We start from the raw sequence: 53,044 nt of genomic DNA on the forward strand, positions 1-53,044 counted from the left end.
CGGCCTCCGACACCTCCTCCAGCTCAAGGGCGGCCTCGCCGGTCGTCTTGCTGACGACCTTGCGGCCACGGGTGGCGAAGTCCTCGTAGACCTCGGTGGCCTTGTTGCTCAGCTGGTCGGCGTACTCGCGGGCCTTGTCCGGGAACTCGCGGACGAAGCCCTCGGCCTTGTCGGCGTACTCGCGGGTCTTCTCCGGCAGCTCCCTGGCCAGCTCCGAGCGGCGGGACTGGAGCTGACGCAGCTGCTCGGGCAGCTCGCGCAGCTTCTCGACGGCGAAGTCGCCGGCGCCGGCGACGGCGTAGAACGGCTTGGAGTCGGTGAGCTTCTTGACCTCGGTGGCAAGCGTCATGGGTTAACCTTCCTTGGTTTCCTGGGTGACGGTCCCGTTGCCGGGGGAGGCCGCGTAGGGCTCAAGCGCGGCGAGATACTCCTCGGGCAGCGGCGGCTCGTCGTCCGCGGTGGAGTCGTGCTGAGGGCGGGCGTTCTGGGAGGTCTGCTCGCCCTCGGTGCGGTTCTCCTTGCGGAACGATTCATAGATGTCGATCAGCACCTGGCGCTGCCGCTCGGTGAGGAGCGTGTCGGCGTTGACCGCGGTGATCACGTCGCTCGGCGGCTCCCGGTCCTCGATGAGGCCGGCCTGCACGTAGAGCGCCTGCGAGGAGATGCGCAGACCCTTGGCGATCTGGTTGAGAATCTCCGCGCTCGGCTTGCGCAGCCCGCGCTCGATCTGGCTCAGGTAGGGGTTGGAGACCCCTGCCGCCTGCGCGAGCTGGCGCAGCGAGATCTTCGCCTGTTGCCGTTGCTCGCGGATGTACTCGCCGATCGAGCCGACCTTCGGTAGTGCCATACCCACAGTCTGCCGTCCCGTGCTTGCAATTGCAAACGGAACGGCTAACACCTGCAAGCAGTCAGAGCTGGTAGACCCACAGGAAGGGGGTGGTGGTGAGCAAGCTCACAGAGAGGGCGAGGTAGCCGTACCGGACAAATGCTGACAATTCCGGCCCCGGCTTGATCAGGCGGTCCACCCTGGCCATGACGTTGTGCGCGTGCACGCCGAGCATGCCCTGGGGGGTTGGCATGGCGCCGGCCGTACCGAACCTGAGCAGCGCCGTCGCCAGCCTGCGCGGCGAGCAGTAGCGGCGGGCGCGGTCGTCGGCGGCCATCTCGATCAGCAGCTCCACCTGCGCCTGCGCGTCGGCCACCACCTTCGACCAGGGCAACGCCCGGCGCAGCGCGGCGAACGGCAGCAGCACCAGGTCGTGCCGCTCGCGCACGTGGGCGGCCTCGTGCGCCAGCACGGCCGCCATCTCGTCCGGCGACAGCAGCTCAAGCGCGCCCGCGCTGACCACGACCTGCGACCGCAGCCCCGGCACGCAGTACGCCGCCGCGCTGGGATGGTCGAGCACCCGCACCCCCGGCACGCCCGGATCGTCGCGGGAGATCAGCGCGAGCAGCACGCGATGCCGCCGCCGCGCGCGCAACGCCTGCACGCCGGCCGTGAGCAGCACCACGACCAGCACCGCCAGCGACGTGAGACCGGCGATCATGGCCAGGACGTGCAGCGGGTCCCACGCCTCGACCGGCGTCTCCCCGCGCGCGAAGGCGATCAGCCCCGGCAGCACGCCCACGTTGTAGGGCATGACCGCGTAGGCCAGCATGGCGCCGGTGGTGGCCAGGCCCCAGGCCACGCCCAGGGACTGCCAGACGATGATGGCGAGCCTCGGGGCACGGGAGGTCCACCGGGCCGTCGTGAAACGCCAGGAGCCGAGCGCGCACGCCGTGGCGAGCGCCGCTAGCACCGCTGCCGTGATCACTCTTCCTCCAGCTCCGTGAGGGCTCTCCGCAGGATCTCCGCCTCCGGGCCCGACACGGCCTGGGCGAAGCGGGTCAGGGCGGCCGATCGGTCGCCCGTCAGGTCCAACGCCTCAAGCATAAGCTCGGCGATGTAGGCGTCACGGCTCGCGGCCGGTTCGTAACGCCACGCGCGGCCGTCCCTGGTGCGCTCCAGGAAGCCCTTGCGCGTGAGGCGGTCGAGTACGGTCATCACCGTCGTGGGGGCGAGGTCGCGATCGGCAATCAGCCTGCCGACCTCGCGGGCGGTCAGCGGGTTGTGCTCCGCCCAGAGGATGTCCATGATGCTGCGCTCAAGCTCGCCAAGACCCTTCACGCCCTTCAGGGTAGCTCTACAAGGCGTCGAGCTGGCATCCGGGAGCGGCGAGTGGCGGCGCGGAACCCCGCCTGGCAGGCTCGGTGAGATGAATGTCACGTTGGTGCAGGGCGACATCACCGAGCAACGGGCCGACGCGATCGTGAACGCGGCGAACTCCTCGCTGCTCGGCGGCGGGGGCGTCGACGGCGCCATCCACCGCCGCGGCGGGCCGGAGATCCTGGCCGAGTGCAGGCGGCTGCGCGCCGGACACTACGGCAAGGGCCTGCCGACCGGCCGGGCCGTCGCCACCACCGCCGGCCTGCTGCCGGCCCGCTGGGTGATCCACACGGTCGGGCCGGTCTACTCCAGGTCGCAGGACCGCTCCGAGCTGCTGGCCGCCTGCCACCAGGAGTCCCTGCGGGTGGCCGACGAGCTCGGCGCGCGGACGGTGGCCTTCCCCGCGATCTCCACGGGCGTCTACGGCTGGCCGCTCGACGACGCCGCCCGCATCGCCGTCGCCGCCGTGCGCGCGGCCGGGACGTCGGTGGAGGAGGTCAGGTTCGTGCTGTTCGACACCGCGGCCTACGAGGTGTTCCTCGCACAGATCTCCCGATAGCCCGGATCCCGTCAGCTCTCCCGATGGCCCGGATCCCTTCAGCGCGGGTCCACCGCCGACCAGGGCAGCGTCAGCTCGCCGAGCCGCCATCGGGCCGGGCCGCCGAGCGGCGGGCGCGTCGCCACCGGCCACTGCGCGGCCAGCAGCCGCACGGACGCCAGCCAGCGCTGCCGCAGCCCGTGCACCCCGTAAGGGGCGCTGACCGCCCACGCGTGGTCGAAGTCGCGCAGGAACGCATGGATGCGCTCACCCGGGACGTTCCGGTGGATGAGGGTCTTCGGCAGCCGGTCGGCCAGGTCGGAAGGCCGCTCGAAGGCGTCGAAACGGGCGGAGAACGTCAGCGTGCGCGGGCCGTCGGGGGACAGGCCCACCCAGACCGCCCGCCGCCCGGTCTCGGAGCAGGTGCCCTCGACCAGCACGCCGCCGGGGGCCAGCCTGCCGCACAGCACGTCCCAGTAGTGCCACGCCTCCGCCTCGCCGTACTGGCGCAGCACGTTGAAGGCGCGGACCAGCGTCGGCGGGCGCGGGACGGGCAGCTCGAAGCCGCCGAGCACGAAGCTCAGCCCCTCCCGCTCGTACGGCTTGGCCAGGGCCACCCTGGCCGGGTCGATCTCGATGCCGACCACCTCGACGCCGGGCGCGACCGCGCGCAGCCGGGTGAACAGCTCAAGCGTGGTCGTGTGCGAGGCGCCGTAGCCCAGGTCGACGACGAGCGGACGGACGGCGGCGCGCAGGGCCGGGCCGTGCACGGCGGCCGTCCAGCGGTCGACCCGGCGCAGCCGGTTGTGCCACGTCGTGCCGCGGGTGATCGCGCCGACCGGTCTGGCCATCCGGCTCAGCCTCCGCTGACGCGGTGCACCTTGTGCTGGGCGGCCTGGGCGCGCGGCCTGATCACCAGGCGGTCGATGTTGACGTGCGACGGGCGTGTCACGCACCAGGCGATGGCGTCGGCCACGTCGTCGGAGGACAGCGGGTCGGGGACGCCCTCGTACACGCGGGCGGCGGCGGCCTCGTCGCCGCGGAAGCGGGTGACCGCGAAGCCCTCGCTCCTGACCATGCCCGGCGCGATCTCGACCACCCGGACCGGCTGACCGACCAGCTCAAGGCGGAGGGTCTCGGCCATCGCGGACTGGGCGTGCTTGGCCGCGCAGTAGCCGCCGCCGCCCTCGTACGAGACCAGGGCGGCGGTCGAGGTCAGCATCACCAGCACGCCGTCGCCCGACTCCACGAGTTTGGGGATCAGCGCCTGGGTCATGCGTAGGGAGCCGAGTACGTTCGTGTCGTACATCTGCTGCCAGTCGTCCAGAAGGCCGTCCGTGACCGATTCCATGCCGAGCGCGCCACCGGCGTTGTTGACCAGCACGTCGCAGCGGTCGAGCGAGCCGACCAGCGCGTCGACCGACTCCTGAGAGGTCACGTCGAGCGTCACCGGCCTGATCGAGGGCACCTCCGCGGCCAGCTTGTCCAGCCGGTCGCGGCGACGGGCGCCCGCCACCACCACGTAACCTTCAGCGGCGAGCCGCCGCGCGGTCGCCTCGCCGATGCCGCCGCTCGCGCCGGTCACCACTGCCGTTCTCTGCATGCCCCTCATCCTGCCAGGGCGGACGCGGTGCGAACCGCGGCAGGGAATGTCGAAAAAATTCGGATAGTTGTATTCCGCTTGGAGGTGATGTCGAGTGAGGCGACGACGGGTCAGCCGGGTCGCGACCATCAGCATGCACACATCGCCATTGGACCAGCCCGGCACGGGCGACGCCGGTGGGATGAACGTGTACATCGTCGAGTCGGCCAGGAGACTGGCGCAACTCGGCGTGGAGGTGGAGATCTTCACCAGGGCCACCGCCCGCGACCAGCCGCCCGTGGCCGAACTCGCCCCAGGCGTCCTGGTACGGCACCTGACGGCAGGGCCGTACGAGGAGATGGACCGCGCGGACCTTCCCGGGCAGCTGTGCGCCTTCCTGTCGGAGGTGCTGCGCACCGAGGCCATGTACGACCCGGGCCGCTACGACGTCATCCACTCCCACTACTGGCTGTCCGGGCAGGTCGGCTGGCTGGCCAAGGAGCGCTGGGGCGTGCCGCTCGTGCACACCATGCACACCATGGCCAAGGTCAAGAACCTGCTGCTCGCCCAGGACGACAAGCCGGAGCCGCAGGCCCGCGTGGTGGGCGAGGAACAGGTCGTCGAGATCGCCGACCGCCTCGTGGCCAACACCGCCGACGAGGCCCGCGAGCTCATCGACCTGTACGGCGCCGCCCGGCAGCGCGTGGCCGTCGTGAACCCCGGCGTCAACCTCACCGTGTTCCAGCCCGCCTCGCAGGGCGCCGCCCGGCAGCGGCTCGGCCTGCCGCAGGACGCCCGCGTGCTGCTGTTCGTGGGCCGCATCCAGCCGCTCAAGGCCCCCGACGTGCTGCTGCGCGCGGCCTCGCGCATGCTCATCGACGACCCCTCGCTGCGCGGCCGGCTGGTCGTCGCCTGCGTCGGCGGGCCGTCGGGCAACGGGCTCGCCCGGCCGTCCATCCTCACCGAGCTGGCCGCTGAGCTGGGCATCTCGGACGTCGTCCGGCTCGTGCCGCCGGCTCCGCAGGAGGAGCTGGCCGACTGGTACCGGGCGGCGGACGTGACCGTCGTGCCGTCCTACAGCGAGTCGTTCGGGCTCGTGGCCCTGGAGTCGCAGGCGTGCGGGACGCCGGTCGCCGCCGCGGCCGTGGGCGGGCTGCGCACCGCCGTCGACGACGGCGTCTCCGGCGTGCTGGTGGACGGGCACGACCCCGACGAATGGGCCCGCGTCCTGCACCGCCTGGTCACCCTGCCGGAATGGCGTGAGCAGTTGTCGCGGGGGGCGCGCACGCACGCGGCCGCCTTCGGCTGGCAGGCGACGGCGGGCCGGCTCATGGAGGTGTACGCGGGCGCCGTCGCGAATCTGCACAAGGTGCCCGTGGCGCTCAACTTCTAGCGGCTGGACGCCCTCGCGTCGCGCGCTCCTAAGCTGGGTCCCATGCGCGATGTCGTCGAAGCCGCGCTCAAGGCCGCGGACGTCTCCTACGACGAGCCGCGGCCCGGGGCGTTCCTGGTCAAACTGCCCGGACAGCACAAGCTCGCCACCATGACATGGCTGATCGTCGGCGAGCGGGTGCTGCACGTCGAGGCGTTCTTCTGCCGCCAGCCGGACGAGAACCACGAGGAGTTCTACCGCTGGCTCCTCGGCAAGAACGGCGCCATGTACGGCGTGCACTTCTCCCTCGACCCCGTCGGTGACGTCTACCTCGTCGGCCGGCTGCCGCTGGCCGCCGTCAGCGAGGAGGAGGTCGATCGGCTGCTCGGCTGCGTGCTGACGTACGCCGACGACTGGTTCGACCGGGCGCTGGAGCTGGGCTTCGCCTCCTCGATCAGGCGGGAGTGGGAGTGGCGTGCCAAGCGCGGCGAGTCCCTGGCCAACCTGCAGGCATTCGCCCGGTTCGCCGACCCCGGGCAGTGACCTGCCGGCGACCTGCCGGCGACCTGCCGGCGCTCCGGGCGGCGGCCATAGGATTGGCCGCATGGCGACTTTGGTGCTGCTACGGCACGGTGAGAGCGACTGGAACGCGAAGGGCCTGTTCACCGGTTGGGTGGACGTCAGCCTGTCGGCCAAGGGCGAGGACGAGGCCCGGCGCGGCGGCCGGCTCCTGCAGGAGGCCGGTCTGCGGCCCGACGTCCTGCACACCAGCCTCCTGACCCGGGCCATCCAGACGGCCCAGCTCGCTCTGGGCGAGGCCGACCTGCTCTGGCTCCCGGTCAAGCGCAGCTGGCGGCTGAACGAACGCCACTACGGGGCCCTGCAGGGCAAGAACAAGGCCCAGACGCGTGAGGAGTTCGGCGACGAGCAGTTCATGCTCTGGCGCCGCTCGTACGACGTGCCGCCGCCGCCCATCGCCGACGACGACGAGTACTCCCAGGCCGGCGACCCCCGCTACGCCCTCCTGCCGCCGGAGCTCATGCCGCGCACGGAGTGCCTGAAGGACGTCGTCGACCGCATGCTGCCGTACTGGTACGACGAGATCGTCCCCGACCTGGCCGCGGGGCGCACGGTCCTGGTGACCGCGCACGGCAACTCGCTGCGCGCCCTGGTCAAGCACCTCGACGGCATCGGCGACGACGACATCGCCGGGCTCAACATCCCCACGGGGATCCCGCTGGCCTACGAGCTGGACGCCGACTTCAAGCCGCGGGTGCGCGGCGGGCGCTACCTCGACCCGGAGGCCGCCAAGGCCGCCATCGAAGCGGTGGCCAACCAGGGCCGCTGACCCCCACAGCTTCTCGGGCGCCTCGCGCGGCGCCGCGTGTGCCGCGCGAGGCGCCCGCCGGTTTCCTGGCTTGGCCTGCGGCGTCGTGTCCGGGGCGTCCGCGATGGGCGCGGGGTCGGGGCCGGGGGAGCTGATTCGCCGATGCCGGACTCTGAAATGTGTGGGCCGTTCTGGGGCGAGGTGCCTATGCTTTCGGGGATGTGAGCACCTCTGCCAGAGCTGAGCGCTCCTGCCCCCTTCCGTCCTCCGGGGAAGCCCGCATTCCGGGCGGGACGGTCTGACGTGCCGACCTGGGAGCCGCATGTGTCGCGCGGGCTCGTACGCGTGGTCGAGGCGTCCTGTTGCGAGGAGTACGTCCTGTGCTTCGAGGCGGCGCAGTTCTTCGTGCGGCGGGTCACCGAGCGAGGGGAGCACGAGGAGACCGCCAGGGGCCCGTACGCCCGTGCCGCCGCGGTCTGGGCCGAGCTGGCACGGCGGCACGTGTGCCGGAGCCGGCAGGCGGCCTCCTGACGCGACCGGCCGTGGCACGGCCCGTCAGCCGGACGTCGGGCGCAGGACGAGGGTGACGAACCCGAAGACGTCCCGGTAGACGCGCAGCCACTCGGCGCGGTGGGCGTCGGCCGTCGTGATGGCCTCGCTCCTGTCCGGATGGTTGGGGTTGTCCAGAGCCCAGGACGCCAGCGAGCCCGTCCAGGCCCATTCGTAGTCGTCGAGCTCCTGGCGCGTGCTGATGTGGCCGTGCACCGGCGTCCAGCCGTCGGCGGTGACGCGGTCCACCAGGGCCGGCAGGTCAGTGAGCTCGCCGAGCATCTCCACCGCCTCCGCGGACGGCTCCCGGGCCCAGAAGCCGTCGCCCACCAGGACGCGCCCGCCGGGGGCCAGGTGCTCGCGCGCCGCCGCGAGCGTGGGGAGCAGGCCGCCGAACGCGTGCGTCGCCCCCACGCTGATCACCAGGTCGAACGCGTGCGGGGAGGTGAACTCGGCGGCGTCCGCACGATGCAGGACGAGCCTGTCGTGGACGCCCAGCGCCTGCGCGCTCTCGCGGGCGTGCGCCAGCGAGCCCTCGGCGATGTCCACGCCCTCCGCCTGCAGCTTGGGATGCGCGCCCAGCGCGCGCAGCAGCCACTCCCCGCCGCCGCAGCCGAGGTCGAGCACGCGCGCGTCGCCCTGGGGGAGGGCGCGGTCGAGGAGGCGGCGCACCGAGTCGTCGTCGAGCGGAGCCGCGATCGGATGGTCCGCGTGGGCGAGCCGGGAGATCTGTTCACGATTCACCGGCGGAGCGTGCCACATGCGGAGACGTCGCCGCATCCGCTTTTGACCAGGAGACGAGGCGGTTGGCGGGCGTCTGTCGCTGCTCGCCGCAGTTTGTCCCGCCGGTTTGCACAGCGGGTTCGTCCCGCCGGTTCGTCCCGCCGGCTTGTCCCGCCGGTTTTCCCGCCCCATGCCCGGCCGGGGACATGCGAAGCGGGCGGCCCCCCGACAGGTGCCGCCCGCTGCGTCCGGGTGAAGAGCTCGCCTCCGGGAGGCCGTCAGCTGGGACGGGAGCCGGTGACCAGGTAGACGACGTCCCTCGCCACTCGCACCGCGTGGTCGGCGTACCGCTCGTAGTACCGGCCGATCAGCGTGATGTCGATCGCCGGCTCCACGCCGTGCTTCCAGTCCTTGGCCAGGATGTTGCGGAACAGCCGGCGGTGCAGCCGGTCCATCGCGTCGTCGTCCTCCTCCAGTTCGAGGGCCGACTCCACGTCCCTGGAGGCCACGCAGCTCCCGGCCTTGGTGACCAGGTTCTCGGCGATCTGCCCCATTTCCACGATGGTCGAGCGCGTCTCGGGCGGAATCGCCGAGTCGGGGTGCCGCAGGCGGGCCACCTTGGCCACATGGACGGCGAGGTCGCCCATGCGTTCGAGGTCGGTGCCCATGCGCAGCGCCGTGATGACCATTCGCAGGTCCACCGCGACCGGCTGCTGCCTGGCCATCAGCTCGAAGATCGACGACTCGATGTCGGCGAAGATGGCGTTCACCTCCTGGTCACGGGAGATGACGCTCTCGGCGAGCTGGAGGTCGGCGTCGAGGAGGGCCGTGGTGGCACGGGAGATGGCCGAGCGGACCAGCCTCGTCATCTCGACCAGCTTGCCCGTCAGGAGATCAAGTTCTTCATGGTACGCGTCGCGCATGTCGTCACCGTACGTGCCACTCGATGAACGAACCTCTACTGCGAGATGAACTTTCCAGGAAAGGGCCGTTCATCCGCAGGTGAGAGGTCTGTTCCTTGGGCTTCGCCACCTACCATCGAAGGCATGAGTGAGATGGCCATGAGCTTCGCGGCCCTGGCCGGGTTCGTCGTGGGAGCCCTGGCGGTCCTGTTCTACCGGAACCAGATCGAGGCTCCGAAGAGGACCGATGCAGCCGACGGCGTCGAGACCGGAGCGGCGCTGCCGCAGGGCGTGGCCTCCGTGCTCGCCGTGCTCCCCTCGTCCGCCGTCGTGCTCGACGCGCACGACCGCGTGCTGCGCGCCAGCTCGGCCGCGCGCGCGTTCGGGCTGGTCAAGGGCGACAGGCTGATGGCCGCGGAGCTGCTCGCACTGGCAAGACAGGTACGCCGCGACGGCGAGATCCGCGAGAGCGAGATCGACGTCGCCGGCCACAAGTTCGGCCAGGAGACGACGAACTTCGCCGTCCGCGTCGCCCCCCTCGGCTCCTACGGCCAGGTGCTGGTGCTGGCCGAGGACCAGACCGAGCGGCGCAGGGTCGAGGCCGTGCGGCGCGACTTCGTCGCCAACGTCAGCCACGAGCTGAAGACCCCCGTGGGCGCGCTGAGCCTGCTGGCCGAGACCATCCAGGACGCCGCCGACGACCCCGAGGCGGTCACCCGCTTCGCCGGGCGCATGCAGCACGAGGCCGCCCGGCTCACCTACCTGGTCCAGGACCTGATCACGCTGAGCAGGATCCAGGGCGCCGAGCCCATCCCCACCCCGGGCCAGGTCGCCATCGACGAGGCGATCCACGACGCCATCGACCACTGCAACACCAAGGCGGTGGCCAAGGACATCACGCTGGTCACCGGCGGCACCGAGGGCCTGCGCATCTGGGGCGACGACGAGCTGCTGGTCACCGCCCTGCGCAACCTCATCGACAACGCCGTCGCCTACAGCCCCGAGCACACGCGGGTCGTGGTCAGCGTCCGCCCGGCCGGCGACTCCGTCGAGATCAGCGTCAGCGACCAGGGCATCGGCATCCCCGAGGAGTCTCTGGAGCGCATCTTCGAGCGCTTCTTCCGCGTCGACGCGGCCAGGTCACGGGCGACCGGCGGCACCGGGCTCGGCCTGGCCATCGTCAAGCACGTCGCCGCGGCCCACGCGGGCGAGGTGTCCGTCTGGAGCAAGGAAGGCTCCGGGTCCACCTTCACCCTCCGTCTGCCCGCCTTCGGCGGCACGGCGGTGGCAGTACCACCCTCGATTCCCCTGGAGACCGCAAAATGACCAGAGTTCTAGTGGTTGAGGATGAGGAGTCCTTCTCCGACGCCTTGTCCTACATGCTGCGCAAGGAGGGCTTCGAGGTGTCGGTCGCGGCGACCGGGCCCGAGGCGCTCGACACGTTCGACCGCAACGGCGCGGACCTCGTGCTGCTCGACCTGATGCTGCCCGGCCTGCCGGGCACCGAGGTGTGCCGCTCGCTGCGGCAGCGCTCGAAGGTGCCGGTCATCATGCTGACCGCCAAGGACAGCGAGATCGACAAGGTCGTGGGCCTGGAGCTGGGCGCCGACGACTACGTGACCAAGCCGTTCTCCTCACGGGAGCTGGTGGCCCGCATCCGCGCGGTGCTGCGCCGTCAGGGCGACGTGGTGGAGGAGCTGGAGACGGCCGTCCTGGCCGTCGGCCCCGTGCGCATGGACGTCGACCGCCACGTCGTCGCGGTGCGCGGCGAGCAGGTGCAGCTGCCGCTGAAGGAGTTCGAGCTGCTGGAGGTGCTGCTGCGCAACGCCGGCCGGGTGCTCACCCGCGGCCAGCTCATCGACCGCGTCTGGGGCGCCGACTACGTGGGCGACACCAAGACGCTCGACGTCCACGTCAAGCGCCTGCGGGCCAAGATCGAGGCGGACCCGTCGAACCCGCGCTGCATCCTCACCGTGCGCGGCCTGGGCTACAAGTTCGACGCCGTCGAGGAGTGAACGACCCTTGTTCTGGTACGTGGGTTCGTACCAGAACAAAGGTTCTCTCATGCCGTCAGTGGGCCTCTTCGGTGGCCGTGGGGGTGGCCGACGCCGAGGGCGTCGGAGCCGGGGTGGCGTTGGGGGCGGCGGGGTAGTCCTTGAACTCACGGCTGCGCGTGACCACAGGGACGGTCAGGGTCACTGTCCCGGCGTTGGCGAACTGGAGGTCCAGACGCACGCTCTCGCCGCCTCTGAGGCTCGTGGAGATGCTCTCCAGCATCAGCTGGGGCTGCGGCTTGCCGGTGTTGACGAGCTGGTTGGGGGGAAGCTGGATCGGCGTGGCGACCTTCACGGACCCGACCGAGCCCGCGGAGACGGCCTGGAGGGTGTCGGCGGCGCCCGCGGTGTTGAGGATGTTCAGGTAGATCGGGGCCGAACCGCGCCACGGGAGCTGGGCGCCGGAGTCGGGGCCGAGGATGAACGCCTGCGGGATGTGAATGCCGCGCGTGCCATAAGCACCCTGGTCGATGAGTGCGACCGCCTCGTTCGGGGCGTACGGCTTGTTGGTGTTGGCGTCGAATCCTGCCCCGCAGCCCGCGAGCACGGGGGCTGCCAAGAACGCGGCGGCTACGACAATCCAGCGACGGCTGGTCACGTGCGGGTTCTCCTTGCTCTTGCGCGGTATGGCGCATGGGGTGTTGGGCAGCGCCTACCATATCCACCTGAATCCATGGTCATATCCGCACCCCTGCAGGTCATTCGCTATGTCCGGAAATGCGATTCATACGGTCGAGGACTTGTCAAGCCCCAATATGCGGCTTTGACCTGCAGTTATGAGGATTTCACTGTTCCGGGAGGCTGTGGATGCGTGGTACCCTGGAGTACAGCGGAAGGGGTACTTGTCACATGACTTTCCAGGTCGGCGACACTGTCGTCTACCCCCACCATGGGGCTGCTCGGATCGAAGCAATCACGAAGCGATCCATCAAGGGTGAGGAAAAGACCTACCTGGTGCTCAAGGTCGACAAGGGCGACCTTACCGTCCAGGTGCCAGCAGAAAACGCGGAACTCGTCGGTGTGCGCGACGTCGTCGGCCAGGAAGGCCTTGAGCGGGTTTTCGATGTTCTTCGGATGCCGCACACGGAGGAGCCGACCAACTGGTCGCGCCGTTACAAGGCCAATCTGGAGAAGCTCGCCTCCGGCGATGTGAACAAGGTTGCGGAGGTGGTTCGCGACCTGTGGCGTCGCGACCGCGAGCGCGGCCTGTCAGCGGGCGAGAAGCGCATGCTCGCGAAGGCTCGTCAGATCCTCGTCAGCGAGCTCGCGCTCGCCGAGAAGACCAATGAGGACAAGGCTGAGGCCCTGCTCGACGAGGTTCTCAACTCCTGAACACGAATCTTCCACGGGTGGGCGTCGGAGTCGACGTCCACCCGTTCGCTTCGGCGGACTCGGGGCGTGAGCTCAGCCTCGCCGGCCTTCGCTGGCCGGCCGAGCTGGGGCTCGACGGTCATTCCGACGGCGACGTCGCGGCGCATGCCGCCTGCGACGCGCTGCTGTCCGCGGCCGGCCTGGGCGACCTGGGCGGCCTGTTCGGCACGTCCGATCCACGCTGGGCCGGGGCTTCCGGGGTCACCCTGCTGCAGGAGACCGCCCGCCAGGTGCGCGCGGCGGGCTTCGAGATCGGCAACGTGGCCGTCCAGGTGATCGGCAACCGTCCCAAGATGGCTCCTCGGCGTACCGAGGCCGAGCTGGCGCTCGGCGGGGCCGTGGGGGCGCCGGTGAGCGTCTCGGCGACCACCACCGACGGGCTCGGGCTCACCGGGCGCGGCGAGGGGATCGCCGCCATCGCCACGGCGGTCGTGGTCAACCTTTCGTAGGCATTCAGCGTCTTATGTATGGGATGCGTGAGGGTGTCCCGGCGGGTCGTCGCCGAACCCGCCAACTGTGGGGGCGGCGGTTCGTCACTGGCGCGGTACGGACCGCCGCCTTCCTCAGGGGGTAGTTTCCCCAGGTGTCGGGTATGTCCCCATCTAAGACATGTGAACGTCTCGGGGGGAGTCACACATGATCGGCGCGATCGTTTCCGCAGTAGTCATCGGCGCCATCGTCGGTGCGCTGGCCCGGCTCATAGTGCCTGGCAGGCAGAACATGTCCATCGGCCTGACGCTCATCGTGGGCATCGTGGCCGCCCTGATCGGCACCCTGATCGCGCAGGCGTTCGGCTGGGCCGACACCAAGGGCATCGACTGGCTCGAACACATACTCCAGCTCGTCCTGGCTGTGGTCGGCGTGCTGCTCGTGACGCGGATGGGCTGGGGGGGACGCGGTGGACGCACCGGTCGAACCACGACCTGACCTGCTCGTTCGTAAAGCCGGCGCATAATCGGCGGCGATCGGGTAGCGAAGCTCCTCGTGAGAGTGAACGGCTCACTTTCACGGGGAGGTTTCGTGTCATGACCATTCAGTCCATCCTTGGCGCCATCGTGATTGGCGCCGTCATTGGCGCAATCGGTCGCCTGCTGCTGCCCGGCAGGCAGGCCATCGGGTGGATCCTCACCATCGTCGTCGGCATCGTCGCCGCCCTGCTGGGCACCCTCATCGCCCAGGTGCTCGGCGTCGAGACGACCCCCGGTATCGACTGGATCGAGCTCGTGATGCAGGTCGTCCTGGCGATCGTCGGTGTCGGCCTGGTCGCCGGCCTACGCCGCGGCTCCAGGGTCTAGCGGCGCCAGGGGTGTAGACGAGATAGACGCACACGAAACGGCCCGTCCGGGATCATCCCGGACGGGCCTCTCGTGTTCCTGGCGTTTCTTCGGGGCGTGGCCGCTATTCCTCGGGGCCCGGCGGGCGCGGAGTGCTGCGCAGGCGGCCGGACGGGGCCTGGGTGTCCTCGTGGATCACGGGGTGGGGTGCGGTGTCCTCAGAGTCGCTCTGGGGCGTCCTGGGCTCGTCGGCGGCTCTGCGGTCGTCCTCGATGACGGGGACGGGCTTGGTGTCGACGTCGCGGGTGTCGGCGGGCCGGGTGCCGGTGCGGGGATGCACCAGGACGTCGGTCGGCTTCACCCGGTCGCCCCACCGGACCGGCCGCCTCAACGGCTCGGGCTCTGGCTCTGGTTCCGGTTCCGGCTCCGGCTCCGGCTCCGGTTCCGGTTCGGGTTCTGGGGCCGGCTCGGGTTCCGGTTCGGGGTCAGGGGCTCGTACGGGCTCGGGGTCCGGGGCTTGGTCCTGCGGTACGGCCTGCCGCTCGGGCACGTGGACCGGCGGCGTCTCCGGCGCGGCCGTGGGCCCCACCAGCGGTGTGGACTCCAGCACGGGCGGGGGCGCCTCGGTCACGAGCGGCGGCGGCGTGTCGGCCGCGCGGCCCGGGTGGAAGGGCACGAAGTCGTCGTCGTCCTCCTCCTCGCGCGCCGCGCCCCGGTGAGCCTGGACGTGCTTGATCAGCAGCAGCCAGAGCCACAGGGCCACGGCCAGCATGACCCAGGGCGCCAGGGCCACGCCCACGGCCACCTGGCGCGCGTCGAAGGTGAACCGCAGCGCGGTCGCCACGTTGGCCGCCGCGGCGGCCACGATGAGCAGGACCAGCACGGTGGCGGCCTGCGCCCGCACCAGCGGCCGGGCGGGGCGCAGCAGCAGCACGCCGAGCAGCGCTACCACGAGCAGCGCGTCGAAGGCGGCCGGATAGAGGAAGGCGAGGTCCTGCCGCGCCTCGCCGGTGACGGCCAGCGCGCGCAGATCGTCGAAGGACAGCGCGCAGGCGGCTCCGGTCAGAGCGGCCACCGCGAGCCCGGCCAGGGCGATGCCCAGGCGGCGGAGCGTAGAGGGGGGAGTCACGTCCATGGCGCCTTCGAGACTACAGAAGAATGGCGATCACGACCGATCGAGGGAGACACATGCCCGAGCTGCCGGAAGAAGCCCGCGAACTCCTGGATGCCCCGAATCATGCGACGGTGACCAGCCTCAACCCTGACGGCGGACCGCAGTCGACCGTGGTGTGGGTGCGCACGGACGGCGGCGACGTCCTGTTCTCGACCGTCCGTGGGCGGGTGAAGCCGCGCAATTTCGAGCGCGACCCGCGGACGAGTCTGCTGGTCATCGACCCGGACAACCCCTACCGCTACGTGGAGGTGCGCGGCCGGGTGACGATCGAGGAGGACCCGGAAGGCGCGTTGATCCAGGAGCTGGCCCAGAAGTACATAGGCGGGCCTTGGGAGGACAAGCCGGGGACCGAGCGTCTGATCATCCGGATCCGTCCCGACAAGGTCACGGTGCGAGGCTGAGTAATCGGCCTACGAGAGCCCCCGAGGCGTTAGCCTTGCCTTCGTGAGCCTGCACATCTACGACACCAGCACGCGCGCCACCCGTGAATTCGTTCCGGTCGAAGCCGGCCGGGCGTCGATCTACCTGTGTGGGGCCACCGTGCAGGCTCCTCCGCACATCGGGCACATCCGCTCAGGCGTGAACTTCGACGTGCTCAGGCGCTGGCTCGCGCGTTCCGGATACGAAGTGACGTTCTGCCGCAACGTCACCGACATCGATGACAAGATCATCAGGGTGTCGGCCGCGGAGGACGTGCCCTGGTTCGTGATCGCCGAGCGCAACCAGCGGGCCTTCACCTGGGCCTACGACACGCTCGGCTGCCTGCCGCCCACCGTCGAGCCGCGGGCGACCGGCCACGTGCCCGAGATGATCACGCTCATGGAGCGGCTGATCGAGCGCGGCCACGCCTACGCCTCGGGCGGCGACGTCTACTTCAGCGTCCAGTCCTATGCCGACCACTACGGCAAGCTCTCCAACCAGAAGCTGGAGAACATGCGGGGGGCGGGCGACACCGACGACGAGTCGCTCAAGCGCGACCCGCGCGACTTCGCCCTGTGGAAGGGCGCCAAGCCGGGCGAGCCGACCTGGCCCACGCCGTGGGGGCTCGGGCGTCCCGGCTGGCACTTGGAGTGCTCGGCGATGGCCACCAAGTACCTCGGGCCGACGTTCGACATCCACGGCGGCGGCATCGACCTGATCTTCCCTCACCACGAGAACGAGATCGCCCAGTCGCAGGCCGCCGGCGACGGCTTCGCCCGCTACTGGATGCACAACGGCATGCTCAAGATCGGCGCCGAGAAGATGAGCAAGTCGCTCGGCAACTCGCTGCTGATCCCCGAGATGGTGCAGAAGGTGCGTCCGGTGGAGCTGCGCTACTACCTGGCCGCGCCGCACTACCGTTCCTCGATCGAGTACTCCGAGGAGGCGCTGCTGGAGGCGGCGGCGGCCTACCAGCGGATCGAAGGCTTCGTCACCCGCGCCGCCGAGGTGATCCACGACGTCGACGCCGACGCGCCCCTTCCGCAGGCGTTCGCCGACGCGCTCGACGACGACCTCGGCACGCCGCAGGCGCTCGCCGTGGTGCACGAGGTGGTGCGCGAGGGCAACGTGGCGCTGTCGCGGGGCGACAAGGAGGCCATCGCGCGGCTCCTCGCCGAGACCCAGAACATGCTCGACGTGCTGGGCCTCGACCCTCGATCGCCGCAGTGGCGCGGGGGCGGCTCGGACCTGTCGCCGGTGGTCGACGCGCTCGTGGCGGTGGCCCTGGAGCAGCGCAAGGCCGCGCGGGCCCGTAAGGACTACGCGGCGGCCGACGCGATCCGCGACCAGCTCGCCGCGGCGGGCATCACGGTCGAGGACACGCCGCACGGCGCCCGCTGGGAACTGGCCCGCTGACCTTCCATCCGGTTTTGGCGGCGGCGGGCGCCTTCCGCGTCCGCCGTCAGGCGCGGAGGGCCGTGACGGCGGCGTCGGTGGTCTCGATCACGATCGTGTGGTAGCCGTCGATGCGCGAGACGATGCCCTCGCGCGGGCCCTGGTGCCATTCGGGGCTGGAATAGAAGGCGTCCTCCTGCTCGTCGCGGGTCTCTTTCGAGGGGAACGCGCGGATGAGGTACGCCTCTTCGTGGCCGTCCTCGTCCACGAGGGAGGCGCCGCTGCTGACGACGTCGATGCCCGCCTTCGCCAGGAGGGGGAGGGCTTCTTCGCGCATGATCCGGACGAAGTCTTCGCGGGTGCCGGGTTTGAGGCGGTAGGTGCGGATCTCTAGGATCATGCGGGTGCTCCTTCGGGGCGGCGTTCGAGGAAGTGGTGGGTGGCTGGCACGTTAGCCCTTGATCGCTGACATCCTCCGTCAGTGGGAGTTCTGTTTCGGGGCTCTTGTTCGAGGGTGGGGCTTAGGAGCTGGAGTTTGGGTTTTCCGGCTTGTCCGTCGGCTTGTCGGTGGGTTTGTGGGTGGATTTGTGGGCCAGGAGGAAGGCCTGCCGGCCTGAGCGGGGTCTCTCGCTCTCGTCGGGTTCGCGGATGAGCTGGGCGTCCAGGGACAGTCCGGCCTTGGCGAGGAGGTCGGCGATGTGCTCCGGGGGAGTCCAGTAGACGTCCAGCGACAGCTTGTGGCCGTAGCCCTGGCTGAGGTGGCGGCGTTCGTCGCCCACCTTGAACGCGATCAGCAGGTGGCCGCCCGGCGCCAGCACCCGGTGGATCTCGGCGAACACCGTCGGAAGGAGCTCCGGCGGGGTGTGCACAGTGGAGTACCACGCGACGGCGCCGGCCAGGGACGCGTCCGCCAGGTCCAGCGCCGTCATCGAGCCCACTTCGAAGCGGAGGCCGGGGTGGCTCTGACGGGCGACGTCGATCATCCTTGGCGACAGGTCGATGCCGAAGGCGTTCACGCCGAGGGCGTGGAGGTGGGCGGTGACGCGGCCCGGCCCGCAGCCCAGGTCAGCCACCTCTCCGGCATCCGGGCCCTGCACGAGCTCGGCGAACGCGCCCAGCATGGCCCGGTCCAGGGGCTTGGTGTCGAGTTCGTCCCGGAGTAGGTCGGCGTATTCGGGGGCGACGGTGTCATAGGCCGTTCGGGTGGCGTCGAGGTAGGCGGACTCAGTCATGGCCAAGGACGGTAACTGGCCTTGGGGTTGTCTGGGGGCGTAGGGAGGTGGACGCCTTTTGTGCTGTGTTTGGGAGGCTGTGCTGGGAGAGGGCAGGTGTGCGTGCAGGCGGTCGACGCGATGCGGGGCCGCCGTTCCGCGTGCGGCCCGATGGGGTGAGTGAAGCCTTTGTGGTGAGGTGCTTGCGCGAGACGCCGCGCTGGGGCTGTGAGCGGGGCGCTACGTGCGCGCCAGGGTGAGGCAGACGGCTCGATGGGTGTGCTGGCTGGCCGTAGAAGGCATGTGCCTTGTCCTCCTGCAGCGTCTCTGCCATGGGCATGCAGGTTTTCTTACGATCGCGCTCTACCGTTCTTCCAGGGGCTGGCCGCGCGCCCGTCGGGCGGCTTTCCAGGGACCGTTGTTTTGGGCCGATCTTCAGAGCCGGCCCTCCTGGGTCCGCTTCTCTAGGGATCGCTCTTCCACGGATCGCTCTTTCTGGGGACCGCTGTTCCTGCGGCCGCTCTTCCTAGACTGCGTCTTCTACGGCGTGACCGGATTGGCCTTACCCAGAGGAAGGGCACCTACCGTGTGACTCCTGGCCCTCCGGCGGCTGAGGATTTGCGGTGGGGCTGGATTGTGCCTCCCTGGAGGCTCGATCGGTCTTCCTGCTCTGGGGGCTTGGGAGTCGTGACCGGTTGGGAGCTACCGGCGGATGGCAGCTCTGCCGCGTCACACGGACACGTCCTCCCTGCGAATCGGACCTCTGCCGCGTGACCCGGACACGTCCTTTCTGGAAGCGGACCTCTGTCGCGTGGCCGGATTCGCGCTTCTTGGAGGGATCGGGTGGGGGATTGCCCGGCGGGATCGGGTGGGTCGGCGGGCCGATACCCTTGATGGCATGGCAGCAGGCGGAAGGGCATCGGGCAGGCCCGCGAAGAAGAAGGGTCCCTCCAAGGGCACCGGGGGCCAGAAGCGCCGGTCGCTCGAGGGCAGGGGCGCGACGCCGCCTGCCGAGATGCGCCACTGGTACAAGGACAAGGCCAGGTCCGAGCGCATCGCCAGGGAGGATCGCGGCGGCGAGTCGCGCCGTCCGGGCAGCGGCCCGGCCCGGCAGAAGCGTTCCGAGGACGCCCCCGAATACATCGGCGGCCGTAACCCGGTGCTGGAGGCCCTGCAGGCGGGGGTCCCCGCCAACGCCCTCTACGTAGCCCAGCGCGTCGAGAACGACGACCGCGTACGCGACTCCATCAAGATCGCGGCGGAGCGCGGCATCGCGCTGCTCGAAGTCACCCGCGACAAGCTCGACCGGATGACGGAGGGCGTCGTCCACCAGGGCATCGCGCTCCAGATTCCCGCCTACGACTATGCGCACCCGTCCGAGCTGGTCGAACTAGCCCACGACGCGGCCGAGGTCCCGCTGATCGTGGCGCTCGACTCGGTCACCGACCCGCGCAACCTGGGCGCCATCGCCCGCTCCGCCACCGCGTTCGGGGCGCACGGCCTGCTCATCCCGTCCCGCCGCTCGGCCGGGGTGACGGGTGGCGCCTGGAAGACGTCGGCCGGCACGCTCGCCACGCTGCGCGTCGCCCGCGCCTCCAACCTGACGGCCGCCCTCCGCGAATACCGCGAAGCCGGCCTCTTCATCGTCGGCCTCGACGGCGCCGGCAAGATCGACATCGGCGACGCCGACCTCCTCGCCGAGCCGCTCGTGGTCGTGGTGGGCTCCGAAGGGAAAGGCCTCGGCCGGTTGGTCCGAGAGCAGTGCGACGTGGTCGTCCGCATCCCCATGCAGGCCGCCGCGGAATCCCTCAACGCAGGGGTCGCCGCCGGTGTGGCTCTGTACGAGGTCGCTCGTCACAGGCGCCGCTAGCGTCTACACTGGTAGGCCGTGCCGACGTAGCTCAATCGGCAGAGCATCTGTCTTGTAAACAGAAGGTCAGGGGTTCGATTCCCCTCGTCGGCTCTGCGAGCGAAAGGCCCCTGAGCAGGCATTACGCCGTCAGGGGCCTTCTGCTTTCCGATCTTCAACCGGTGTCTTCGGTGTCTTTGGGAGCCACCTTGGGAGCCACCGGGGGCTGTCCGCCCAGGAGGGCGCTGGAGATGGCCTCCGTGGCCGCGCGCCGGTCGCCCTCCAGCAGGTGGCCGTAGACGTCCTTGGTGATCGAGATGCTGGCGTGGCCGAGGACTTCGGACACGACGTGCAGCGGTGTGCCTTGGGCGAGCATGAGCGATGCGCCGGAGTGGCGAAGCTCGTGGGGGTGCCAGTGGCCGAGGCCCGCTTTCCTGGCCAGCCGGGATAAACAGGTGCGAGAAGGTGTCCGGGTCGGACGGGTTGCCGAAAGCTGTTGGGAACATCAGCCCGTGCTCTGTCCAGCTCTCGCCGGCCTTGAGACGTTCCTGGTTGTGCGCGGCCTTGTGCCGTTTGATCGCCTCGACCAGCTCGGGAGTGAGGCAGAGGATACGGCGTGATCGCCTGGTCTTGAGTTCGCTGATCACGATGCGGGTCTTGGTGGTGGCGTTCGGGTCGCGGTTCTTGAGTCGTTTGACGGAGTGGGTGACGCGAAGGGTACGGGCATCCGGGTCGAAGGCGTTCCACATGAGTCCGAGTGCTTCGCCGCGACGCAGTCCGAAGACGAGGGCCAGGAGGACGAGGACTCCCATGCGGTGATCGGCGGCTGTGCCGAGGAGCATCTTGCCCTCCTCCACCGTGAGCGTCCGGCCCTCTTCGACCGGGACGCGCGGAGGCATGGACAGCGCTGCGACGTTGCGCAGGACCAGGCCTTCCCGCTCTGCCTGGCCGAGGGCCTTACGGAGCACGGCCCGCATGTTCCGAATGCTGTTCGCCTTGTACCCCGCCTTGCGCTTGGCCTGCCACAAGGCATCGACTTGGGGCACGGTGAGCTTGGTCAGCTTGTGACGGCCCAGTCCTGGCTTCAGGTGCAGTCGTACCGTGTCCTCGTAGTCGTCCAGGGTGCCATCGGCGATGTGAGCCCCGCGGATCGACGGGCGGCGTGCTCGGCAGTTCCGTCCAATCCATCACCCGCTGGACGGGGCCGGCGACGGCGACGGGACGCACGGCGTCCGGTTCCAGCCACACCACCTGCCAGAACCCGCAGTCGTCGACGCGGGTCGCCACCGGGCAGCCGCACTGGGCGCAGGCCAGGTTGGGACCGTACTGGCCGTCCCAGCCGCAACAGCAGCCGCCCAACCGATCCGGGATACAGACGGTTCCGCGGACGTCGCCCGGCGCGATCCCGATCCTGTCCGGAGGGCCCGTGATGCGGTACATCATCAGCCGGACGCCGTGATCTTCCGGTTCGGGCACCCAAGGGGCTGTTGGACGGCCATCTCCAGGGTCCACGACGTATGTTCCCGGCTCCAGCAGACCGGGGAGCAGGTCATGGCCGTACTTCTGGCCGGAGTGGTCGGGGAGCGCCACCCGCGCCACCCGCGCGGTCAGTACGGCGCCGCATGACGCACAGGAGAAGACGACCAAACAGCCTCCTTTGCCGCACCACGAGGCGATCATGGTGACACAACATCCCGCCTTGAGGGGAGATGCGGGCACATGACCCCGGCAAGGTGCGGGCGCTTCGGGAGCGACTCGGTTTTCCAGCCGACTTCAGGGCCTGGTCGCAGGTGGGATGACGCCCCATCTGAACCTGGAGCTCTCCAGCAGGTGCTCCGTCATCCTGATGCCGGTCAGGTGCTCGACGAGCAGGAAGGCCGGGCCTCTGTAGAGGCGGGGAAGCGACGGGTAGAGCCTGTCGATCTCCTCCATCGTGCCCGCGAGTTCGGCGGGCACTTCCGTCAGGAAGCCGTCGTCGCCGCCCCAGCCGAACCTGATCTCGCCGTCCTCGCACCAGTAGAAGTAGTCGAGGTCCTTGACGCCGAGTGCGGCCTGGGAGACCAGGCGGGTGCCCCTGGACAGCTCGGTGATCAGGTCTTCGCAGGTGCCGAGCCAGTCGGGGTCGAAGAGGAACGTCCAGTCGCCGATGGAGGTGACGCCGACAGGGGCCCCCGGGGCCGAGTAGGCATCCGGGCCTTCGGGGAAGGGGCCCGGCGTGAAGTCCTCCCAGCGGCCGCCGAGGCGCGCGACCACCTGTTCGGGCGTGGTCCGCACGTAGATGAAGCTGTAGCACTCCTCGGCGTACTCGCCGCGGAGCCAGGAGACGTCGGGGGGCTGCAAGGGCATGTCGTCATGCTGGCAGCCGGCACCGACAGGAAAGGGTCTGCAGTCGGTAGGCGTGTGTCGCACGGACGTGTCCGTTGGCGAGTTGGATGACGGTCAGCATGCCTGCTTGGGGATGGCGGCCAGATCCATGACCATGTACCGCTTGCGGGCGTCGTCCCGCCAGAACAACAGCGGGCCGCCGGAGAGGGAGCCGCCGACCTGAACGGTCAGCTCACCCTCGGCCGGCTTGCCCTCCTTCGGTTGCAGCACAGCGGACGTGTCGGCGCAACGGTCATAGATCACGCTGCCGTTCTCCAGCGTTCCGATCCGGGCTGTGGAGATGGAAGAGCCCTCGCCGACGACCTTCGGCGGATCGAAGAACCCGAACCTGTCGTGGAAGAGAGGGTTTCTGCGGAACCCGCCGGGGAGGACGCTGCGTCGTGAGCCGTCCCGGCGTTGCACGATCACCTGCGTGAGCCGGCCGGCTGCGCGGGCGACGCCGCTGACACACCAGTCGGGCCCGCAGCGCCGGTCGGTGCCGTCGACCTTTTCGGCGGAGCGTTTCTCGCCGGTGACGACGTTGGTGACGGTGTTCTTGCCGTCGTGCACCCCAGGGCCAGGTGGAGAGGTGGCCGGAGCCCATCAGGGCCGGAGTTCCGCCGGCGAGGGGGACGCGGTAGACGGCGCCTCCCCTGTCGTGCCACCAGACGATCTGGTCGCCCACGATCTCCAGGCGGTACAGATGACCATCTCGGCCCGCGGGCCGGTTGGGGGCGGGCGCGACAGGGGCCGGCCGCTCAGCAACGGGCACGCCGCCCACTCGCTGCCGCCCGCGCCGCCGAAACGGATCTGACCGCCGGTGATCGGCATCGTCCACAGCTGCAACTCGGGGCTCGTCCGGTCGGGGTGGCGGACCGCGGCGATCCACGCGATCTGCGAATCGCTGACGGTCACGTTCTCGATCCGGTGGTAACGCGCCACGTTCTCGGGGACGGTGCCCAACAGTTTGTGCCTGCCGGTCCGCCGGTCGTAGTTCACTAGGATCGGACGGTGCTCGCCGGGGTCGGCCATGAGCACCTCGTGCTTGCTGAGCATCGCCAGTGGCTGAACGTCACGGGTGTCGCTGAACCAGCGGGGCACCGAGAAGAACGCCTCGGGCCAGACGTCCTCGGCCGCCGGCAAGGCCGGCACCGGAGGAAGGTCAGTGGGTCGTGACGCCGATTCCGAGATATGTGCCGAGCAACCGCCTGTACCGGCGGTGAGCGTGACCACTAATGCGGTGACCAGTAAGCCTGAATATGCGGGACGTCTCACCTCCTCTCAGAGGTCGAACCCCATTAGTAAGTTCCCGCGATGTCACCGAAACGGCTTCCGGAGAAACGCTGAGTATCGATGACCCCGCCCATGCCTGCAAACTTCTGGAAATGTATGTCGATCCTCGGAGGGAGCCAGGCGAGGAGCAATTTCAGCTCACCGTCTGCACCGCGTCAGCTCTCGTGGAGCAGCCAGAACAGCGCTCCTTTGTCGTGGGCCGCCACTGGCTGTTCGCCGCCGGGCTTCGTCCGGAGAAGGTCACCGAATGGCGGGCGGGGCTGCGGGGGCGGCCCCGCCTCGGTGGTGCTGGGCCCGGTGGCGGGTGGTCAGAAGGGGCCGGGTTCCGGGTAGCCGGCCTTGATGACGGCCCTGCGGGTGTTCGGGGTGAGCTTCTTCTCGTTGATGACCTTGCCGGCCGCCGGTGCGGTGATCCGCACCTTGGCGCCCCAGTTGGAGAAACGGGTGTCGGTGTGGAAGGTCATCTGGCCACGTTCGTCGTCGTCCGGGACGGGGGCCGAGTCGACGACCGCGCGGGTGAGCAGGTTGTTCTTGTCGAAGTACAGGTGGAACTCGGCGCTGCCCTCACCGGCCGACTTGTTGTGCCGATAGGCGGCGAGGGTGGAGGTGCCCTGGTATTCGCCAGGCGCCACCTCGGAGGAGTGGTCCAGCATGAACTTCAGGTCCGCCGGGGTGACGCCCGTGTCGAGGATGGAGTTCTCGCGCTCGCTGGTCCGCGAGCCGATCCAGGAACGCCCGGCGGGCAACGCCTTGGCGATGCCGGGGTTGGTCACGTAGGCGTTCCTGCCTTCGGCGACGACCCGGTAGGGAGGCTCGAACTCCTTCTGGCGCGACGACATGCGCACCCGCAGGTCGGCAGCCGCCACCTTGCCCCTGCCGAACGCCAGCGTGCCATGGGTGCGGGTGGTCACCTGCACCTGCATCGATTGGTCGTCGACGGTGAAATCGAGGGTGATGCTGTTTAATTCAGTGATCTTCACGCCCTTGCCTGGTAGTAGTTGGGCTTTCAGGGCTTTCACCGCGTCCGCGGGGGCGGCCTGCGCGGTTGCCGGGGACGCGGCCTGAGCGGGTACGGCCGCCGCGCACACGACCGCGGCCGTGGTCGCGAGGCCCGCGAAGAAGAGCTTCATCGATGTCCTTCATTTTCGTGGATATAGCAGAGGAAAGAGTAAGAGAGCGATGCTGGGCGGATGGGCGATATCTCGTAACGATCGGGTGCCGACTGGTGATTTCGCGGATGAATAAAGGGCGGCCCTTGCGTCCGCGCTCGTCCGGTGCGGAGGCTTCCACGGGGGTCGGGGACAGGGCATGGGGAGCGATTGCTGTTGTGCTGGGGCTGGGGACGCTTTATGCCACCAGCGTTCCCGGTTGGCATTTTCCGTGGTTGATGGCCGCCGGCGCCGGGTGGGTGTTGTTCGGCGTTGCTTGGCTCGTCATGCTGGGTGGCGTTCTGATCCGGCGGGAGCGAGTGGTGACGTTACGCCGTCACTGGCCGTTCTGGGGCGTGCCGCTCTTGGTGGTGGCTCTGACGGGGGCGCTGGTCTACATCGGCGCGCCGATGAGGGTGCGGTTCGAGTTGTCGCGTGGCGGTCTTGAGCACATCGCGCAGACGGTGTCAGAGGGCACGCCGCCGGGGAAGCAGCGATGGATCGGGCTTTATCCCGTCAAGTATCTGGAAGGCTCCCGCGGGGCCTTCGGATTCATGATCAAGGACGCGGGATTCTTCGGCAGTTACGGATTCGCCTGGAGCGCGGACGGTGAGCCCGACGTCGACGGGTCAGGCTCGTACCGCCACTTCGACGGACGCTGGTACGTCTGGAGCGACGACTGAGGCCCGCCCGGGAGGGAGTTCAGGTGCGTCGCCAGGCCAGGAGGCCGTCGGGGGCGGCGGCCCGGACGAATCCCGCGCTCACGAGTTCGTCCCGAAGGGTTTCCCAGGCGGGACGGTAGGCGTGCCCGACGAGCTCTTCCTCGCTGAGCACCTTCTCTCCCTCGATGATCCGGTAGAGGTAGCGGCACGTGGCGCGCTCGTCGTCCGACTCCACGATCTCGGACGAGACGGTGTACGTGTGGCGGCCCACCCGGCGGGAGTCCAGGTGCCGCATGGGGCGCGGCTTCGGCGGGCCGCCGTCGCGCCAGGTGAACACGAGAAGCCCGCCGGGCTCCAGGTGGCCGGCCAGGACGGGCCAGAGCCGCCTGCGGTAACCGGGCTCCAGGGCGTACAACACGTTGATCATCACCATGGCCTCGACCGGCTCGTCGAGCTCGAGGCCCAGGGCGTCGCAGGGCAGCACGGTGACCCGTTCGAGCAGGTCGGGCCGTTCGGCCAGGCGGGAGAGCAGCAGCGCCCGCATCGTGGCCGAGGGTTCCAGCGCGAAGACCTCGGCGGGCGTCCACTCGGCCAGGGACGTGGTGATCAGGCCGGTTCCCGCGCCTATCTCCAGGATGCCGCGGCGAACCCCGGCCAGCAGGGACGGCAACTTCTCGCGCACGCCCGGTACGTGGCTGCGCACGGCGAGCAGATCGTAGAAGACGGGCGAGATGTAGTCGGCCATGGCCGGCCACCGTAGTACAGCCGGCGCGACCTCGGCGGGGTCAGGCGCCCGCGGCCGGCGCCCGGTCGAGCGTGACGCCGAAGTGCTCCCGGTACGCCGGAAGCAGCTCGTTCTCGTTCAGGATGCGCTCGGCGCGCTCGCCCTGCGTGGTGACGATCAGCTTGCGCCCGCTGATCGTGGTACGCCCCTCCGCCGTGCGGATCGAGCACACCGGTGACCTGGTGAAGTGCGAGTCCGGCGAGGTCGCCTGCCACCAGCAGGTCGGCACGAAGTCGGCCAGCTCGTACGGCCGCGCGGTGAGCCGGTAGGCGGGCTCGCCGTTGTGCGACACGTCGAGATCGCCGTGCTCGCCGGGAGCGGGCACGATCTGGAACACCCCGGCGCCGTCCTTCTGCTCGCCGCGCTCGTCGATCCGCAGCGGCTCGTCGGCGAAGTCGCCGAAGCCGACGTCCACCAGCCAGGGCTCGTCGAGGTCGACGCGGAGCGCGAGGTGGTCGAACAGCGGCCCCGGCCGGCCGCCGCCGAACACCCGCGCCGCGAGCAGCGTCACCCGGTAGCCGAGCGCGGTGAGCAGCGCGGCGAACAGGCCGTTCTGCTCGTAACAGAAGCCGCCGCGGCGGCGGGTGACGAGCTTGTCGAACAGCGCGTCGGGAGCGAGGGAGATCGGCTCGCCGAGGTGGATGCTCAGGTTCTCGAACGGCACCGCCCGCAGGTGCGCGAGCTGCAGGGCCCGCAGGCCGTGGACGTCCGGCGGCACCGGCCGGGACGCTCCGAATCTGTCCAGGTAGCGGGTGACTTGCGACTCGTCCATGACCTACAGGAAACCACGTCTCGCCTGCCTGCGCCCGCCGGATGGCGGTGCGGGTCAGCTTCGCACGGCGCACAGCAGGCGGTTGTTCCCGCGCTGCCACAACGTGCCGATCTCGCCGAACCCGGCCTTGGTCAGCGCGCTGACGTGCTGCTCGACCAGGTGGGACTCCGAGCCGTGATGGGACGCGCCGGCCGTGCTGCGCTCCTGGCTGAGGCCGGCGAAGGCGGGGTCGGCGGCGATGGCGTCCCACCAGGCGCGCCAGTCCTCGGGCCGGCGGTCGCCGAAGACGCGGTCGGTCTCGCGCTGGTGCACCGCCCGCTCCAGCCGGGCCAGGGTGGGGGAGGAGGAGTCCATGTGGTCGCCGTTGAGCAGGATCCCGCCAGGACGCAGGACGCCGGCCAGCTCGGCGTACGTCTCCTGAAGCTCCTCGGGCGAGATCCAGTGCAGCGCGGTGGTGCTGACGGCGGCGTCGGCCGGACGGTCGAGGCCGAGTGCCCTGGTCCACCCGCCGGTGCGCAGATCGGCCGAGACGAACCGCAGCCCCGGGTAGGCGGCCCGGCCGAGCCCCAGCAGCAGCGGGTCGGCGTCGACGGCGATCACGGTGGCCGAGGGCAGGCGTTCGAGCAGCCGGGCGGACAACGACCCCGGCCCGCACCCCAGGTCGATGACCACGGGGTCCGGCCGGCCCAGCGCCTCGACCGCGTCGATCAGCGCGGTGAAGCGGGCCTCCCGGTCGGGCAGGTAGCCCTCCTGCTGACGGTCCCAACGCTCGATCCATGCCAGCGCGGTGTCCTGAGTGAGCATCAGATCTCCCCTGTGACTGTCGTCTAAGATTTGAGCAGTCACAACTTAGAACGCGAAGGTGTAACCGGTCAAGTGGATTACAACAGTCACACAGATGCGATCGTCCGGGTCGCGGTGGCGCTGGTCAACGCGCTGACCCCGGGCGAGCAGCGCGGGCGCGACTTCCCCGTCCCTGACGACCTCGCCGCGGCCGCCTCCGGCGCCCTGGCCGGCGTCTATTCCGGCCACCGCGGGATCGGCGCGGCCGACGCCGCCGAGCTGGCCGAGGTCGCGGCCCGGCTGCGCGTGGTGTTCCGCGCGGTGGCGGACGGCGACGTAGACGCCGCCGCCATGGCCACGAACGCGCTGCTGGAGGAGAGCAGGGCCCGGCCGATGCTCGAACGCCACGACGGCGAGCCGTGGCACCTGCACTTCCACGGCCCCGGCGGCTCGGTGGCGGGCGACTGGGCGGCGAGCTGCTCGACCGGGCTCGCGATCGTGCTCGGCAGCGAGTTCAGCGACCGGCTCGGCGTCTGCACCGCCCCCCACTGCGACCGCGTCTACGTGGACGTCTCCCGCAACGGCACCCGCCGCTTCTGCTCCACGGCCTGCCAGAACCGCGTCAAGACCGCCGCCTTCCGCGCCAGGACCAAGGCGGAGTGAGCCGTGGTGAGCCGGGTCAGGTCAGGACGCGGATCGGCGCGCCGGTCAGGAACGCGTCGATGTCCTGCACGGCGTCGCGGAAGTAGGTCTCGTAGTTGCCGCCGGTGACGTACCCGAGATGGGGGGTGGCCAGCACGTTGGGCAGTTTGCGCAGCTCGTGTCCGGCGGGCAGCGGCTCGGTCTCGAACACGTCGAGCCCGGCCCCCGCGATCAGCCCCTCGCGCAGCGCCGACGCCAGCGCGGCCTGGTCGACGATGGCCGCCCGCGAGGTGTTGACCAGGTAGGCGCTGGGCCGCATCAACGCCAGCTCACGCGCGCCGACCAGCCCGCGGGTGCGCTCGCTCAGCACGAGATGGACGGAGACGACGTCGGACTCGGCGAACAGCTCCTCCTTGGCCACCGCCCGCACGCCCAGCTCCCCGGCGCGCGCCGCGGTCAGGTTCTGGCTCCAGGCGATGACGTCCATGCCGAACGCCTGCCCGATGCGGGCCATCTGCGCCCCGATCTTGCCGAGGCCGAGCAGCCCGAGCGTCCCGCCGTGCAGGTCCATGCCGACGGTGCTCTGCCACGGGCCGTCGGAGCGCATCGCCGTGGCCTCGGGCACCAGGTGGCGGGCCAGGCCGAGGATGAGCGCCCAGGTCAGCTCGGCCGGCGGGGTGGCGGCGCTGCCGGTGCCGCACACGGTGACCCCGCGGGCGCGGGCGGCGTCGAGGTCGACGGAGGCGTTGCGCATGCCCGTGGTGATCAGCAGGCGCAGCCGCGGCAGCCGCTCGAACAGCTCGGCGCCGAACGGGGTGCGCTCCCGCATGACGACCACGATCTCGAAGTCCGCCAGGGCCGCCACCAGCTCGTCCTGGCTGGTGAAGTGGGCCCGGAAGCTCGTGGCCCGGACCCGCGACCAGTCGGCCAGCCCGAGGGCCACGCCCTGGTAGTCGTCGAGGATGGCGCAGCGCAGCATGATCCGTGATCCTACGCCGCGGCCCCCTGCTCCAGCTCCCCGGCGGGGCCGGGGAGCTGGAGCCCGTTCATTCGGCGGCTAGCCTTTCCGCCTCTTCGTGCAGCGCCGCGACCAGGATCAGCTCCAGGTTGAGCTCCTCCAGGTCCGGCGACGCCAGACCGTCAAGGACGCGCATGGTGGGCCTCCCTGAACAAAAGACGTCTCAGGTGTCACATAGGTTCACATCTATCTGAAACGTTCTCAGGGGAGGCGCGGACCGGAGGGAGGGGAAGTCATTCGGTCAAGGGATCCGGGAATTGTCCCGGGCAAATCGTCAGGCGACTCCCGAAAGGCCGGAATCGCGGTTCAACTCGATGTCCATCTGCATCGCCAGAATCTCCTGCCGCTCCTGGTTGATCCTGCGACAGATGGTGACATATGCGGTCAGAACCTTGGAGTAGGAAGCCCGCGCCTGTTCCAGTTGGCCGCGCAGACGTTCGATGCGATCGGGGTCGGCGAGCTCCTCGGCCTCGGCCTCGGCCAGCAGCGCGCGGGCCTCGTCCACGATCTCCTCGGCCCGCATCCGCGTACGTCGCAGCATCGCCGAGCACTGGAAGAGCTCCGTCAGGCGCGCTGAGGAACGAGCGAAGTCGGCCTTGCCCATGCCCGTGCCGCCCGCCCGATGCCAGCGAAGATTCGATGCCATTACCGCCACCTCCCCGGTCAAGGTTGCCTAACTGTAGACGTGTGTACCCCGCCGGAGGATGACCTGAGACGCCCACGGAGTAGGTCCCTGATCCCGGCGGAGAGTTTTCTTCCTCTGGCAGGTCGAGGATTTTCCCCTGAAACTCATTCGGTCCCCGGTGAATGTGCTGATTAGAGCCATCTGTGGGGTCTATCCGAAGAATGCAACGAATCGCCGGGGTCGGCAAATAGGTGACTCCAAGACGGCCGATCGCCCCCCGCGGCGACGGGCGTTCGTCACATACTGAAACGACATGGCGGCGCAACGTGACTCCGAGGTGACGGCAGTGGTGGCGATGTCGGCGGCGGGTAACAACGACGAGACGGTCGACGTCAGCGTCGTCATCCCGGTGCACAACTGCCGTCCCTATCTGGACAGGTGTCTCACCTCGGCGCTCGTGCAACGGGTGAAGAAGGAGATCATCGTCGTCGACGACGGCTCCACCGACGGCGGCGCCGAGCTCCTCGACCTCTACGCCGCCTACCACCAGTCCAGCGTCAAGGTCGTGCACATCGAGGGGTCGGGCGGCGCCGGCCGGCCGCGCAACGTCGGCCTCGCCCACGCCACCGGCCGGTACGTCTTCTTCTGCGACGCCGACGACCACCTCGGCCCCGAGGCGCTGGAACGCATGGTCGCCATGGCCGACAGGAACGGCTCCGACATCGTGCTCGGCAAGATCGTGGGCCACGGCAGGCGGGCCCCCGCGTCGATGTTCCAGCAGAACGCCGAGCGCCTGACCCTCGCCGACAGCAACGTCTACAACAGCCTGAGCTGCTTCAAGCTGTTCAGGCGGGAGATGGTCGAGCGCCACGGCATCCGCTTCGCCGAGGACATGCTGGTCGGCGAGGACATCATGTTCACCGTGCACGCCTACTGCCACGCCGGCGTGATCTCGGTGGTCGCCGACTACGACTGCTACCACCTGGTCTCCAGGGCCGACGGCAGCAGCATCATGCAGCAGGCGGGCAGCCGCGACCCGGTCGCCTGGCTGACGATGATCCGGCGGCCCATCCGGCTCATGGCCCGGCACGTCGAGCCCGGCCCGCTGCGCGACCACCTGCTGCGCCGGCACTTCAGGCTCGACGCCTTCAGCCAGCTCGGCGCGGTGTTCCTGGAGAGCGACGACGTGCGCCGCAAGGAGATCGCCCAGGAGGTCGCGGCGCTGTGCGACGAGTGGTTCACGCCGGGCGTGCACGACCGGCTCAACAGCATCGACAGGCAGCGCGTGGCCGCGCTCGGCGACGTCGACCGCCTGGTCCGGCTGGCCCGCATCGAGAGCGCCACCGTGCGGCGGCGGCTGACCGGGCTGCGCTGGGAGGAGGACCACCTGGTGGTGACCGGCACGGCCGGGCTGGAGGGCATCAGCCAGGACGACGGCGTGGCCCTGGTGCTGCGCCCCCGCAACGACCCGCACGGCGAGCTGGTCGTCCCGGCCGAGCGGCAGGGCGCGGAGTTCACCGCCCGGGTGGAGGCCGCCGCGCTGGCCTCCGGCATCTGGGACCTGCGGGTGGCGGTCGAGCTGGAGGGGGTGGTGCGCCACGGCAGGCTGGGCGCCGACCGCGACAACGGCGTCACCCGGCCGCAGCCCCGCCTGATCGGCGGCGTGGTGACCCTGCCGTACTTCACCAGGGACAACGGCAACCTGAGCATCGACGTCGGCGGCCACGTCGTCGCCGTGCCCGGCACCGTCCGGCTGGAGCGGACCAGGTGGGGGCTCGGCCATCGGCTCGTCGTGCACGGCGAGGTCAGCGTGGCCGGGCAGGTGCCCGAGAGCGCGGCGATCAGGCAGATCGTCTGGCGCGAACGGCGTACCGGCCGCGAGCGCGCCGAGCGCGTGACGGCGCTGCCCGGGGGCGGGTTCGCGGCCAGGCCGGCGGTGGGCCGGCTCCCGCCCGGCACCTGGGACGCCTACCTGGAGCTCGACCTCGGCGGACCGCCCGCGCTGTTCAGGATCGAGACCGACGCCGACACGGTCGCCGGCCCGCGCAGGTGGCGGGGCGCGGCGTTGCTGCGCAGCGTGCGGCCGTACGCGACCTCGGGCAAGGGACGGCTGAGCACGGTCGTGCGCCGGCTGGCGCCGCGAACGATCCTCAGGAAGCTCCTTCAGTAATTGCCACCTATGTGCAGGTGCAAGGCGATGCTCTAAAGTGAGGAGGATTTGTTCGTCCTTCTGGAGGCGTTGCCGTGCACGTACCCGATGGCTTCTTCAACGCAGCTACATCCGTCTCCGCCGGAGCGGTGGCGGCCGCCGGGGTAGCGGTCTGCCTGCGGGGCGCCCGCCGCGAGCTGGACGACCGGACCGCGCCCATGGCGGGGCTCGTGGCGGCCTTCATCTTCGCGGTCCAGATGCTGAACTTCCCCGTCGCGGCGGGCACCAGCGGCCACCTGCTGGGCGGCGCGCTGGCGGCGATACTCGTGGGGCCCTACACAGGGGTGCTCTGCATGGCCGTGGTGCTGCTGGTGCAGGCGGTGTTCTTCGCCGACGGCGGGCTGACCGCGCTGGGCGTCAACATCACCATCATGGGCATCGTCACCGTGCTGGTCGGGTGGGGCGTCTTCCGGCTGGTCACCGCGATGGCCAGGGGCCGGGGCGGCGTGACGCTCGGGGCCTTCCTCGGGGCGCTGGTCTCGGTGCCGGCCTCGGCGCTGGTGTTCTCCGTGCTGTTCTGGATCGGCGGCACCGCGCCCATCGAGGTGTCGGCCGTGGCCGCGGCCATGGGCGGCGTGCACGTGCTGATCGGCATCGGCGAGGCGCTGATCACCGCCACCACCGTCGCCGCCGTGCTGGCCGTGCGGCCCGACCTGGTGTACGGCGCCCGCGGGCTGGCCAGGCCGCTGGTGCTCAAGGGGGCCGACGGCGCCACCACGACCGTGGACGAGCCGGCGCCGGCGGCCCGGCCGCGCGCGCTCAAGCCGTTCCTGCTGGGCGGGATCGGGCTGACCCTGGTGCTGGCCGGCGTGGTGTCCTTCTTCGCCGCCTCCGACCCCGACGGGCTGGAGGCCGTGGCCGAGAACAAGGGCTTCGGCGACCAGGCGGCCGACCACGCGTTCGGGTCGTGGGCGCTGGCCGACTACGGTGAGGTGGGCGGCATCCCGGTCGGCGTGGCCGGGATCGTCGGCGTCGGGCTCGTGCTGCTCATCGCCGGCGCCGTGGCGTTCGCCGCGCGCAGCCGTACGAACGTGAGGGTCTGATCTGTGAGAGACGGTGAGTGACGGTGGGCGCGGGGCATCGGCACGATCTCTACCTGCCGGTTGACTCCCTCGTCCACCGGCTGCCGCCGCAGTGCAAGCTGCTCGCCGTCTTCGCCTTCGCCGTCGTCGTGGTGGCCACGCCGCGGGAGCGCTTCTGGGCGTTCGCGGTCTACGCGGCGCTGCTCGGGGGCGTCGCGCTGGCCGCGCGGGTGCCGGCCGGGCACGTGCTGCGGCGGATGGTGATCGAGCTGCCGTTCGTGCTGTTCGCGTTCCTGATCCCGGTGATCGGGATGGGCGAGCGCACGACGGTGCTCGGCGTCTCGCTGAGCGTGCCGGGGCTGTGGGCGGCCTGGAACATCCTGGTCAAGGCCACGCTCGGGGTGATCGCCTCGATCCTGCTCGCGGCCACCACCGAGCCGCGGGTCATCCTCCTCGGGGCGCAGCGGCTGCGGCTGCCGAGCCTGCTGGTGCAGATCGCCATGTTCATGCTCAGGTACATGGACGTGATCCTGGAGGAGATGCGGCGGATGCGGGTGGCCCGCGAGTCGCGCGGGTTCGAGGCGCGTAACTTCCGGCAGATCCCGGTGATCGCGCGTTCGGCCGGGGCGCTGTTCATCCGTTCGTACGAGCGGGGGGAGCGGGTGCATCTGGCGATGCTGAGTCGCGGCTACGCTGGACGGATGCCGATAATTCAAGATATTTCGGCATCCATCGGGCAGTGGGCGGCGGCGCTCGTCCTGCCCGTCGTGGCACTCGCGGTTCTGGGGCTCTCATGGTGAACTCTCTGGAGGTCAGTGACCTGGCCTACGCCTACCCCGACGGCACTCAGGCGCTGTTCGGCGTGAACCTGGCGATCGGCCGCGGCGAGCGGGTGGCGCTGCTCGGTCCCAACGGCGCCGGCAAGACGACGCTCGTCATGCACCTCAACGGCATCCTCACCGCCGGGCACGGCAGCGTGGCCGTGGGCGGCGTCCCGGTGCGCAAGGACACGCTCAAGGAGATCAGGCAGCGCGTCGGCCTGGTCTTCCAGGACCCCGACGACCAGCTCTTCATGCCCACGGTCAAGGACGACGTCGCCTTCGGCCCGGCCAACGCCGGACTCAAGGGCGCCGAGCTGGACCGGGTGGTCCACGACGCGCTCGACCGGGTCGGCATGCTGGAGGCCGCCGACCGGCCGCCGCACCACCTGTCGTTCGGCCAGCGGCGCCGGGTGGCGGTGGCCACGGTGCTGGCGATGCGGCCGGAGATCCTGGTGCTCGACGAGCCCTCCTCCAACCTCGACCCGGCCGCGCGCAGGGAGCTGGCCGAGATCCTGCGTTCGCTGGACGTGACGGTGCTCATGGTCACCCACGACCTGCCGTACGCGCTGGAGCTGTGCGAGCGCTCGCTGATCCTGTCGGGAGGCGTGATCGCCGCCGACGGGCCCACGCGCGAGCTGCTGGCCGACGCCGAGCTGCTGGCCGGGCACCGCCTGGAGCTCCCGTACGGCTTCGCCGTCCCGGCCGGGTGAGGCAACCTGGCGCCCAGGTCGCGGGCCGGGCGGCCGGCGGGGTAAGAACCCTCAGCGCCGCGTCCAGCGGGTGATTAGTCCGTTCTAGTCCTTCTGTATCCGGCTCTTCGTAGTTTGTGCATGCCCGCTATCCGGGGATGTCGAAGTACAGTGGCTCATCGAGGAGGGGCCAAATGAAGCTGCGGCTTGCGCGACACGCCCTGGGTGACGCCGTGGTGGTGGCCGTTGAGGGAGAGCTCGATCTGTTCACCGCACCGTTCCTCCGCGACGAGGTCCGCGACGCCATCAAGCAGGACAGCGCCAGGCTCGTGCTCGACCTGCAGCAGTTGTCGTTCATGGACTCCAGCGGTCTGTCGGTGCTGATCGAGGCCTGGCGGCTGGCCACGGGAGAGGGAGGCGGGGTGTCCCTTGCCGCGCCCCAGGCGCCCGTGGCGCGCATCCTGCGGACCACGGGGCTCGACCGGCGGATCAAGGTGTACTCCGACGTCGACAGCGCCGTGGGAGGGATTTAACCCGCCCCGAGTAGAACTTCATTCGGTTGGCGCGTTAAGGTCCGGGATATGGACGTCAACGGATCTGCAGCAATCATCTCCGGCGGTGCCAGCGGCCTCGGCGAGGCGACGGCCCGCGAGCTCGCCCGCGCGGGCGCCACCGTGGTCATCGCCGACCTCAACGAGGAGCGCGGCAAGGCCGTCGCCGACGAGCTCGGCGGCGTCTTCGTCAAGACGGACGTGTCGGACGACGAGCAGGTGCAGGCGGCCGTCGACGCCGCCGTGGCCACGGGCAAGCCGCTGCGCGTCGTGGTCAACAGCGCGGGCATCGGCTGGGCCGAGCGCACGGTCAACCGCGAGGGCAAGCCGCACAACCCGGCCACGTACCGCAAGGTGATCGAGGTCAACCTGATCGGCACCTTCAACCTCATGCGCATCGCCGCGGCGGCCATCGCCGCCACCGAGCCGGTCGACGCCGACGGCCAGCGCGGCGTGGTCATCAACACGGCCTCCGTCGCCGCTCTGGAGGGCCAGACGGGCCAGCTCGCCTACTCGGCCTCCAAGGGCGGCATCGTGGGCATGACGGTCCCCGCCGCGCGCGACCTGGCGGCCATCGGCGTCCGCGTGAACACGATCTGCCCCGGCATCATCGACACCCCCATCTACGGCTTCTCCGGCAACGCCGAGGAGTTCAAGGCCAAGCTCGTGGCCCCCGTGGTCTTCCCCAAGCGCATGGGCCGGGCCGACGAGTTCGCCCACCTGGTGCACTCGCTCGTCCAGAACGACTACATGAACGCCGAAGTCGTGCGCTTCGACGGCGGCATCCGCTTCCAGCCCAAGTGAGGTCCCGTGTCTGACGAAGTGCTCGTCGAGGAGTCCGGCAACGTCGCGGTCATCACCATCAACCGGCCGAAGGCGCGTAACGCGATCAACGGCGCGGTGGCCCGGGGGATCGCCGAGGCGCTGGACACCTTCGACGCCCGCGCCGAGATCTCGGCGTACGTGCTGACCGGCGCCGGGGGCACGTTCTGCGCGGGCATGGACCTCAAGGGGTTCCTGTCCGGCGACTTCCCGGTGGTCGAGGGGCGCGGCTTCGGCGGCATCGCCGAGGCGCCGCCCAAGAAGCCGCTGGTGGCCGCGGTCGAGGGGTACGCGCTGGCGGGCGGCTTCGAGCTGGCCCTGTCGTGCGACGTCATCGTGGCCTCGTCGGAGTCCACGTTCGGGCTGCCCGAGCCGAAGCGCGGGCTGGTGGCGGGCGCGGGCGGGATCATGCGGCTGCCGCGGCGGATCCCGTACCACGTGGCCATGGAGATCGCCCTGACCGGCGACCACTACCCCGCCTCCCGCCTGTACGAGCTGGGCCTGGTCAACCGGATCACCGAGCCGGGGGCCGCCCTGGAGGGCGCGCTGGAACTGGCCCGCAAGATCGCCGCCAACGCCCCCCTGGCGCTCGCGGCGACCAAGAAGGTGATCATCGAGTCCCAGGACTGGCCCCTGGAGGAGATGTTCAAGAAGCAGGGCGCGATCATCAACCCGGTGTTCGGCTCCAAGGACGCCATGGAGGGCGCGGCGGCCTTCGCCGAGAAGCGCGCCCCCCAGTGGAAGGGCGAGTAACCCTCACCCGTACGCCGGCCCCTTCCGCACGTCCGGAAGGGGCCGCGTCAACGCGCGTGCGCGGCGTTTCCTGCGTACGGTAAAGGGGAGGAGACGACCACCAGGAGAGCGCATGAGCGACCATTCGGGTTCCAGGTTCGAGTCGGCCAAGCGCGGCGCCGGCACCTTCCTGTCGAGCGCGATCAAGGCGATCCTCATCCTCGGTTCCATGCTCGCCGTGATGTGGGTCCTGGAGGGCGTCGACTACGTGATGGGCGGCGCGCTCGACTCCTACGGCATCGCCGGCTGGGACGCCGACGGCCTGGTGGGCATCCTCTTCGCGCCGTTCCTGCACGGCGGCTTCGGCCACCTCATGGCCAACTCGCTGCCGCTGCTGGTGCTGGGCTTCCTGGCGGCGGTGCGCGACATCCGCAAGTTCCTCTGGGCCACGCTGCTGATCGTGCTGATCGGCGGCCTCGGCACGTGGGTGTCCAGCCCCGGCGTGATCACGATCGGCGCGAGCGGCCTGATCTTCGGCTACTTCGGCTTCGTGCTGGCCCGGGGCGTGTTCGACCGCCGCCTGGTCGACCTCCTGATCGCCATCGGCGTGGGCGTGGCCTACTACTCGATCCTGTGGGGGCTGCTGCCCAACCAGCAGGGCATCTCGTGGCAGGGCCACCTGTTCGGGCTCCTGGGCGGCGTGGTGGCCGCCTGGGTGCTGCGCCGCAGGAAAGAGCTGCCGGCCCGCTTCTGAGCGCTACAGGTGCGGCTTGGTGCGCTCGGCCGGCGAGCCGGCGAGCATGCGGTCGATGAGCGCCAGGCCGATCGCCGAGGCCACGAACGCCAGGTGGATGATCGTCTGCCACATGATCTTGTCGTTGGGCACGTCACGCGCCCGGATGAACGTCTGCAGCAGGTGCACCGACGAGATGCCCACGATGGCCGTGGCCAGCTTGACCTTCAGCACGTTGGCGTTGACGTGGGAGAGCCATTCGGGCTCGTCGGGATGGTCGTTGAGGTTGATGCGCGAGACGAACGTCTCGTAGCCGCCGATGATCACCATGATCAGCAGGTTGGAGATCATGACGACGTCGATCAGCGCCAGCACCGTCAGCATGACGACGACCTCGGCCGACGTGCCGTCGCCGGTCGCCGGGTGCAGGAAGACGCTGCTGAGCAGGTGCCACAGCTCGGTCATGAACTGCCAGACGTACACCGCCTGGGCCACGATGAGGCCCAGGTAGAGCGGGACCTGCAGCCAGCGGCTGGCGAACATGAGGTAGCCGAGGCTGCGGGGCAGCGCTCGCCCCTGGCCGATCGGGGGCTGTTCGGGCAAGAATGTTTCCTACTGATCGAGCCGGAGGACTGGTGAGTTGGCGAACCTGGGATCCCTGGAACGCGCGATCATGAACGTGCTGTGGGATGCCGGCAGGGCCATGCGCGTGCGGGAGCTCCTGGACAGCCTCAACGAGGACCGCGACCTGGCGTACACGACCGTGCAGACCGTGGCCGAGCGGCTGGTGCGCAAGGGCCTGCTCGTGCGCACGCCCGCGCGCAACGCCTTCCGCTACGCGGCCGCCTGCTCAAGGGCCGAGCACGTCAGCCGCCTGATGCTGGAGGCCCTATCCGTCAGCACCGACAGGCTGCCGGTGCTGACGAGGTTCGCGCAGAGCGTCGAGGAGGCGGACGCCCTGGCGCTCCTGGACGAGCTGGCCCGCCGGACGGGCCGGCGGGCGACGGGCTAGAGGCGCTCGACCACGTGGTCGACGCAGACCGTCAGCGCCTCGACGTCGGACGGCTCGATGGCCGGGAACATCGCGATGCGGAGCTGGTTGCGGCCCAGCTTGCGGTAGGGCTCGGTGTCGACGATGCCGTTGGCGCGCAGCACCTTGGCCACCTCGGCGGCGTCGACGTCGTCGTTGAAGTCGATCGTGCCGACCACCTGCGAGCGGAACTGCGGGGCGGCGAACGGCGTGGCGTAGGACGACTTCTCGGCCCAGGTGTACAGCCGCTGGCTGGACTCGGCGGTGCGGGCGGTGGTCCAGGCCAGGCCGCCGTTGCCGTTCATCCAGTCGAGCTGGTCGGCCAGCAGGAACAGCGTGGCCACGGCCGGCGTGTTGTAGGTCTGGTCCTTGCCGGAGTTGTCGATCGCGATCGGCAGGCTGAAGAACTCGGGGACGTACCGGCCGGAGGCGGCGATCTCCTCGACCCTGGCCAGGGCGCGCGGCGACATGATCGCGATCCACAGGCCGCCGTCGGAGGCGAAGCTCTTCTGCGGCGCGAAGTAGTAGACGTCGGTCTCGGCGATGTCGACCGGCAGGCCGCCCGCGCCGGAGGTGGCGTCGACCAGCACCAGGGAGTCGTCGCCGCCCACGCGGGAGATCGGCATGGCGACGCCGGTCGAGGTCTCGTTGTGGGTGAGGGCGTAGACGTCGACGCCGTCCTCGTCGGCCGCGGTGGGGTGGGTGCCGACGTCGGACTTGATCACGCTCGGGTCGGCCAGCCAGGGCGCCTTCTTGGCGACGGCGGCGAACTTCGAGGAGAACTCGCCGAACGACAGGTGCTGGGACTTCTCCCTGATCAGCCCGAAGGCCGCGATGTCCCAGAACGCGGTGGTGCCGCCGTTGCCCAGCACGACCTGGTAGCCCTCGGGCAGCGAGAACAGGTCGGCGAGCCCGGAGCGCACGCGGCCGACCAGGTTCTTGACCGGCTTCTGGCGGTGGGAGGTGCCCATGAGGCTCGCGCCGGAGGCGGCGAGCGCGGCCAGTTGCTCGGTGCGAACCTTCGAGGGCCCGCAGCCGAAGCGGCCGTCGGCGGGCTTGATGTCAGCGGGAATCACGATGTCAGCCACGTGCCAAGCGTACTGAGGCCGTCCGGGTGACGTCGCACGGGTCCGCCGAATGAGACGCGGAACGGCCCGCCCTTGAGCGGGCGGGCCGTTCATGACACGGGCGAGAACGTGTCAGATCGTGCCGACAACCTCGGAGGCGCCGGGGACGTCGCTCAGCGGACGCGAGGCCGGGCCGATGTAGTTGGCGCTCGGACGCACCAGCCGGCCCGTGAGCTTCTGCTCCAGGATGTGCGCGGCCCAGCCGGCCGTGCGGGCGCAGGTGAACATCGAGGTGAACATGTGCGAGGGCACCTCGGCGAAGTCCAGCACCACGGCCGCCCAGTACTCGACGTTCGTGGCGAGCACCCGGTCGGGCTTGCGGGCGTGCAGCTCCTCCAGGGCGGCCTGCTCCAGCGCCGCCGCGACCTCGTAGCGGGGCGCGTCGAGCTCCTTGGCGGTACGGCGCAGCACGCGGGCGCGCGGGTCCTCCGCGCGGTAGACGCGGTGGCCGAAGCCCATGAGCCGGTTGCCCTTGTCGAGCTCGCTCTGGACGTACTTCTTGGCGTCGCCCAGCTGCTCCACGCCCTCGATCATGTGGAGCACGCGGGCAGGGGCGCCGCCGTGCAGCGGGCCCGACATCGCGCCCACGGCGCCGGAGAGCGCCGCGGCCACGTCGGCGCCGGTGGAGGCGATGACGCGGGCGGTGAACGTGGACGCGTTCATGCCGTGCTCGGCGGCCGAGGTCCAGTAGGCGTCGATGGCCTTGACGTGCTTGGGATCAGGCTCACCGCGCCAGCGGATCATGAAGCGTTCGACGATGGTCTTCGCCTCGTCGACCCGGCTCTGCGGCACCATCGGCAGGCCGAGGCCGCGCGCGGACTGCGCGACGAAGGAGAGTGCCATCACGGAGGCGCGCGCGAGCTGGTCGCGGGCCTCCTCGTCACTGATGTCGAGCAGGGGCTTGAAGCCATAGGCCGGAGCCAGCATGGCCAGCGCACTCTGCACGTCTACGCGGATGTCACCGGAGTGGACAGGGATGGGGTACGGCTCCGCCGGGGGCAGGCCCGGCTGGAACTTGTTGTCGACCAGCAGGCCCCAAACGTGCCCGAACGGGACACGGCCGACCAGCTCCTCGATGTCGACGCCCCGGTATCGAAGGGCGCCCCCTTCTTTGTCCGGTTCCGCGATCTCGGTCTCGAAAGCTACGACGCCTTCGAGGCCGGGTTTGAAGTCGGACATGCTCGGCCGCCTCCCTTTCTTGCCATGTAACGGCAATGCCTTGATGTCGAGATACCGGCGGGTCAATTTAACCCCCTCCCAGGTCATGGTCGGTCTCGGGACCCGCCGAAACGTCAAACCCGCTGGTAGGGAGCCTGCTGTGGGCACGTGTCCCGCGACCTGCGTCAGGCCGCCGAACGCGCCCTAGCGTGGGATCTGCCACATGAGCGCGCAAGAATACCGTCTCGTGGATGCCACCCCGCGCCCGCCCCTGCTGGCGGCGCTACGCCGAACGTACGAGGGCGAGCCGTTGCTCGAGACCGACCTCGCGTCCGACCCCGTCGCGCAGTTCACCGTCTGGTTCCAGGACGCGCTCGAAGCCGGCCTGCCCGAACCCAACGCCATGGTCCTCGCCACCGCCTCCGCGGGCGGCCGGCCGAGCGCCAGGACGGTCCTGCTCAAGGGCTACGACGAGAACGGCTTCGTCTTCTACACCAACTACGAGTCCCGCAAAGGCCGCGACCTGGCCGAGAACGGACGCGCCTCGCTGCTGTTCCCCTGGCACGCCATCCGCCGCCAGATCCGCATCGAGGGCACCGTCGCCCGCATCTCCCACCAGGAGTCGGCCGACTACTACAAGTCCCGCCCGTACGGCTCCCGCATCGGGGCCTGGGCCTCGCGGCAGTCGGCGGTCGTGCGCTCGCGCGAGGAGCTCGACGAGCGCTACGAGGAACTGGCCGCCCGCTGGCCGGAGGATCCGCCGGTGCCCGACTTCTGGGGCGGCTTCCGGGTGACGCCGACCGAGGTGGAGTTCTGGCAGGGACAGCTCGACCGGATGCACGACAGGCTGCGCTACCGGCGCACCCGACCCGGTTGGGCCTTGGAGAGACTTGCACCATAAATTGCCTTAGGTGGCATTCGGGGAACTGGTCAAACGTCATCTTGTGGACACAAGGCCGCTGGCCGTGCCCGCGTACCGGCGGATCTGGTCCGGCCAGGCCGTCTCGAACGTGGGCGTCGCCGTCACCGTCGTGGCGGTCGGCCAGCAGGTCTACGAGCTGACCCGGTCCTCGCTCTGGGTGGGCCTGCTCGGCATGGCCAACCTCGTCCCGCTGCTGGTCTTCGGGCTGTGGGGCGGGGCCGTCGCCGACGCCTTCGACCGGCGCAGACTGCTCGTCATCGGCTCGCTCATCACCTGGGCGGCCACCCTGGTCATCCTGGCGCAGGCCCTGCTCGGGCTGGACAACGTGTACCTGATCTTCGCGGCGACGGCGGTCAACGCCACCGGGTTCGCGATCACCGGCCCGACCAGGGGCTCGGTGATCCCGCGCGTCCTCGATCCCGAGCTGGTGCCGGCCGCCAACGCGCTCAACTCGCTGGTCTACAGCCTCGGCGCGGTCGCCGGCCCGATGCTCGGCGGCGTGCTGCTGGCCACCGGCGGCGACCACCCCAACTACGCCGCCGCCTACGCGGCGGACGCCCTGCTGTTCAGCGCCGGCCTCTACGCGGCCCTCAGGCTGCCCGCCCTGCCCCCGCTGGGCGAGGTGACACGTCCGGGAGCCCGGGCGGTCTGGGAGGGCCTCAGCTTCATCGCCAGGAGCCCGGTGCTGCTGATGTCGTTCGTCGTGGACATCATCGCGATGGTGTTCGCCATGCCGCGCGCCCTCTACCCCGAGCTGGCCGCCGATCGTTTCGGCGGCTCGATGACCGCGCTCGGCTGGGTGACCTCCGCCATGGCGATCGGCTCGGTCGCCGGCGCGCTGTTCTCCGGCTGGGTGGGCCGGATCTCGCGGCAGGGCGTCGCGCTCGTGCTGGCCATCGCCATGTGGGGGCTCGCCGTCGCGGCCGCGGGGCTGGTGCGCGAGCTGTGGCTGGTCGTGGCGTTCATGGCGGTCGGCGGCGTGGCCGACGTGATCTCGTCGGTGTGGCGGCAGTCGATCCTGCAGCTCTACGCCCCCGACGAGATGCGCGGGCGGATGCAGGGCGTGTTCATGGTGGTCGTGGCGGGCGGCCCGCGCCTCGGCGACCTGCGCGCCGGCGCGACCGCGACCGCCTTCGGGCTCACCGGCGCCTGGGTGGGCGGGGGACTGGCGTGCGCGGTCACCGTGCTCGTCGTCGGCCTGTCGGTGGCCGGGTTCCGCGACTACCGCTCCGACACCCGCGCCGCGGCCTTGAGGTCGGAGACGAAGCCCGCGTAGGCCGCGTCCCTGTCGGGCGCGCGCAGCACCGCCGAGGGGTGGATCGTGGCCACCGCCAGCGCGTCGCCGAGCGGCACCGGCTCGCCCCTGTGCTCGGTCAGCCGGAACGCCCGGCCCAGCAGCGACCTGGCCGCCGTCGCGCCGAGCACCACCACCACGTACGGACGCACCAGCTCCAGCTCCGCGCCGAGCCACGGCCGGCACGCCTCGATCTCGGCGACCGTCGGTTTCTGATGAATTCTTCTTTTCCCCCTGGGAGTGAAGGAGAAATGCTTGACAGCGTTCGTCAGATAAACCGCGTCCCGTTCGATTCCCGCTTCCTCCAGCCCCCGATCCAGCACGCGCCCCGACGGCCCCACGAACGGATGCCCCTCGCGGTCCTCGCGATCTCCCGGCTGCTCGCCCACCAGCATGAAACGGGCCTGCTCGGGGCCCTCGCCGAACACCGTCTGGGTGGCCTTCGCATACAGGTCGCAGCCCTCGCAGCGGGCCGCCGCCGTCCGCAGGGAGCCGAGGTCGCGCCGGGCGGGAAGGAACTCGGCCGCTCCGTTGTTGCCGTCCTTAACCATCGTCGGTCGTTCTCCCAATAGGGTTCCTGATGACTTCTGTGCCCGTAGCGGACGGGCTCAGTCCCCGCCACGACCGGCGTAGCATTTCAGTTGGGAGGAGCCTTGACCGCACACGGCCTGATCGACACGACGGAGATGTATCTCCGCACGATTTACGAGCTCGAAGAGGAGGGCATCGTCCCCCTTCGCGCCCGCATCGCGGAGCGCCTCCAGCAGAGCGGCCCCACCGTGAGCCAGACCGTCGCCCGCATGGAGCGCGACGGCCTCGTCCGCGTCGAGGGCGACCGGCACCTGTCGATGACCGACCTGGGCCGCACGCTGGCCACGCGCGTGATGCGCAAGCACCGCCTGGCCGAATGCCTGCTCACCCAGGTCATCGGCCTTCCCTGGGAAGAGGTGCACATCGAGGCGTGCCGCTGGGAGCACGTCATGTCCGAGTCGGTCGAGGCGCGGCTGGTGACGCTGCTCGACAACCCCACGGTCTGCCCGCACGGCAACCCCATCCCGGGGCTGGCCGAGCTGGGGGCGCCGGAGGTGACCGACGGCGCGGCCAACGTCCTGACCTCGATGTCCGAGGCCGCCGGGCCGCGTGACATTCCGGTCGTGGTGCGCCGGATCAGCGAACAAGTGCAAAGCGATCCTGCTGTGATGCTTAAACTCAAGCAAGTTGGGATACAACCCGGACGCGAGGTGACGCTCGCGGCGAGCGACGACGGTGTGCGGGTGACAGGTGACGGTGACGCGAACGACACTCCCGCGGAGCTTCCGCGTGACGTTGCCGCGCACGTTTTTGTCTCCAAGCGCTGACGCGCGCGCAGCCACTTGGTTGAATCCCTCTTGGGAGGCCCTCCACTCTCCCCTGGCCAAGACAGTTGCAGGAGCACCCGTGGTCCGCTGTGCGCACAAGCCACCCCAAGGAGTGGTCTCCGGATGAAGCGATGGGGGGATCTGTCACAAGAAACGGCTGATCACCTTGGTGCCGGGTCCGTTTTGGACCATGCCGAAATGGCAGTGGTCGTGACAGACCGCTTCAGCAATCTCCTCTACTGGAATCCCTTCGCCGAGCAGCTGTTCGGCCGTCCCGGCAACGCGCCGGCGCGTGACGCGTCCGTCCTGTCCCTCGGGATCATGGAGAAGGACCACCCGCTGGCGATCGAGCTGGCCAAGCACGTGCTCAAGGGCGGCGTGTGGGAGGGCACGTTCGACGTCAGGCGCGGCGACGGCACGATCGTCTACGTCCGCGCCCAGGCCGTGCCGCTGCGCCACCCGTCCGGGGCGGTCACCGGCATCGTCATCCTGGCCCGCGAGGCCCTGCGCAGCAACGAACGCGAGAAAGACCGTTTCGGGCTCCTCGAACGCATCGGCGAGCGGCTGGCCGGCTCTCTCTACGTCGAGGAGACGCTCAAGCGGGTGGCCGAGATGCTCGTGCCGCAGTTCGCCGACCACTGCTTCATCGAGCTCATGGAGGGCGACCGGCTGGTCCGCCGGGTCTCCGAGCACGTCCAGGGCTGGACCCCGCCCGCGGGCACGTGGAAGCCGGTGGGCGCGGAGATCCGCTACCCCTCCGGCCACTACGCCGACACCGCGCTGCGCCGCCAGGAGACCATCCTCGTCGAGGACTTCTCCACCACCAGCTACCCGATGCCCCACGAGGGCAGCGCGCGCCTGGCCAGCGAGATCGGCATGACCTCGGCCATCGTCGCCCCCCTGCTGGTGCGCGGCGAGACGCTGGGCCTGATGTACCTCGGCCTGTCCAACCTGACCGACCGGCGCAGCCCCCACTACGACGCCTTCGACCGCGACTTCGTGGGCGCCATCGCCACCCGCGTGGCCCTCGCGATCGACAACGCGCTGCTGTTCGAGGAGGAGCGCCACACCGCCGAGTCGTTCCAGAAGCACCTGCTGCCCAGGGCGCTGCCCCAGCTCGACGGCCTCGACATCGCGGTGCGCTACTACCCGGCGGCCCCCCTCGCCTCCCACGGCCAGGGCATCCAGACCCAGGTCGGCGGCGACTGGTACGACGTGATCCCGCTCTCGGCCGGCCGCGTCGGCATCGTGATCGGCGACGTCGAGGGCAGAGGCGCCAAGGCCGCGGCCATCATGGGCCAGCTCAGGGCGGCGCTGCGCGCCTTCGCACAGGACGACAAGTCGCCCGCCGACATCCTCGCCAGGCTCGACGAGTGGACCCGCATCATCGCCACCCCCGAGCAAGACGACAACGGCGCCGACGTCAGCATCCCGCCCATCGTCACCTGCCAGTACCTCGTCTACGACGCCTGGTCCCGGCAGCTCTCCTTCGCCAACGCCGGGCACGCGCCGCCGCTGCTGGTGGTCGACGGCCAGTGCCTGGAGATGGACATCGAGGAGGTCGGCCAGCCGCTCGGCGTCCGGGCCAAGGGCCTGCACGCCGACCTCGTCTACAAGGAGGAGACCCGCACCCTCCCGCCGGGCGCGGCGCTGCTGCTCTACACCGACGGCCTGGTCGACCGGCGTCCGGGCCGCGACGGCCGGATGCCGAGCGAGGAGGAGACGCTCGGCGTGCTGTGCGAGAAGCTCGCCAAGATGGCCGACGCCGACGTCGAGCGCATCGCCGACGCCGCCACGATCGCGGTGCCCGGCGAGATCGACGACGACATGGCGATCCTGGTCGTCCGCTCCAGCGACGTCGACCTCGACGTCGAGGAGCGCACCTTCCCGGCCCAGCCGATCATGGTCGGCGAGGCGCGCCGGATGGCCTCCGAGGCGTTCTCCGGCTGGAACGTGCCCGAGGAACGCGCCGAGCTGGCCTGCCTGCTGGTCTCCGAGGTCGTCACGAACGTGGTGCTGCACGCCTCCACCGCCAACTCCCCGCGCCGGGAGCTGGTCGTCGAGGGGCCGCCGCTGCCGTTCGAGGAGTCCTGGGACATGCCGGGCTTCGAGGAGGAGCCGATCGGCGACAAGGAGTTCACGCTGAGGCTGCGCAGGGGCGAGGAGTCGGTCTGGGTCGAGGTGTTCGACCAGGACCTGCGCCTGCCCCGCATCCGCAGCGCCGGGGAGAACGACGAGGGCGGCCGCGGCCTCTACCTGGTCGACCAGCTCGCCAAGCGCTGGGGATCCCGTCCCACCAGGGAAGGCAAAGCGGTCTGGTTCGAGATTCCCACCCGGAGCAGGTGAGTGGTTCACTGGGCCGCATGGAGCTGGCCTTCGAACGCCGGGGCACCGGCGAGCCGCTGATCCTCGTCCACGGCATCGGGCATCACTGGCAGGCGTGGTTGCCGGTGATGGACCGGCTGGCCGCCGACCACACGGTGATCGCCGTCGACCTGCCCGGCTTCGGGGTGTCGCCGCGGCTGCCCGCGGGCATCCCGTACACCGCGGAGTCGCTGGCGGACGCGGTCGAGTCGTTCTGCGCGCTGCTCGGCGTCCGGGAGCCGCACGTGGTGGGCAACTCGCTCGGCGGCTACATCGCCCTCGAACTGGCCTCGCGCGGCGTCGTGCGCGCGGCGACCGCGCTGTCGCCGGCCGGCTTCTGGTCGCGCTCCGAGCTGCTCTACTGCCAGACGACGCTGAAGGCCCTGCGGAACTCGGCGCGCGCGATGTCGCCGGAGCAGGCGGCCAGGGCGGCCGGCAACCCGTTCATGCGGGCGGTGTCCAGCGGGGTGCTGGTGGCCCGTCCGAGCCGGCTCGACCCCGCCGGGCTGGTCGCGGCCACGCAGGCGCTGGCCGGGGCGGCGGGCTTCGACGAGACGCTGGAGTCGTTCGGCGGCCTGATGCCGCCCGCCCCGCCGAAGACGCCCATCACGATCGCCTGGGGCGAGCGCGACCGGTTGCTGCCGCGCCGCCAGGCCGTGCGCGCGGCGCGCTGGTCGGGGCAGCGGGTCAGGCTGCTCAAGGGCTGCGGGCACGTGCCGATGAGTGACGATCCGGAGCTGGTGGCCCGGGTGGTGCTGGAGGCCGACCGGGCGGCCTCCTAACGTTCGGCGTTGGCCGCCATGCGGCGCAGCACCTCGACGGCGGTCCGGTACTCCTGCGGGCTCACGCCGTGGGTGACCTGCTGCCGGAAGCGGGTGACGCGCTCGGAGACGGCCGTGTGCACGGCCCGGCCCTCGTCGGTCAGCCGCCCGTCCGCCAGCCATCCCTTCGACGTCAGGCCCTGTACGGCCGCCTCCACCCCCTCGAACGGCGCCAGCGCGGTGGCGTTCTCCCCTTGGGCGGTGGCGTGGAGCAGCTGCCATTCCCTGCGCGAGGCACCGTGGGCGGCCAGGGCCTGCCCCATCGCGCTCTCCAGCAGGTTGTCGAGGTGCTTCACCCAATATCCGATAGGTCTGTCCATGCATGTACAATAGCAACTATATGTATGAAGACAAGGAAATTGCCGCGATCGAGCAGGCGATGGTGGCGATCAGGCGCAGGCAGAGCAGGCGGGCGCTGGCCCGGCAGCACGGCGCGGCGGGCCCCGAGTTCGAGGTGCTCGACGTGATCGAGGCCGCCGGCGGGCGGCTCACCGTGTCGGCGGTCGCCGAGGCGCTCAACGTCGACCAGCCGCGGGCCAGCCGGCTCGTGACGGCCGCCGTGACGGCGGGGCTGGTGCGGCGGGAGGCCGACCAGGCCGACGGCCGGCGGGCCTGGCTCGTGCTGACCGATGCGGGCGCCGCCGCGCTCGCGCAGGCCAGGCAGGCCCGGCAGGCGGCCTTCGCCTCGGCCACCGCCGGGTGGTCGGCGGCCGAGCGGGCCGAGTTCGCCCGGCTGCTGACGCGGTTCGTGCAGGCGATGCCGGGATGAGCTGCGCCGGCCTCAGCGCATCGTCTGGCCCCAGACGAGCAGCATGGCGATGACGAAGACGATCATCACGCCCGCGTAGCCGACAGGGCCGAGCCGGAACGCCCTGCGCACGCGGTTGAGCCCCCAGGCGAACAGTAACGCCAGGAAAACGAGGAGGATCAGGCCGCCGTCCATGCTGACAGTATGCGGCGCGGCCCGGCCGGGCGCGCGCCGGCCGTCAGAATCCGAAGGACCGGCCGATGATCTCCTTCATGATCTCGGTGGTGCCGCCGTAGATGGTCTGGACGCGGCTGTCCAGCCACGCCTTGGCGACCGGGTACTCCATCATGTAGCCGTAGCCGCCGTGGAGCTGCAGGCAGCGGTCGATGACCTTGTTCTGCAGCTCGGTCGTCCACCATTTGGCCTTGGCGGCGTCCACGGCGGTGAGCTGCCGGGCGTTGAGCGCCAGGATGCACTTGTCCACGTAGTGGCGGGCGATGTCCGTCTCGGTCGCCAGCTCGGCCAGGACGAAGCGGGTGTTCTGGAACGAACCGATGTTGCGGCCGAACGCCTGGCGGGTCTTGCAGTACTCGATCGTCTGCTCCAGCACCGTCTCCGCCGCGGCCACCGCCGCCACGGCGATCGACAGGCGTTCCTGGGGCAGGTTGTTCATCAGGTGGAAGAAGCCCTCGCCCTCCTTCGGGCCGAGGCGGTTGGCGACGGGCACGCGCACGTTCTCGAAGAACAGCTCGGCGGTGTCCTGGGCCTTCATGCCGACCTTGTCCAGGTTCCGGCCGCGGTTGAAGCCCTCCATGCCGCGCTCGACCACGATCAGCGTCGTTCCCCTGGCCCCCGCCTCGGGGTCGGTCTTGGCGACCACGACCACCAGGTCGGCGTTGACGCCGTTCGTGATGAACGTCTTCTGGCCGTTGACCACGTAGTGGTCGCCCTCGCGGACGGCGGTGGTCCTGATGCCCTGCAGGTCGCTGCCGGCGCCCGGCTCGGTCATCGCGATCGCGGTGATGAGCTCGCCGGAGGCGAAGCCGGGCAGCCAGCGCTGCTTCTGCTCGTCGTCGGTGAGCTCGACGACGTACGGGGCCATGACGTCGTTGTGCAGCGAGAAGCCCAGGCCGGAGGCGCCGGTCCTGATGATCTCCTCGACGATCACCGCGTTGTAGCGGAAGTCGGTGATGCCGGATCCGCCGTACTCCTCGGGGACGCCGAAGCCGAACATGCCGATCTCGCCGGCCTTCTTCCAGACCTCGCGGGGCACGATGCCGTCCTTCTCCCACTGCCCGTGGTGCGGCACGACCTCGCGGGCCATGAACTCGCGCACGGTCTCCCTGAAGAGCAGGTGCTCCTCGTCGAAGAGGTCTCGCTGCATCGATTCGCCTCCAAGCAGGTGTGGTGCACGACAGAATACGATTCTGTTACCCGGAGGTATACCCGCTTTCGCGGCGAGGGAGGCGGCGGGGGACACGGCAGGGGACACGGCTTCATCACAAGTGCTGGAACTTGGGGGAAACCGCCTGCGTTGCGGGTGTTTTCGACTCTAAGATCTACCCTCGGTCTATTTGTGATGATCGGAGTGTCCCGTGAGTCGGTGGCGCAAGTCGTTGCTCGCCGCGTCGATCGCATCGGTGGCGGCCGTCGGGGTCGTCGCGTTGCCCGGCGTCCCGGCCTCGGCCGCACCGGCCGACCTGGACGTGCAGTACGAATGCGTTCCCTCCGGGGCCGACAGCATCGTGCGGCACGGCCCGGTGCGTCTGGACACCCATCTCACCTTCGCCACCGACCTGGTGGTCGGCGACCCGCTCAACTTCACCTGGAAGCTCGACTACGCCGACCACGGACGGCTCCAGTCGCCCGGCTACTTCGCCCCGGGCGCCAACGTGCACGCCACCGGCAACGTCGAGCTGGCAAGCAGCTGGCAGGGCATCCTGCAGCCGAAGGGCTCGGTCGAGCAGAAGGGCAAGCTGCGTCCCGACGGCGAGCTGTCGCTGCCCGAGTCGCTGAACGACCCCGGTCTGATCGACAAGGTCGGGACCATCAAGGTCACGCCGAAGGACATCGAGCTCGACTTCACCCCGCCGGACGGCACGGTCGTCGCCAACGACGGCAACGAGACCGACAACCCGACCGACATGAAGATCAACTACGGCCCCGGCTGGAGCTCGATCGACGACCGTCCGGGCTCGGAGAACCACGTGCACAACGACCTGCACGAGACCAACGACAATGGCGCCTGGGCCGAGCTGAGCTTCACCGGCACCGGCGTGGAGTACATCGGGCCGCACGACAAGGACGCCGGCCCGGTGGACATCTACATCGACGGCGGCAAGGTGGCCACGGAGGACCCCTCGCGCTCCGACGACGACCTGCCCGTCAACGACGACCTCGACGGCGGCTACACGATCTGGAAGTCGCCGGAGCTGAAGTACGGCAAGCACACCATCAGGATCGTGAACGCCTCCAGCAAGCCCGCCTGGCTCGACGCGTTCAAGGTGTCCACCAACACCGCCAAGATCCCGACGGGCTACCACGGCGCGAAGTGCAAGCTCGTGGGCGGGCCGGTGTCGGTGACGGTGACCGTACGGGACAAGTCGGGACCGACGAACAGTCAGACCCCCGACCCGTCTCAGACCCCCACCACCACCATCTCGCCGACGATCACCCCCACCGGCACCGGGACGCCCACCTCCACCGGCACCCCCACGCGGCGCCATTCCCAGCCCACCCCGACCAACGGGCTCGGGCATGTGGTCGTGGTGCCGGCGGTCACGGGGACGAGCACGAGCACGGCCACGCCCACCGCGACCGGCCCGACGGCGACCACGTACGTCAGGGCGCAGGTGGCCAAGGTCCCCAAGGGCGGGGTGGACACCGGTGAGGCGCCCGACGAGCCGGACCGGCCGTACGGGCTGATGGCCAGTGGGGCGATGTTGCTCATGGGCAGCGCGGGCGGCGGGCTCGTCCTGCGCCGCCGCAGGGCCGCGCACGCGGGAGGAACGAAGTGATGGCCGAGCAGAAGACTCCGATGCAGCGGGCGATGCCCGGACTGCTGATCGCCGGTTCGCTGGCCGGCGTCGGCGCGATCATGGTGGGCCTGCTCTCCGTGGCGCCCAAGGTGGACGACGGCTCCGGCACGCTGGCCGCCGCCGACCGGCCGACCGCCGTGCAGATCGAGAACGCGGGCGCGTTCGTGCTGCCCGCGACCGTGGGACCGGGCGGCAAGGGCGCGACGCTGACCCCGGCCCGGCCGGACGCGCCGCCGCCGCTGGCCGCGGCCCCGACCGTGCCGCCGATCCCCAAGGCCAGGACGAAGGCCGCCAAGGCCAAGGCGAGGCCCAGCCGGATCAAGATCCCCAAGATCAAGGTGAACGCCCCCATCGGCGGCGTCACCGTGGACATCAAGGGCAACCTGGGCACCCCGCCGCTGACCCGGCCGAACCAGACCGGCTGGTACCGCTTCTCGCCGGTGCCCGGCGAGCTCGGGCCCGCGATCATCAACGGCCACGTCAGCACCCGCAAGGGCCCCGCCGTCTTCGACCGCCTGCGCGAGCTGGCCAAGGGCGACCAGATCTACGTGTACCGGTCGGACGGCAAGGTCACCCGGTTCACGGTGAGCGGGATCGAGCAGGTCAGCAAGTCGGCGTTCCCGACGTCCCGGGTGTACGGGAACACCAAGGACTCGCAGCTCCGGCTGATCACGTGTGGCGGCGTCTTCAACAAGGAGGCGCACAGCTACACGGACAACATCGTGGTGTACGCGACGTTGTCGAAGAAGAAGGGCTGATGGGGTTTTTGGGGCGAATTTTGGGTTTTACGGGAAGTTGACAGGGACAGTTCGTAGGATCTCAACCGAACCGTGACCATCGGCTGGAATTCTGGCACGACTGTTGACACTGCGCTGAAACGGAGATGGACCCGTGCTTACGTCCCAGGCGTGGCGCCGCCTCGCCCACAAGACCTCCGCCTTGGGATTGATGGGCACACTCGCCGCCTTCTCCGGCTCGCTGGTCGGCCTGTCCTCACCGGCCCAGGCCGCGGTGGCAGAACCCCTGAAGATGACCTACAACTGCACAGGCGGCGCTCTCCAGACCGGTGCCGTGATCGTGACGATCACGCCTCCGGCGTCGGTGGAACCGGCCAAGTCGACGACGATCGACTGGACGTTCCCGGCGATCCCGGTGGCGAAGGCCCTGACGGCCAACGAGACCGTCACCACCAGCGGCGGCGACCTCACGGTGACCGGCGGGACGCCCACCGCCCTGAAGGGCACCGGCACGGGCACGACCACGGCGGTCGCGATGGGCGGGTCCTACACGCCGCCGAAGATGTCGGCGTCGGTCAGTGTGACCGCGACGACGGGCGGAAACCTCGTCCTCACGCCGCTCGCGACGGCGACCGGGACGACGCCGCTGCTGAGCATCAAGATCGGCCAGGACACGACCACCTGCACCTACGGGTCGACCGCTCCCGCCAGCATCTCGATCCCGGTCCAGACCGGCGGCGGAGGTGCCGGGACCGACGTGGTCGCCTACACCTGCAAGCTCCCCACCGGGACAGACGCCCTGTACCCCGCCACTGTCGACATCAAGGTCG

Annotated in this window: 62 protein-coding genes, 1 tRNA gene and 2 pseudogenes (2 of these 65 only partly in view); 36 read left to right on the plus strand and 29 right to left on the minus strand. The window is 70.1% G+C overall.

Translation table 11 applies throughout. The annotated features are described in order from the left end of the window. The 4 genes from ACIBST_RS19920 to ACIBST_RS19935 all read right to left on the minus strand — a co-directional run. On the minus strand, positions 1-349 hold the 5' portion of the coding sequence (locus tag ACIBST_RS19920; protein WP_397173382.1) for a hypothetical protein. Its footprint begins 62 nt before the window's first position; 349 of the gene's 411 nt are visible here — the first part of the coding sequence; it begins with the start codon at positions 347-349; the stop codon falls past the left edge of the window. Between the two features lie 3 nt (positions 350-352). Beyond that, positions 353-847, minus strand: coding sequence for a helix-turn-helix transcriptional regulator (locus ACIBST_RS19925; protein WP_352355473.1), 495 nt, complete (start codon positions 845-847; stop codon positions 353-355). 61 nt (positions 848-908) lie between these two features. Further along, positions 909-1,814 carry a M56 family metallopeptidase gene (locus ACIBST_RS19930; RefSeq protein WP_397173384.1) on the minus strand — a complete coding sequence of 302 codons (906 nt, stop codon included), beginning with the start codon at positions 1,812-1,814 and terminating at the stop codon, positions 909-911. After that, positions 1,811-2,167 (minus strand): BlaI/MecI/CopY family transcriptional regulator, encoded by a 357-nt coding sequence (locus tag ACIBST_RS19935; protein ID WP_352319711.1) that lies wholly within the window; start codon positions 2,165-2,167, stop codon positions 1,811-1,813. Before ACIBST_RS19935 ends, ACIBST_RS19930 begins: the two co-directional genes overlap by 4 nt. 88 nt (positions 2,168-2,255) lie before the next feature. On the opposite strand from ACIBST_RS19935, the gene ACIBST_RS19940 reads away from it, so the two are divergent. Further along, positions 2,256-2,765 (plus strand): O-acetyl-ADP-ribose deacetylase, encoded by a 510-nt coding sequence (locus tag ACIBST_RS19940; RefSeq protein WP_397173386.1) that lies wholly within the window; start codon positions 2,256-2,258, stop codon positions 2,763-2,765. Positions 2,766-2,803: 38 nt separating this feature from the next. On the opposite strand, the gene ACIBST_RS19945 is transcribed toward ACIBST_RS19940, so the two are convergent. Next, positions 2,804-3,595 carry a class I SAM-dependent methyltransferase gene (locus tag ACIBST_RS19945; protein WP_397173388.1) on the minus strand — a complete coding sequence of 264 codons (792 nt, stop codon included), beginning with the start codon at positions 3,593-3,595 and terminating at the stop codon, positions 2,804-2,806. 5 nt (positions 3,596-3,600) lie between these two features. Beyond that, the gene (locus ACIBST_RS19950) at positions 3,601-4,347 is read right to left on the minus strand and encodes an SDR family NAD(P)-dependent oxidoreductase (RefSeq protein WP_397173390.1); all 747 of its coding nucleotides are present in this window, start codon (positions 4,345-4,347) and stop codon (positions 3,601-3,603) included. A 94-nt stretch (positions 4,348-4,441) separates the two neighbouring features. On the opposite strand from ACIBST_RS19950, the gene mshA reads away from it, so the two are divergent. The 4 genes from mshA to ACIBST_RS19970 all read left to right on the plus strand — a co-directional run bounded on the left by mshA (position 4,442) and on the right by ACIBST_RS19970 (position 7,556). Next, positions 4,442-5,719, plus strand: coding sequence for a D-inositol-3-phosphate glycosyltransferase (mshA, locus tag ACIBST_RS19955; protein ID WP_397173392.1), 1,278 nt, complete (start codon positions 4,442-4,444; stop codon positions 5,717-5,719). Positions 5,720-5,761: 42 nt separating this feature from the next. Continuing rightward, positions 5,762-6,241, plus strand: a complete 480-nt coding sequence (locus tag ACIBST_RS19960; protein WP_397173394.1) for a YbjN domain-containing protein — start codon at positions 5,762-5,764, stop codon at positions 6,239-6,241. Between the two features lie 61 nt (positions 6,242-6,302). Next, positions 6,303-7,046, plus strand: a complete 744-nt coding sequence (locus ACIBST_RS19965) for a phosphoglyceromutase (protein ID WP_397173396.1) — start codon at positions 6,303-6,305, stop codon at positions 7,044-7,046. Between the two features lie 303 nt (positions 7,047-7,349). Next, positions 7,350-7,556, plus strand: a complete 207-nt coding sequence (locus ACIBST_RS19970; protein ID WP_397173398.1) for a hypothetical protein — start codon at positions 7,350-7,352, stop codon at positions 7,554-7,556. Between the two features lie 24 nt (positions 7,557-7,580). Here the strand turns inward: ACIBST_RS19970 and ACIBST_RS19975 are convergent, their stop codons facing one another. Together ACIBST_RS19975 and phoU are read right to left on the minus strand one after the other, a co-directional pair. Continuing rightward, on the minus strand, positions 7,581-8,318 hold the full coding sequence (locus tag ACIBST_RS19975) for an SAM-dependent methyltransferase (RefSeq protein WP_397173400.1): 738 nt from the start codon (positions 8,316-8,318) through the stop codon (positions 7,581-7,583). Positions 8,319-8,575: 257 nt separating this feature from the next. Then, a complete protein-coding gene (phoU, locus tag ACIBST_RS19980; RefSeq protein WP_397173402.1) occupies positions 8,576-9,220 on the minus strand; it encodes a phosphate signaling complex protein PhoU in 645 nt (214 codons plus the stop codon). Between the two features lie 132 nt (positions 9,221-9,352). On the opposite strand from phoU, the gene ACIBST_RS19985 reads away from it, so the two are divergent. Further along, positions 9,353-10,525, plus strand: coding sequence for a sensor histidine kinase (locus ACIBST_RS19985; protein ID WP_397173551.1), 1,173 nt, complete (start codon positions 9,353-9,355; stop codon positions 10,523-10,525). Then, positions 10,522-11,214: a response regulator transcription factor gene (locus ACIBST_RS19990; protein ID WP_195898926.1), complete on the plus strand. Its 693-nt coding sequence runs from the start codon at positions 10,522-10,524 to the stop codon at positions 11,212-11,214. Before ACIBST_RS19985 ends, ACIBST_RS19990 begins: the two co-directional genes overlap by 4 nt. A gap of 55 nt (positions 11,215-11,269) precedes the next feature. Here the strand turns inward: ACIBST_RS19990 and ACIBST_RS19995 are convergent, their stop codons facing one another. Further along, the gene (locus ACIBST_RS19995; protein WP_397173404.1) at positions 11,270-11,851 is read right to left on the minus strand and encodes a copper chaperone PCu(A)C; all 582 of its coding nucleotides are present in this window, start codon (positions 11,849-11,851) and stop codon (positions 11,270-11,272) included. A gap of 251 nt (positions 11,852-12,102) precedes the next feature. Between ACIBST_RS19995 and ACIBST_RS20000 the strand changes: the two genes are divergently transcribed. The 4 genes from ACIBST_RS20000 to ACIBST_RS20015 all read left to right on the plus strand — a co-directional run bounded on the left by ACIBST_RS20000 (position 12,103) and on the right by ACIBST_RS20015 (position 13,919). Further along, positions 12,103-12,585, plus strand: a complete 483-nt coding sequence (locus tag ACIBST_RS20000) for a CarD family transcriptional regulator (protein ID WP_043624891.1) — start codon at positions 12,103-12,105, stop codon at positions 12,583-12,585. A 17-nt stretch (positions 12,586-12,602) separates the two neighbouring features. After that, entirely contained in the window at positions 12,603-13,073 is a 471-nt protein-coding gene (gene ispF / locus ACIBST_RS20005) for a 2-C-methyl-D-erythritol 2,4-cyclodiphosphate synthase (RefSeq protein ID WP_397173406.1), read from the plus strand. A gap of 187 nt (positions 13,074-13,260) precedes the next feature. After that, positions 13,261-13,551 (plus strand): GlsB/YeaQ/YmgE family stress response membrane protein, encoded by a 291-nt coding sequence (locus ACIBST_RS20010; RefSeq protein ID WP_352322343.1) that lies wholly within the window; start codon positions 13,261-13,263, stop codon positions 13,549-13,551. A 98-nt stretch (positions 13,552-13,649) separates the two neighbouring features. Further along, on the plus strand, positions 13,650-13,919 hold the full coding sequence (locus ACIBST_RS20015) for a GlsB/YeaQ/YmgE family stress response membrane protein (RefSeq protein ID WP_352322341.1): 270 nt from the start codon (positions 13,650-13,652) through the stop codon (positions 13,917-13,919). A gap of 103 nt (positions 13,920-14,022) precedes the next feature. Here the strand turns inward: ACIBST_RS20015 and ACIBST_RS20020 are convergent, their stop codons facing one another. Continuing rightward, positions 14,023-15,027 (minus strand): DUF2637 domain-containing protein, encoded by a 1,005-nt coding sequence (locus tag ACIBST_RS20020; protein ID WP_397173408.1) that lies wholly within the window; start codon positions 15,025-15,027, stop codon positions 14,023-14,025. Between the two features lie 59 nt (positions 15,028-15,086). Between ACIBST_RS20020 and ACIBST_RS20025 the strand changes: the two genes are divergently transcribed. Both ACIBST_RS20025 and cysS read left to right on the plus strand, forming a co-directional pair. Further along, on the plus strand, positions 15,087-15,473 hold the full coding sequence (locus tag ACIBST_RS20025) for a PPOX class F420-dependent oxidoreductase (RefSeq protein WP_397173410.1): 387 nt from the start codon (positions 15,087-15,089) through the stop codon (positions 15,471-15,473). A gap of 43 nt (positions 15,474-15,516) precedes the next feature. Next, positions 15,517-16,908: a cysteine--tRNA ligase gene (cysS, locus tag ACIBST_RS20030; RefSeq protein ID WP_397173412.1), complete on the plus strand. Its 1,392-nt coding sequence runs from the start codon at positions 15,517-15,519 to the stop codon at positions 16,906-16,908. Between the two features lie 46 nt (positions 16,909-16,954). Here the strand turns inward: cysS and ACIBST_RS20035 are convergent, their stop codons facing one another. Together ACIBST_RS20035 and ACIBST_RS20040 are read right to left on the minus strand one after the other, a co-directional pair. Beyond that, complete coding sequence (locus ACIBST_RS20035; protein ID WP_397173414.1) at positions 16,955-17,287, minus strand: NIPSNAP family protein; 333 nt, start codon at positions 17,285-17,287, stop codon at positions 16,955-16,957. A gap of 121 nt (positions 17,288-17,408) precedes the next feature. Then, positions 17,409-18,119 carry a class I SAM-dependent DNA methyltransferase gene (locus ACIBST_RS20040; RefSeq protein ID WP_397173416.1) on the minus strand — a complete coding sequence of 237 codons (711 nt, stop codon included), beginning with the start codon at positions 18,117-18,119 and terminating at the stop codon, positions 17,409-17,411. Positions 18,120-18,996: 877 nt separating this feature from the next. Between ACIBST_RS20040 and rlmB the strand changes: the two genes are divergently transcribed. Together rlmB and ACIBST_RS20050 are read left to right on the plus strand one after the other, a co-directional pair. After that, positions 18,997-19,968, plus strand: coding sequence for a 23S rRNA (guanosine(2251)-2'-O)-methyltransferase RlmB (rlmB, locus tag ACIBST_RS20045; protein ID WP_397173418.1), 972 nt, complete (start codon positions 18,997-18,999; stop codon positions 19,966-19,968). A gap of 20 nt (positions 19,969-19,988) precedes the next feature. Beyond that, positions 19,989-20,061 (plus strand) — tRNA-Thr (locus ACIBST_RS20050). Positions 20,062-20,122: 61 nt separating this feature from the next. Here ACIBST_RS20050 and ACIBST_RS20055 read toward each other — a convergent pair. From ACIBST_RS20055 to ACIBST_RS20070, 4 genes and pseudogenes are all read right to left on the minus strand, one after another. Beyond that, positions 20,123-20,404: pseudogene (locus ACIBST_RS20055) on the minus strand (tyrosine-type recombinase/integrase); the annotation flags it as partial. 1,316 nt (positions 20,405-21,720) lie between these two features. Then, positions 21,721-22,293 (minus strand): DUF6461 domain-containing protein, encoded by a 573-nt coding sequence (locus tag ACIBST_RS20060; protein ID WP_397173420.1) that lies wholly within the window; start codon positions 22,291-22,293, stop codon positions 21,721-21,723. A gap of 93 nt (positions 22,294-22,386) precedes the next feature. Further along, positions 22,387-22,881, minus strand: a complete 495-nt coding sequence (locus ACIBST_RS20065; protein ID WP_397173422.1) for a hypothetical protein — start codon at positions 22,879-22,881, stop codon at positions 22,387-22,389. A gap of 33 nt (positions 22,882-22,914) precedes the next feature. Beyond that, a complete protein-coding gene (locus ACIBST_RS20070) occupies positions 22,915-23,463 on the minus strand; it encodes a hypothetical protein (RefSeq protein ID WP_397173424.1) in 549 nt (182 codons plus the stop codon). Positions 23,464-23,570: 107 nt separating this feature from the next. Here ACIBST_RS20070 and ACIBST_RS20075 point away from each other — a divergent pair. Then, positions 23,571-23,840: pseudogene (locus tag ACIBST_RS20075) on the plus strand (Imm8 family immunity protein); the annotation flags it as partial. Between the two features lie 72 nt (positions 23,841-23,912). Here the strand turns inward: ACIBST_RS20075 and ACIBST_RS20080 are convergent. Then, positions 23,913-24,734 carry a hypothetical protein gene (locus tag ACIBST_RS20080; protein WP_397173562.1) on the minus strand — a complete coding sequence of 274 codons (822 nt, stop codon included), beginning with the start codon at positions 24,732-24,734 and terminating at the stop codon, positions 23,913-23,915. Positions 24,735-24,931: 197 nt separating this feature from the next. Here ACIBST_RS20080 and ACIBST_RS20085 point away from each other — a divergent pair, with 197 nt between their 5' ends. After that, complete coding sequence (locus tag ACIBST_RS20085; protein ID WP_397173426.1) at positions 24,932-25,435, plus strand: hypothetical protein; 504 nt, start codon at positions 24,932-24,934, stop codon at positions 25,433-25,435. Positions 25,436-25,454: 19 nt separating this feature from the next. On the opposite strand, the gene ACIBST_RS20090 is transcribed toward ACIBST_RS20085, so the two are convergent. From ACIBST_RS20090 to ACIBST_RS20100, 3 genes are read right to left on the minus strand one after another with little or no spacing between them, the layout of a single operon-like run. Then, positions 25,455-26,159: a class I SAM-dependent methyltransferase gene (locus ACIBST_RS20090; RefSeq protein WP_397173428.1), complete on the minus strand. Its 705-nt coding sequence runs from the start codon at positions 26,157-26,159 to the stop codon at positions 25,455-25,457. Between the two features lie 40 nt (positions 26,160-26,199). Then, positions 26,200-26,970, minus strand: coding sequence for an arylamine N-acetyltransferase (locus ACIBST_RS20095; RefSeq protein WP_397173430.1), 771 nt, complete (start codon positions 26,968-26,970; stop codon positions 26,200-26,202). A 54-nt stretch (positions 26,971-27,024) separates the two neighbouring features. Then, complete coding sequence (locus ACIBST_RS20100) at positions 27,025-27,774, minus strand: class I SAM-dependent methyltransferase (RefSeq protein ID WP_397173432.1); 750 nt, start codon at positions 27,772-27,774, stop codon at positions 27,025-27,027. Positions 27,775-27,846: 72 nt separating this feature from the next. Between ACIBST_RS20100 and ACIBST_RS20105 the strand changes: the two genes are divergently transcribed. Beyond that, positions 27,847-28,416, plus strand: coding sequence for a CGNR zinc finger domain-containing protein (locus ACIBST_RS20105; RefSeq protein WP_397173434.1), 570 nt, complete (start codon positions 27,847-27,849; stop codon positions 28,414-28,416). Between the two features lie 16 nt (positions 28,417-28,432). Here the strand turns inward: ACIBST_RS20105 and ACIBST_RS20110 are convergent, their stop codons facing one another. Both ACIBST_RS20110 and ACIBST_RS20115 read right to left on the minus strand, forming a co-directional pair. Continuing rightward, positions 28,433-29,374: a D-2-hydroxyacid dehydrogenase family protein gene (locus ACIBST_RS20110; protein ID WP_397173436.1), complete on the minus strand. Its 942-nt coding sequence runs from the start codon at positions 29,372-29,374 to the stop codon at positions 28,433-28,435. Positions 29,375-29,687: 313 nt separating this feature from the next. Next, positions 29,688-30,080 carry a hypothetical protein gene (locus ACIBST_RS20115; protein ID WP_397173438.1) on the minus strand — a complete coding sequence of 131 codons (393 nt, stop codon included), beginning with the start codon at positions 30,078-30,080 and terminating at the stop codon, positions 29,688-29,690. Positions 30,081-30,351: 271 nt separating this feature from the next. Between ACIBST_RS20115 and ACIBST_RS20120 the strand changes: the two genes are divergently transcribed. The 8 genes from ACIBST_RS20120 to ACIBST_RS20155 all read left to right on the plus strand — a co-directional run bounded on the left by ACIBST_RS20120 (position 30,352) and on the right by ACIBST_RS20155 (position 37,638). Continuing rightward, the gene (locus tag ACIBST_RS20120; protein WP_397173440.1) at positions 30,352-32,208 is read left to right on the plus strand and encodes a glycosyltransferase family 2 protein; all 1,857 of its coding nucleotides are present in this window, start codon (positions 30,352-30,354) and stop codon (positions 32,206-32,208) included. A 74-nt stretch (positions 32,209-32,282) separates the two neighbouring features. Beyond that, positions 32,283-33,290 (plus strand): energy-coupling factor ABC transporter permease, encoded by a 1,008-nt coding sequence (locus ACIBST_RS20125; protein ID WP_397173442.1) that lies wholly within the window; start codon positions 32,283-32,285, stop codon positions 33,288-33,290. A 23-nt stretch (positions 33,291-33,313) separates the two neighbouring features. Next, entirely contained in the window at positions 33,314-34,069 is a 756-nt protein-coding gene (gene cbiQ / locus ACIBST_RS20130) for a cobalt ECF transporter T component CbiQ (RefSeq protein ID WP_397173444.1), read from the plus strand. After that, positions 34,063-34,800, plus strand: coding sequence for an energy-coupling factor ABC transporter ATP-binding protein (locus ACIBST_RS20135; protein WP_397173445.1), 738 nt, complete (start codon positions 34,063-34,065; stop codon positions 34,798-34,800). The genes cbiQ and ACIBST_RS20135 overlap by 7 nt, the downstream gene beginning before the upstream one ends. Positions 34,801-34,973: 173 nt before the next feature. After that, a complete protein-coding gene (locus ACIBST_RS20140; protein ID WP_138689510.1) occupies positions 34,974-35,312 on the plus strand; it encodes an STAS domain-containing protein in 339 nt (112 codons plus the stop codon). A 48-nt stretch (positions 35,313-35,360) separates the two neighbouring features. After that, positions 35,361-36,134: an SDR family NAD(P)-dependent oxidoreductase gene (locus ACIBST_RS20145; RefSeq protein WP_397173447.1), complete on the plus strand. Its 774-nt coding sequence runs from the start codon at positions 35,361-35,363 to the stop codon at positions 36,132-36,134. 6 nt (positions 36,135-36,140) lie between these two features. Then, complete coding sequence (locus ACIBST_RS20150; protein ID WP_357967301.1) at positions 36,141-36,905, plus strand: crotonase/enoyl-CoA hydratase family protein; 765 nt, start codon at positions 36,141-36,143, stop codon at positions 36,903-36,905. A gap of 112 nt (positions 36,906-37,017) precedes the next feature. Next, complete coding sequence (locus tag ACIBST_RS20155; protein WP_397173449.1) at positions 37,018-37,638, plus strand: rhomboid family intramembrane serine protease; 621 nt, start codon at positions 37,018-37,020, stop codon at positions 37,636-37,638. Between the two features lie 3 nt (positions 37,639-37,641). Here ACIBST_RS20155 and ACIBST_RS20160 read toward each other — a convergent pair whose 3' ends face one another. Further along, a complete protein-coding gene (locus tag ACIBST_RS20160) occupies positions 37,642-38,220 on the minus strand; it encodes a TIGR00645 family protein (RefSeq protein ID WP_358289220.1) in 579 nt (192 codons plus the stop codon). A gap of 37 nt (positions 38,221-38,257) precedes the next feature. On the opposite strand from ACIBST_RS20160, the gene ACIBST_RS20165 reads away from it, so the two are divergent. Then, entirely contained in the window at positions 38,258-38,629 is a 372-nt protein-coding gene (locus ACIBST_RS20165) for a BlaI/MecI/CopY family transcriptional regulator (RefSeq protein WP_397173450.1), read from the plus strand. On the opposite strand, the gene serC is transcribed toward ACIBST_RS20165, so the two are convergent. Together serC and ACIBST_RS20175 are read right to left on the minus strand one after the other, a co-directional pair. Beyond that, the gene (serC, locus tag ACIBST_RS20170; RefSeq protein ID WP_397173451.1) at positions 38,626-39,735 is read right to left on the minus strand and encodes a phosphoserine transaminase; all 1,110 of its coding nucleotides are present in this window, start codon (positions 39,733-39,735) and stop codon (positions 38,626-38,628) included. The genes ACIBST_RS20165 and serC overlap by 4 nt on opposite strands. 111 nt (positions 39,736-39,846) lie before the next feature. Continuing rightward, positions 39,847-40,953, minus strand: a complete 1,107-nt coding sequence (locus ACIBST_RS20175; RefSeq protein ID WP_352322285.1) for a citrate synthase 2 — start codon at positions 40,951-40,953, stop codon at positions 39,847-39,849. A 202-nt stretch (positions 40,954-41,155) separates the two neighbouring features. Here ACIBST_RS20175 and pdxH point away from each other — a divergent pair, with 202 nt between their 5' ends. After that, positions 41,156-41,833, plus strand: coding sequence for a pyridoxamine 5'-phosphate oxidase (gene pdxH, locus ACIBST_RS20180; protein ID WP_397173453.1), 678 nt, complete (start codon positions 41,156-41,158; stop codon positions 41,831-41,833). 10 nt (positions 41,834-41,843) lie between these two features. Beyond that, the gene (locus ACIBST_RS20185; RefSeq protein WP_397173454.1) at positions 41,844-43,130 is read left to right on the plus strand and encodes an MFS transporter; all 1,287 of its coding nucleotides are present in this window, start codon (positions 41,844-41,846) and stop codon (positions 43,128-43,130) included. On the opposite strand, the gene ACIBST_RS20190 is transcribed toward ACIBST_RS20185, so the two are convergent. Continuing rightward, complete coding sequence (locus ACIBST_RS20190; protein WP_397173456.1) at positions 43,076-43,699, minus strand: UdgX family uracil-DNA binding protein; 624 nt, start codon at positions 43,697-43,699, stop codon at positions 43,076-43,078. The two genes, ACIBST_RS20185 and ACIBST_RS20190, sit on opposite strands and share 55 nt — an antisense overlap. Positions 43,700-43,801: 102 nt before the next feature. On the opposite strand from ACIBST_RS20190, the gene ACIBST_RS20195 reads away from it, so the two are divergent. From ACIBST_RS20195 to ACIBST_RS20205, 3 genes are all read left to right on the plus strand, one after another. After that, the gene (locus tag ACIBST_RS20195) at positions 43,802-44,506 is read left to right on the plus strand and encodes a metal-dependent transcriptional regulator (RefSeq protein WP_352355373.1); all 705 of its coding nucleotides are present in this window, start codon (positions 43,802-43,804) and stop codon (positions 44,504-44,506) included. Between the two features lie 123 nt (positions 44,507-44,629). Continuing rightward, the gene (locus ACIBST_RS20200) at positions 44,630-46,852 is read left to right on the plus strand and encodes a SpoIIE family protein phosphatase (protein WP_397173458.1); all 2,223 of its coding nucleotides are present in this window, start codon (positions 44,630-44,632) and stop codon (positions 46,850-46,852) included. Then, positions 46,849-47,652, plus strand: a complete 804-nt coding sequence (locus ACIBST_RS20205; RefSeq protein WP_397173460.1) for an alpha/beta fold hydrolase — start codon at positions 46,849-46,851, stop codon at positions 47,650-47,652. The genes ACIBST_RS20200 and ACIBST_RS20205 overlap by 4 nt, the downstream gene beginning before the upstream one ends. Here the strand turns inward: ACIBST_RS20205 and ACIBST_RS20210 are convergent. Next, entirely contained in the window at positions 47,649-48,011 is a 363-nt protein-coding gene (locus ACIBST_RS20210) for a MarR family winged helix-turn-helix transcriptional regulator (protein ID WP_397173462.1), read from the minus strand. The genes ACIBST_RS20205 and ACIBST_RS20210 overlap by 4 nt on opposite strands. Before the next feature lie 20 nt (positions 48,012-48,031). On the opposite strand from ACIBST_RS20210, the gene ACIBST_RS20215 reads away from it, so the two are divergent. Then, the gene (locus ACIBST_RS20215) at positions 48,032-48,460 is read left to right on the plus strand and encodes a MarR family winged helix-turn-helix transcriptional regulator (protein ID WP_397173464.1); all 429 of its coding nucleotides are present in this window, start codon (positions 48,032-48,034) and stop codon (positions 48,458-48,460) included. A 12-nt stretch (positions 48,461-48,472) separates the two neighbouring features. On the opposite strand, the gene ACIBST_RS20220 is transcribed toward ACIBST_RS20215, so the two are convergent. After that, positions 48,473-48,634: a hypothetical protein gene (locus tag ACIBST_RS20220; RefSeq protein ID WP_352355363.1), complete on the minus strand. Its 162-nt coding sequence runs from the start codon at positions 48,632-48,634 to the stop codon at positions 48,473-48,475. Positions 48,635-48,677: 43 nt separating this feature from the next. Then, on the minus strand, positions 48,678-49,823 hold the full coding sequence (locus ACIBST_RS20225) for an acyl-CoA dehydrogenase family protein (protein ID WP_397173466.1): 1,146 nt from the start codon (positions 49,821-49,823) through the stop codon (positions 48,678-48,680). Positions 49,824-50,034: 211 nt separating this feature from the next. Between ACIBST_RS20225 and ACIBST_RS20230 the strand changes: the two genes are divergently transcribed. The 3 genes from ACIBST_RS20230 to ACIBST_RS20240 form a co-directional block, all read left to right on the plus strand. Beyond that, positions 50,035-51,456 (plus strand): hypothetical protein, encoded by a 1,422-nt coding sequence (locus ACIBST_RS20230; protein ID WP_397173468.1) that lies wholly within the window; start codon positions 50,035-50,037, stop codon positions 51,454-51,456. Further along, on the plus strand, positions 51,456-52,235 hold the full coding sequence (locus tag ACIBST_RS20235; protein ID WP_397173470.1) for a class F sortase: 780 nt from the start codon (positions 51,456-51,458) through the stop codon (positions 52,233-52,235). The genes ACIBST_RS20230 and ACIBST_RS20235 overlap by 1 nt, the downstream gene beginning before the upstream one ends. A 190-nt stretch (positions 52,236-52,425) precedes the next feature. Next, positions 52,426-53,044: the 5' portion of a hypothetical protein gene (locus ACIBST_RS20240; RefSeq protein WP_397173472.1), read on the plus strand. The gene runs 641 nt beyond the window's last position; the window shows 619 of its 1,260 coding nt (coding positions 1-619); it begins with the start codon at positions 52,426-52,428; the stop codon falls past the right edge of the window.

The sequence above is a fragment of the Nonomuraea sp. NPDC049684 genome, assembly GCF_044465345.1.
In the GTDB taxonomy this organism is placed as follows: Bacteria; Actinomycetota; Actinomycetes; order Streptosporangiales; family Streptosporangiaceae; genus Nonomuraea.

Coding starts and splice junctions, on each gene's coding strand:
- ACIBST_RS19925 (WP_352355473.1), bottom strand. CDS start 847: ATGGCACTACCGAAGGTCGGCTCGATCGGCGAGTACATCCGCGAGCAA.
- ACIBST_RS19940 (WP_397173386.1), top strand. CDS start 2,256: ATGAATGTCACGTTGGTGCAGGGCGACATCACCGAGCAACGGGCCGAC.
- ACIBST_RS19945 (WP_397173388.1), bottom strand. CDS start 3,595: ATGGCCAGACCGGTCGGCGCGATCACCCGCGGCACGACGTGGCACAAC.
- ACIBST_RS19950 (WP_397173390.1), bottom strand. CDS start 4,347: ATGCAGAGAACGGCAGTGGTGACCGGCGCGAGCGGCGGCATCGGCGAG.
- ACIBST_RS19960 (WP_397173394.1), top strand. CDS start 5,762: ATGCGCGATGTCGTCGAAGCCGCGCTCAAGGCCGCGGACGTCTCCTAC.
- ACIBST_RS19965 (WP_397173396.1), top strand. CDS start 6,303: ATGGCGACTTTGGTGCTGCTACGGCACGGTGAGAGCGACTGGAACGCG.
- phoU (WP_397173402.1), bottom strand. CDS start 9,220: ATGCGCGACGCGTACCATGAAGAACTTGATCTCCTGACGGGCAAGCTG.
- ACIBST_RS19985 (WP_397173551.1), top strand. CDS start 9,353: ATGGCCATGAGCTTCGCGGCCCTGGCCGGGTTCGTCGTGGGAGCCCTG.
- ACIBST_RS19990 (WP_195898926.1), top strand. CDS start 10,522: ATGACCAGAGTTCTAGTGGTTGAGGATGAGGAGTCCTTCTCCGACGCC.
- ACIBST_RS20000 (WP_043624891.1), top strand. CDS start 12,103: ATGACTTTCCAGGTCGGCGACACTGTCGTCTACCCCCACCATGGGGCT.
- ACIBST_RS20010 (WP_352322343.1), top strand. CDS start 13,261: ATGATCGGCGCGATCGTTTCCGCAGTAGTCATCGGCGCCATCGTCGGT.
- ACIBST_RS20015 (WP_352322341.1), top strand. CDS start 13,650: ATGACCATTCAGTCCATCCTTGGCGCCATCGTGATTGGCGCCGTCATT.
- ACIBST_RS20025 (WP_397173410.1), top strand. CDS start 15,087: ATGCCCGAGCTGCCGGAAGAAGCCCGCGAACTCCTGGATGCCCCGAAT.
- ACIBST_RS20035 (WP_397173414.1), bottom strand. CDS start 17,287: ATGATCCTAGAGATCCGCACCTACCGCCTCAAACCCGGCACCCGCGAA.
- ACIBST_RS20040 (WP_397173416.1), bottom strand. CDS start 18,119: ATGACTGAGTCCGCCTACCTCGACGCCACCCGAACGGCCTATGACACC.
- rlmB (WP_397173418.1), top strand. CDS start 18,997: ATGGCAGCAGGCGGAAGGGCATCGGGCAGGCCCGCGAAGAAGAAGGGT.
- ACIBST_RS20060 (WP_397173420.1), bottom strand. CDS start 22,293: ATGCCCTTGCAGCCCCCCGACGTCTCCTGGCTCCGCGGCGAGTACGCC.
- ACIBST_RS20080 (WP_397173562.1), bottom strand. CDS start 24,734: ATGAAGCTCTTCTTCGCGGGCCTCGCGACCACGGCCGCGGTCGTGTGC.
- ACIBST_RS20090 (WP_397173428.1), bottom strand. CDS start 26,159: ATGGCCGACTACATCTCGCCCGTCTTCTACGATCTGCTCGCCGTGCGC.
- ACIBST_RS20095 (WP_397173430.1), bottom strand. CDS start 26,970: ATGGACGAGTCGCAAGTCACCCGCTACCTGGACAGATTCGGAGCGTCC.
- ACIBST_RS20100 (WP_397173432.1), bottom strand. CDS start 27,774: ATGCTCACTCAGGACACCGCGCTGGCATGGATCGAGCGTTGGGACCGT.
- ACIBST_RS20110 (WP_397173436.1), bottom strand. CDS start 29,374: ATGCTGCGCTGCGCCATCCTCGACGACTACCAGGGCGTGGCCCTCGGG.
- ACIBST_RS20120 (WP_397173440.1), top strand. CDS start 30,352: ATGGCGGCGCAACGTGACTCCGAGGTGACGGCAGTGGTGGCGATGTCG.
- ACIBST_RS20135 (WP_397173445.1), top strand. CDS start 34,063: ATGGTGAACTCTCTGGAGGTCAGTGACCTGGCCTACGCCTACCCCGAC.
- ACIBST_RS20140 (WP_138689510.1), top strand. CDS start 34,974: ATGAAGCTGCGGCTTGCGCGACACGCCCTGGGTGACGCCGTGGTGGTG.
- ACIBST_RS20145 (WP_397173447.1), top strand. CDS start 35,361: ATGGACGTCAACGGATCTGCAGCAATCATCTCCGGCGGTGCCAGCGGC.
- ACIBST_RS20155 (WP_397173449.1), top strand. CDS start 37,018: ATGAGCGACCATTCGGGTTCCAGGTTCGAGTCGGCCAAGCGCGGCGCC.
- ACIBST_RS20175 (WP_352322285.1), bottom strand. CDS start 40,953: ATGTCCGACTTCAAACCCGGCCTCGAAGGCGTCGTAGCTTTCGAGACC.
- pdxH (WP_397173453.1), top strand. CDS start 41,156: ATGAGCGCGCAAGAATACCGTCTCGTGGATGCCACCCCGCGCCCGCCC.
- ACIBST_RS20190 (WP_397173456.1), bottom strand. CDS start 43,699: ATGGTTAAGGACGGCAACAACGGAGCGGCCGAGTTCCTTCCCGCCCGG.
- ACIBST_RS20200 (WP_397173458.1), top strand. CDS start 44,630: ATGAAGCGATGGGGGGATCTGTCACAAGAAACGGCTGATCACCTTGGT.
- ACIBST_RS20210 (WP_397173462.1), bottom strand. CDS start 48,011: ATGGACAGACCTATCGGATATTGGGTGAAGCACCTCGACAACCTGCTG.
- ACIBST_RS20215 (WP_397173464.1), top strand. CDS start 48,032: ATGTATGAAGACAAGGAAATTGCCGCGATCGAGCAGGCGATGGTGGCG.
- ACIBST_RS20220 (WP_352355363.1), bottom strand. CDS start 48,634: ATGGACGGCGGCCTGATCCTCCTCGTTTTCCTGGCGTTACTGTTCGCC.
- ACIBST_RS20225 (WP_397173466.1), bottom strand. CDS start 49,823: ATGCAGCGAGACCTCTTCGACGAGGAGCACCTGCTCTTCAGGGAGACC.
- ACIBST_RS20235 (WP_397173470.1), top strand. CDS start 51,456: ATGGCCGAGCAGAAGACTCCGATGCAGCGGGCGATGCCCGGACTGCTG.